Raw genomic sequence first — 57671 nt, forward strand, 5'->3', positions numbered from 1 at the left:
CTTTCTGCATCGTTATACGGAATTCCATTTACAGTCACATTAATACGCTCTCCGTTAGAACCACGAACACTCATTGCGGTGTATCCTACTCCTGCACCAGCATCTGAAGAAGAAACCACAGAGGGCATGTAATTTAGTAAAATAGGAATGTCTTGACCTAAGTTACGTTTGGCAATTTCCTTCTTAGATAAGTTAGAAAAGGTAACAGGAACATCTGCATTTACACGCACAGCAGAAACCAAAACTTCTTCTAAAACTGTTGCACCCGTTTGTAATTGAATTAGGTAATTTTCATCTTTAGAAAGCGTAATGTTCTCTGAAATTGTTTTGTAACCAAGAAAGGCAACTTCAATGGTATACATTCCTTTTGAAAGGCTAAAACGAAAGTTTCCATCAAAATCTGTGGAGGTTCCTTTCTGAATTTCTTTAACCAAGACAGATGCTCCGGCTAAAGGATTTTTGTTTTCATCGACTACTTTTCCAGTGAGTTCGAATGATTGGGCGTTTGCAAGTGTACTTACAAACAAGAATAAAAAAATGGATATTTTTTTCATTTTAAAAAAATTTAAAACGAATAAAAAGAGGTAATTATTCTTGTGATTATTATTGAATAATTAATTAAAAAACCTTATAAATTAATAGTTTTAATGTCTCCTCGAGCGCAGTCGAAAGTTTTTAAGACTTCTCGACTGCGCTCGAACTGACAACTAAATAATTTAGTGAAGTTCGAATTTCCCTAAACAGCATTACCTGTTCTAGGTTCATTGGGTATGATCTCAGCCAAATTAAGTAAGCAGTATACAGTAAGCAGTCTTCAGTGTGACTGATGACTGAAAACTAAAAAACTGCTAACTGAATTAGCACCCCTTTATGAGAACGGTGCAAAATTAAGTTGGTTTTTTTTAATGTGAAACAGAAAAGTGATTTTTTTTAATCGAGCTTTGGTTTTTTGCGCAATACTTTCTTTACCGAAATTCTTTTTTTACTTTCTGCTTTTCTTCTTATAGAAGCTTTACTTGGTTTTGTAGGTCTTCTTTTTTTAGGACGAATTAAGTTTATTGTTAAGAGTTCTAAAAAACGTTTGATAGCAATGTCTTTATTTCTGTGTTGAGAACGCGTTTCTTCACAAAATAAAATAAGTGTATTTTCTTTAGTTAATTTCGATGAAAGTTTTTGCTTTAAGAGCTCTTTTTCATTTTCGGATAAGGAATTGGAGTTTTCTAAATCAAATGTCAATTCAATTTTTGAAGATGTTTTATTTACGTGCTGTCCGCCAGCACCAGAACTTCTAATGGCTTTGAAATTTAATTCTTTTATGATGTTTTCTTTGTTCATTTTTTTAAAAGACTTCAGAATAAAGAGCCAAGAAAATAGATGAGCGTTATTTCTCTAGATTTTAATCTAATTTCCCAACGTCTATTTTCTTTTATCTCTTCTCTATTTTCTCAAGATTTAATAATCCAAAGACGTGCCAAAATCGTTGTTTTGATGCATAAAGTTCCTATCTAAATCTATCAAAGAATCAGAGAAAGAGTGTAAATTATCTTTTTCTGCAATGATATTGTCAATGGCTTTTGTAGCTTTTTTTAAACGTGTTTCTTTATCACCTTTTAACAAAATATAATTCTTATTGTGCTGTTTCAATGCGTTTTCAAAGGCAGTAAACATTTCTAAACGTTGTTGGGGTCTGTCTCTTAAATCATCTTCTTCCCAAGGTGTATCTATGTATGTTAATAAGTACAAATCATAGGTGTTTTCTTTTGCAGCTTTGTTTAATGTATCGTCTACAAAACCACCATAAAATTCTTCTGAATAGACTTTGGTTTCCAATAAATCTGTATCACAAATTAGCACTTTATCTGCTTTTTTTGCTAAAGCATTTTCTAATTTCATTTGCCCAATGGCAATGGGAATTAAATCTTCCTTTTCACACGTTTTACGTTCGTTATTCCATTTTTCCTGCAAGTATTCCCGGGCAAATTCTGGTGCCCAAACGGTATTATAATAACGCGCTAAATGACGAGAAAGTGTTGTTTTTCCTGTAGATTCTGGTCCAAATAAAACAACTTTTACGATGTTAATTGGGTCTTGTGTAAGTTCTTTTTCCATGCTAAATAACCAAAAATGGCAATAAAAGTAAATCCAAAATATTGAAAACTTGTAAAAGTGAATCCCTTATACAAATATAAAGGTACAGAAATTAGGTCTCCAACAATCCAAAAAAGCCAATTTTCTATTTTACGTTTTGCCATTAACCACATACCCACAAAGAAAATTGCTGTAGTAATTGTATCTACATAAGCAACCCAATGGGTCCATTTGTCAAATGTTTTATACACGATAAAAACGAATACTAAGGTTGCAAAAAAGATAAAGACAGCGGTCTTTTTTTCTTTGGAAGTTGTTGAAGAGATGGGTGTAACATGGGTTTCATCTACTTTTCGAGTCCAGATATACCAACCATACATACTCATGATAAAATAATAGGCATTGATCATCATATCGCCTAAAAGTTCCCATTTCAATAGTAAATAAACAAAAATTACAGTGCTAACCATTCCTGTTGGAAACACCCAAATTTTGTTTTGTTTTGAAAACCAAACAGATAAAAAACCAAAAATTACCGCAATAATTTCTAAAGTAACATCTGTTGTTGAATAGGTTTTGTATTGTGCAAAAAAGAAGTCGAAAATTTCTGACATTAGGTTTTATTTGAAGTTGTAAATTTAGTCAATTTGTTATTCTAAGGTTAAAGAGAAACTATTTTTTTGCGTTCTGTTATTCCCTAGTCCCGAAGCTACGGGAGCAGAAATCTATACAAAGCAAATAAATATTCAAGTGATAGTTCTTTCCTTACTGGTAAAAGCAAATTCATTTTAGTAAGGTGTAGTTTAGATTGCTGCCTTTGCCCAATCAAGTTGAGCAGAGGCGCAGGAATGAACAAGGTTGTTCTATTTTTTTAAATCGTCAAAAAAGTCTTCATCTTCCTCAAAAGCAGTTCCAATAACTACTATATCTGCGCCAGCATGAAAGGCGGTGTCTAATTGTTTTTTTGAACGAATTCCACCACCAACAATTAAAGGAGTAGAAAGATTATTCTTTACAAGAGTAATAATACTTGCCTCAACTGGCACAGTTGCTCCACTTCCTGCTTCTAAATAAATCAATTTTTTGCCAGAGAATTGTCCTGCCAAAGCAGTGTTTAGAATAAGATCTGAATTTTCTTGAGGAATGGGTTTTGTATTGCTTACTCTTTGAGTAGCCGTTTCTTTTTTTCCATCAATTAAAATATAACCCGTTGGTAAAATTTCCAAATCATTTTTTTGTAAAATTGGAGTCGCTTTAATTTGTTGTTCGATTAAATATTCAGGATTTCTGCCAGAAATAAGACTTAAAAATAGAATTCCGTCTGCTTTGTTAGTAATGTGTGAAACATCGCCAGGAAATAAAATAACAGGTAAATAGGTTGCTTTTTTAATTGAAGAAACTACTTTTTCTGTTTCATTATTGACATCTGTGCTTCCACCAACAAAAATATGGGTTGTAATCGATTGGTGTACTTTTTCAAAAAAAGAGGGAATATTGTCTAAGTTAATTTTTTCAGGATCAATTAAAATAGCGAGTAGTTTTTCGCCTTTTTGTTTTGAATGTAAAATGTTTTGATAAATATTCACAATTGCGAAAATAGAAAGTTTTAAGACACAAATTTCATAGATTTACACGAATCTTTAAAAATCTAAAGATTTTTTACTTGCTGAAATTGATTTAACTACCAAGAGTTTTCACAATTATCAGTAAGAATCAGTGCAATTCATGTTCGTAAAATAAGTAGCACTAGAATTTTTAATATGCAAAAACACAAGTTTTTAATATGCAAAAACACAAGTAAAGCCTTCAAATTCTAAAAACTGAATTTTATAAGCAAAGTTTTCGCCATCATACCGAATTTCTCCAGTAGTTCGCTCATCTTCAAACTTAAAATCTTCAATATAAATATGATGCAAAAATAAGAGTTTCTTTTTTCCGTAGATTTTATACAAACTTTCTTTTGCGCCCCAAACTATGGTTAGTTTGCTAATTAAAGCATCTACATTGGCAATGGTTTTGTATTCTTCAAAAGGTGTAAATTTATGTGCGATTTTTAAAATTTTCTCCCGTTGTTTTTCAATATCTACTCCAACATGTAAATTGTCAGAGACAATAATGGCTGTAAAAGTAAAAGAATGTGTAATAGAAATTCGTCTGCCATCTTTTAAGTGAGGTTTTCCAAATTCATCATAGATCAAATCAAAATCTGTGTAACCAACTTTTTTTAATAGGTGCCTGATGCTTAAAAATCCTTTTTGGTGTAGTTCAGATTTCATTGAGTTCAAGCGAGTTGAACTATTTTCAGATAACAAAATTCCTTCCTTTAAATCAGAAATAGATTCTTCAATCTTCCAAATCAGGACGTTAGTTGTTTCGTTAACCGATACTATTTTGTAAAGAGCCATATTTTTTAATTTCTATGTCGTAACTTTGCATCCCGAAACTTCGGGAGAAAAATTAGAATATAAATATACATAAATATGAGCGCAACTACAGCTTACGTACCTTACAAAGTTAAAGATATTTCTTTAGCTGACTGGGGAAGAAAAGAAATGGATTTGGCAGAAGCAGAAATGCCAGGATTAATGAGTTTAAGAGAAGAGTATGGAGACAGCCAACCGTTAAAAGGTGCAAGAATTGCGGGTTGTTTACATATGACGATTCAAACTGCGGTTTTAATTGAAACTTTACAAGCTTTAGGAGCAGAAGTTACTTGGAGTTCTTGTAATATTTTCTCTACACAAGATCAAGCTGCTGCTGCAATTGCTGCAACAGGAACACCTGTGTATGCTTGGAAAGGGATGAATGAGGAAGAATTTGATTGGTGTATAGAACAAACCTTATTTTTTGGTGAAGACAAAAAGCCCTTAAATATGATTTTAGATGATGGTGGGGATTTAACCAATATGGTTTTAGATCGTTATCCAGAATTGGCGGCAGGAATTAACGGATTGTCTGAAGAAACTACCACAGGAGTGCACAGATTGTACGAACGTGTTAAAAACGGAACCTTACCAATGCCAGCAATTAACATCAACGATTCTGTTACAAAATCGAAGTTCGATAATAAATATGGTTGTAAAGAATCTGCAGTAGATGCCATTCGTAGAGCAACAGATATTATGTTAGCAGGAAAACGTGTAACTGTTTGTGGGTATGGCGATGTAGGTAAAGGTACAGCAGCTTCTTTTAAAGGTGCAGGTTCTATTGTTACAGTTACAGAAATCGATCCTATTTGTGCTTTACAAGCAGCCATGGATGGTTTTGAAGTCAAAAAATTAGAAACTGTTGTTGCAAATTCTGATATTATTATTACCACTACAGGAAATAAAGATATTGTACGCGCAGAGCATTTTGAAGCGATGAAAGACAAAGTAATTGTTGCAAATATTGGTCATTTTGATAATGAAATCGATGTTCCTTATTTAAATGCAAACAGCGAAAAGGTTGAAATTAAGCCTCAAGTAGATAAATACAATATCAACGGAAAAGATATTATTTTATTAGCTGAAGGTCGTTTGGTGAATTTAGGTTGTGCAACGGGGCATCCAAGTTTTGTAATGTCTAACTCATTTACAAACCAGACTTTGGCGCAAATGGAACTTTGGAACAATGCAGATGCTTATGAAAATAAAGTATATATGTTACCAAAACATTTAGACGAAAAAGTAGCCTTTTTACACTTAGCAAAAATTGGTGTAGAGTTAACAGAATTGCGTAAAGACCAAGCAGACTATATTGGTGTTACACAATCTGGACCATACAAACCAGAACATTATAGATATTAATTTTCGGCAAGGGAGCATGCTCCCTTGTGAAATAAAAACTCAAAAATCCTTACATCTTACCTGAATTTATTCAGGTTCTGTAAGGATTTTTCTTTTTGTACCAGTGTCATTGCGAGGAAGAATGACGAAGCAATCTCCCTATTTTATATTGAGCTTGTCGAAATATGGGCGTTTTAACAGGCTTTCACTACTCGCTTTTTTTGATGCTTAATTTATTTTAGCAGCTAACTTTTTTAAAAAGTAATTTCATTATTCTAACAGATGCTGAATCGAGTTCAGTATAAAAAAAGAGCTCAAACAGACCGTTCAATCCTTAACGCGAGTTACGTATTCTAAAAAACATGTTGGCTTTTATTAAAGATTAAGAGAATAATTTCAATTTTTTTTTACTTGGGAGTTCTTCTGTATTCTATAACCTAATTATAAATTCGATTACGCTATTTTGATACTATTATTTTCAAGTTTTACGTTAAATTGAATTTCCGCTTTTAATGCTTTAAAGACCCTAATTATTGTCTCAATTCTAGCACTATTTGCGTTGTTTTCAAGTTTTGAAATTTGAGATTTATTAACACCAATCATTTCACCTAACTTTTCTTGAGTTAAATTTCGCTCTTTACGAGTTGTCTTTATCATACGACCCAATAAGTCCATGCGTAACTCATATTCATATTCATCTCTATCTTTTGTACCTTTTTTCCCAATATATTCGTCCTCCATTTCAGATAAACTATATGCTTTTAATTTTGTCATAATCTTAATCTTTTAAATATTCATTCATTATTCTCTTTGCTTTGTTAATTTCAGCTTTTGGAGTTTTTTGTGTTTTTTTAATAAACCCATTAGTAGCAATAACTAAAGTATTATTGTTATTTCTTTTATCCCAAAATGATAATAATCTTATTTGTTTATTTGAAAACCGGATTCTAAATTCCCATATTTCATCTGTTAACTTTTTAAAAATCTTTGGGTCATTAGACTTTTCAGCTAATCTGATATTGTAAAATATCTTTTTTTGAATTTTAAAATCAAGATTCTTAATAAAATCATCTACACTCTCCAAGAAGATTGCTTTGAAATATTCCAATTGATAAACATTTATACAAATGTATAATAAGTTTCTAAATTTAGCAACTTTATGATAAAAATGAATTTTAATTACATTAAAAAATAACAGAAAGAGCAAAATAATTGATACATTTCTAATTATTATATTTCTTGTTAGTAATTTTAAAGTTAAAGGCTATTTTCAGTTGTATGTACTTTAATAAAGCGATTTTCCTTTTAACAGAAGCCATAACTTCTTTATGAGAAACAACGTTTTCATTTTCTAAATCTTGTAAACCTTTAGAAATAGACTCTTTTTCAGAATAAGAAAGTTTATTGTACCAATCATCAGATGAAGTTTCACCAGGTAACATTTCACGTATTTTTTTTACGACAGACGTATCTTGCAATTCAATGATTTTTTGGATTAAATAGTATTTTTCTGATTGGATATTCATAACTTAACAAATAGAGTAAATTTTTTGGCTGATTTTCATCAAATTTGTATTGAGCTATTTTTCTTTTTTTGACAATATAACAACCATCATAACCTCAAATTTGTTAATTAGTTATTCAAAATTAACAATTCGGTATTTCTTTTTCCCGTAATTTTGATTTGTGAAAGAAGGTGAAGTAAAATTGGTGGAAAAAACGAAAAAAAGCTACAGAGTTGCACGTCCAAATCAGACGGGTTTTTCTAGTCCTGCCACACATTATACAGAACCTAGAATCGATTTAAACGATGCCTTAATAGAAAATTCTTCTGCTACTTTTTACGTAAGAGTTGTAGATGATAGTTTTCGTGATTTTGATATTTTCGAGAAAGATGTTTTAATTATTGACAAGTCACTCACCCCAAAAAATAACCAATTGGCAGTTATTATCAAAGAAGGTACATTTCAAATTTTAAGAATAGATACCAACTCAAAAGAAGAAATTCAATTTTGGGGAGTGATCACTTATATCATTAAATCTACTTTATGATTGCACTGGTAGATTGCAATAGTTTTTATGCTTCTTGTGAACAGGTTTTTAGACCCGATTTGCAAGGAAAGCCAGTGGTGGTTTTAAGCAATAATGATGGCTGTATCATTGCAGCAAATAAAGAAGCAAAAGCGTTGGCACATATTCCTATGTTTCAGCCTGTATTTAAAATAAAAAATATATTAGACGCCAATAATGTCACCTGTTTTTCATCGAATTACACGTTGTATGCAGACATGTCTCAGCGTGTAATGGATACTTTACGAGAATTCTCACCCATAGTAGAAGAATATAGCATCGATGAAAGTTTTGTAGATTTATCTCATTATGATATTGATGAATTGGATGAGATTGCGCATAAAATGAAAGAAGCGGTACATAAAAATACAGGAGTTCCTGTTGGAGTAGGTGTTGCCAAAACAAAATCGCTCTCTAAAATGGCGAATAAATTTGCAAAGAAAATTCCAGAAAATAATGGTGTTTACGTGGTTGATTCGGAAGAAAAGAGACAATTTCTATTAACTGCTGCCAAAGTAAAAGACATCTGGGGCGTTGGTAAAAAGCACACCATTCGTATTGAAAACACAGGCGCGAGAACTGCTTTAGATTTTGCAAATATAAACTTGGCTTGGGTTCGTAAAGAACTAACGGTTGTTGGTGAACGTCTTTGGCGAGAGTTGAACAATTTGCCATGTTTGGAAATGGTAATAGCGCCCAATGCTAAAAAAGGAATTGGTACTGCAAAATCTTTCGGAAAGAAATTAGCAGATTATAGCCTAATCGTAGAGGCAACTAGTTTTTATGTAGCAGAAGTAGCAGATTTATTGCGTCAGCAAGGTTCTGCAGCAGGTTGTATAGAAGTGTTTTTACAGACGAATTATTTTAGCAATACAGACAATCAGTATTCAAATAAAATCATCATTACTTTAGATACACCCACAAATAGTACCATTAAATTGACTAAAGAAGCTTTAAAAGGACTCAAGAAAATTTATAAACCAGGTTATCGTTATAAGAAAGTAGGTGTAAATTTATTTCATTTAATGCCAGAAAATCAAGTTCAAACGAGTCTTTTCGACGAAGAGCATAAGAGTGAAAGCAAAAAACTGGCAACAGTAATAGATGCTTTAAATAGCAAATTCGGTAAGAACAAAGTAAAATTGGCCACTGTTGGAAACCGTGAAAAAGAATGGGCCTTAATTAAAGAGCACAGGAGTTCTCGTTTTACTACACAATGGGACGAGTTGATGACTATTGGGGTGAAAGGGTAATTTTTTTAGAATGTTTTAACGGGTTTTTATTATGTACTCTTTTATTTTCAGAAAGTAAAAAAAACTCAAACAAAACGTTCAATTCTGAAAAAGGATAGATCTCTTTATTTGTGCTAAACTTTTTGTTATTTTGCAAAAGCTCAATTCACTAGCATGCAAACTACCAAAAAAATAGGATTACTACTTGGCCCGCTTCTCTTTTTTTTAATTCAATTTTTACCAGTAACTCTAGTCTCTGAAAAAGCAGATGCAGTAATTGCAGTTGCTATTTGGATGGTTATTTGGTGGGTTACAGAAACTGTAAATATTGCAGTTACAGCTTTGTTGCCATTGATTTTGTTTCCACTTCTAAAAGTGATGGAAATTGCAGATGTTGGGGCAAATTACGGAAGTCCCATCATCTTTTTATTCTTCGGAGGTTTTGTGCTGGCACTGGCTTTAGAGAAAGTCAATTTACACAAAAGAATTGCGCTAAATATTGTAAAACTCACGGGAACAACACCCAACAAAGTAGTTTTGGGTTTTATGATTGCAACTGCTTTTATGAGCATGTGGATTAGCAATACAGCTTCTACAGTTGTCATGTTACCAATTGCTATTTCTGTGATAAGGCTTTTAATAAATGACGAAGATGGTTTTACAAAAGGTGATAAAAACTTCGCTTTGAGTATTATGTTAGGAATTGCTTTTGCTGCAAATGCTGGTGGAATTGCAACCGTAATAGGAACACCGCCAAACTCGGTTTTAATTGGCTTGTTAGAAAATCAGTACAATATTCAAATATCATTTTTAGCTTGGATGAGTTTTGGTTTGCCTTTTTCTATCGTGATGATTATTGCGGTGTATCTTGTTCTTGTAAAATGGATGTTTCCATGTAAAGACATTTTATTTACATCTTCAGGAAATGTTATTGACGAAGAAATTAAAAAATTAGGAAAAATTTCCACAGAAGAAAAAAGAGTTTTAACCGTTTTTGCAATCACGGTTTTTCTTTGGATTACCAGAACAATTATCAACAATATATTTCCAGGTTTAAAATTGTCTGACACCATTATCAGTTTAATAGGTGCCGTTTCTTTATTTGCAATTCCTATGAACTTTAAAACAGGAAATTTTATCCTTCAATGGAAAGATACCCAAAAATTAGCTTGGGGAATTTTAATTCTTTTTGGCGGTGGTTTAGCACTTGCAAAAGGAATGGAATCTAGCGGATTGGTAGCTTTAATTACAGATGCTATTGCAGCTGGAGATTTTTCTGTTTTATTAACTGTTTCGCTACTCATTGTCTTTATGTTATTTATGACAGAATTAATGAGTAATGTTGCTTTGGTTGCAGTTTTGGCGCCAGTTGTTGCAGGAATTGCCATTGGTTTGAATATTCCTATTTTAAATCTATTAATTCCGGTTACCATGGCAAGTAGTTGTGCGTTTATGTTGCCCATGGCAACGCCGCCAAATGCTATTGTTTTTGCCAGCGGTTATGTAAAAGTAAATGAAATGGTGCGAGCAGGAGTTATTTTAAATATAATCGCTATTGGTTTACTAATTCTATATTATCAATTTGTGATTCCGTTGTTTTTTTAACAAAAAAAACCACACAAATTTGTGCAGACTTTACGACTTTATTTTTACAATAAATTATTGTTTTTTCAGTTTACCTTCATGGTCTAAAACAATTTTACGGTCTCTATATTTACAACAAGGATGCACAGAATTGTAAGCTTCATCTGATGCTTTAAATCCTTTAACATCGTGCCCCACTTTAGAAATATTTTTCTTAATAGTATCTAAACTTGTTTTGCGCTCGTCCATAATAAGGTTCATTTGATGCGATTTTACATCCCAAATAGCAAATTTTACACCTTTGGTTTTTAATGCAGCAGTTTCAATACGTTTTTTACACATGCCACAAATACCATCTACTTCAAAAGCAACTTTGGCGTTTTTTTTCTTTTTAACTTCTTCTTGTGCTTGAACTGAAAAGCCCAATAAGAATATACTGCATAGGAATATGAATTTTTTCATTTTGTTGTTATTTGTTTTGTCATTCCTGCCCAAGCAGGAATCTTATTTTTGTTTATTCTATTTTAAATCGTAAACCTGCATAAATTGCGCGACCAAAAATTGGCGAGTACACAATGGTAGTATCAAAATTTGCGCCAAAAGGAGCATCACTTGCTAAAATAGGATTTTTTTGCTGCACATTGGTTAGGTTTTCTGCACCTATATACACTTCAAACTTATTTGAAAACACTTTTGTTACCTGAGAATTTAATAAATTAAAACGCTTAGAATATGCTGCTAATTGATATTGAGTAGGATTTGAACTTGTATCTGGCAAACGTTGTTGACCGATACTATTAAAAGTTGCATCGAATTTCCATTGAGGTCCATTTTCTATAGCAATTGTTTCATAAGATACATTTGCAAAAAAACGATTTCGGGGTTGCAAGGGTTTTTGCAAACGTCCACTCTTGTAATCTGTAGAAATATCAAAATATTTGTATGCGGTTCTTAAAGTAAAACCTTCTTTAAATTCATAAAATGCTTCTACTTGAAAACTATTGGCAATACTTTTTCCGTCTAAATCATAAAATGAAATTTCTGGAGTCCCGAAGCTTCGTGATTCCCAATCTACGACAACTTGGTTCTCAAAATCTGTTCTGTAAAAATCAAAGGTAATATCTCCTTTTTTCTCAAAAAGCTCAAATTTTTGTAGATATGAGATGCCATAATTCCAAGCAATTTCAGGATTTAAGCCATAAATATTTCCACCAACGGCATCAATATTAATTTGTCTTGAACTGGCAAATAATTGTTGATTTTCTGCAAAAATATTAGCACTTCTTTTCCCTCTTCCTGCAGAAGCTCTAAAAACACCATTTTCCCAAGGGGCATATCTTAAATGCAAACGCGGAGTTAAAAAAGTTCCTAATAAATTATGAGCATCTATTCGCAAACCCGCAGTTAAACTGAAATCTTCTAAATTGTCAAAAGCATATTCAAAAAAGGCTCCAGCAGAATTTTCCTTTCTGTTGAATTTTGAAGTATTTACCAATTCGTCATATTTATCATAGGTAAAACTAATGCCTGTTTTAAACTTGTTTCGCGTATCGCCAATAATAGAGTTGAATATTAAATTAGAATACACACTTTCATGCTGAATGTCATACACGTTCAACCCAAAATAAGAATCTTGTTGATGATTGCTATAGGCTAACTGAAAACCAAAGCTTTGATAAGGCAATTCAGGAAAAACATAGCCTAATTTTGCGGAGCTTTCAAAGCGTTGGGTATCTATTTCGCTTCCCCATACTTCGTCTCCGCTCAGCACAGGCTTATTGGTTGTTCCTTTATCTGTAGTGGGATTAAAAGTGAGTTCTCCTGTTTGTTTTTCATCATTTAAAAAACGAAAATTGATAAAACTGACCCAACCATTTTGTGCGTCTGTATATTGCCAGCGGTTCATGACATTTATTTGTTTTGCTAAAGGAGCATCTAAAAAATCATCGTCATTTCTATCAAATTTTTCGCCTCTATAATTTCCATGAATGTACAAACCTGTTTGCCATTTTTCAGATACTTTTTCATTAAAATGTGTGTTCAGTTCCAGTCTTCCGTTTAAAGAACTGTACGCATTTAGAAAGAATGTATTGTCAGAAAAAGGCTTTACCAATTCTGCATTTATTTGTCCAGAAATACTTTCGTAACCATTTACAACGCTTCCAGCCCCTTTGGTAATTTGAATACTTTCTACCCAAGTGCCTGGAGTAAATGTGAGTCCGAATGCTTGTGCGGCTCCTCTTACAGAAGGGACATTTTCTTGTGTGATTAATAAATACGGACTTTTAAGACCCAACATCTGAATTTGTCTTGTGCCTGTTAATGCATCAGAAAAACTAACATCTATAGATGGATTTGTTTCAAAGCTTTCTGCCAAATTACAGCAAGCCGCTTTTAATAACTCATCATTATTTACAGTAAACATATTCGCAGTAGCAAATAAAGATTTTTGAATGGCGTCTCTTTTACTCTTTATTGTAATTTCGTCTAACGCACTTTCTGGAGTTATAAAATGATGAATTGGTTGTAAATTGGTAATTGTAATGGTGTCTGTTTTATAACCAATATAGCTTACCACCAATTTGTTATATTCAGGTTTGTAAGGAATGCTAAACCATCCTTTTTCATTTGTAATTGCGCCTACATTGGTATTGAGCCAATTTACAGTTGCACCAGATACACCTAAGTTGTCTTTAGGGTTTTGTTTGTCTATAATCATTCCTGTTAAATGGCTTTGTGCAAGAATGAATATCGGAAATAATAGTAGAAAAATATGAAAGAGATGTCTTTTCATGAATTTTAAAATTATAATAATAAACTGTTTTCTTCTCTAAAAGAAGTTTTTTATAAGTCGAATTATTATAAAATCAAATTAAAAAAGATTGGTAAGAAACCTGATGGTTAAAAAGAATGTCTGGTGGTGAAAAATCTGTATAGACCCATTTATTATTTTCAGTTTTTACAAATACATCTTTGTAAGAAATAAAAAATGCAGTTACAAATTGTTGTTTTTTAAAATCGAATTTTTCAGAAGAATTTACTTGTAGTTCATCTTGACCTTCAATTTTCTGAATTTCTTCAGAGCAACAATCTTTCATTTTTATTGAAAGCTCGTCTATCATATCATCTTCACAAACTTCAGTTTCACCCGTAAAAGAAATAGCTATGATAAAATCACCACAATAGTGTGTTGCTACCGTAAAAGAAAAGGTAGAAAATAAAACCAGAAAGGCTAGTAATAAGGATGTTATTTTAGTAATAATTCTTTTCATTGAAAACACAAATTTACAATTTGTTCTCGTAAAAAAAGTGTTAAACTATCTATTACTTAATTTTTGAAAGTAAAAAGCGGGTAATAAAATTAACAAAAATAACGGATGAATAATAAATCTTCTAATGTAAAAAGGTAATAAATATCCTGTTTCAAATTGATCTCTTAATAATAAAACGAAAACAATTATTAAAAACATAAACGAAGCCATTAAGAAAAAACCTGAAAATTTTACATAATCTATTCTTTCAAAAAGTACCCAAATAATACCAACTGTAATCAAAGAATTTATAACAAACCGGTACAGCATGTCTATCATTAAGAGCCAAAGATCTATTTCTGGCATTTTTGTATACAAATAGTCGTTTTTAAAGTATTCAATTAATGGATCATAAAATAATTCAGCAGAAAAAGACCGCACTAAAAACAATAAAGAAACTAAAACTAAAATTAGAAAAATTTTTATGTATTTGTTCATTTTTTATAGTTTGAAAATTTATCAACCCAAATTACCCAAAGTAAAAAAACAGTGCCATAAATTATTGCAGGAAATACTAAATTGTGTAAAACTTCTTGATGATTGGGATGTTTAAATAGCATCACAGATAAAAATGCAATTCTTAAAATATTAATGATGTAAATAAATAAACTACCGAAAAAGGAGTATAAAACGGTTGCTTTTAAAGACCCAGCAAAGGCAATGATAAAGGCAACAAATAAAATGATAATACTAATAGAATTACAGCCTTCAATAACTCTTGCTGTATATTTATCTCCAATTAAAAGTTTTACAGAGAGTTCTTTTTTGTGTTGATACGCACCTGCATCATACCCAAAAAAATCTAAAACACTTACAGTTTGATCTGCAACAATTGTTGTGATGGAAGCCGTTTTAAACCCATCTATTTTTTTTTGAGATTTTTGTAAGTAAATTGAATATATAGCGAATAATAGAAAGTAAGTTGCAAAAAATTTTATTAAAAAAATGACTACGTTTTTATGTTTTTTCACAATAGAATTTGCTTTAATTTTGCAACTTTAAAATATTGTTACAAACATACAAAATGGGAATGGATATATTGAAGAATAAAGTAGACAGCATTATTGCTCTTAAAGATACTGTAAAAAATAAATTACAAGCAATTTGTGATTTGTTAGAAAGTGAAATTTCTTATTATGACTGGGTGGGTTTTTATTTTAGAAACGGCGATAAAGAAGAATTAAAATTAGCGCAATATACAGGTGAGGAAACAGAACATACTATTATTCCTTTTGGGAAAGGTATTTGTGGGCAAGTTGCTGTTAGCAATGAGAATTTTGTAGTACAAGATGTTTCTGAACAAGATAATTACATTTCTTGCGGTTGGAAGGTGAAATCTGAAATTGTAATACCCATATTTGTAAATAAAGAAAATATTGGTCAAATAGACATAGATTCTCATACAGCAAATGTTTTTACAGAGAAAGATGAAGAGCTGTTAACATACATCTGTAAAAAAATTGCAATTATTTTATAGAAAAATTGTGTTTTTAAGTTTTTTTTTTATATTTGTTGAAACATTTATTAACTTTATAGTAATTCTATAATCATTAACCCCCTAAATAATGAGAAAAGAACAGTACACCGCATCTGCTGCCGGCAGCAACAACCATTCAAACTTTGTTGAAGAAAAACAAACATGGACAGATAATTTTGTTCAATGGTTTCGAGATTTTTTAGAAAATGGAGAATAATTTATTATTTCTAATTTTTTAATATTTCTAATGGATGTAACAAAAACCAGTATTTTTTTAAAAAAACTTAAGAAGAAAAAAATTCTATAATTAGTCTTAGAAACCTTCTAAAACTAAATTAGTTGTTAATTACTTCTGGTTTTTGTTACTATCTTTTATTGTCTTACAAACTTGGTTTTACTAAATTTGCGTGCTTAACAACACAACACTAAATGAGCACTTCAAAAACAATTAAATCCGCATTAATTTCTGTATTTCACAAAGATGGTTTAGCGCCAATTGTAAAAAAATTAGAAGAACTAAATGTCACTATTTATTCAACTGGCGGAACAGAAAAATTCATCAAAGAACTTGGTGTAAATGTAGTTCCTGTAGAAGACGTTACTTCTTACCCTTCTATTTTAGGAGGAAGAGTAAAAACATTGCATCCAAAAGTTTTTGGAGGAATTCTAAACAGACAAGATCATGAAGGTGATGTTGCAGAGCTAAAAGAATACAACATTCCTCAAATTGATTTAGTAATTGTAGATTTATATCCTTTCGAAAAAACAGTTGCTTCTGGAGCCTCTGAACAAGACATTGTAGAAAAAATTGATATTGGTGGTATTTCTTTAATTAGAGCCGCAGCAAAAAATTTTAAAGATACTTTTATTGTTTCCTCAATGGATCAATATGATGATTTTTTAGAAATTTTATCAGAAAAGAAAGGAGAAACTACTATTGAACTCCGTAAGCAATATGCTGGTAAATCATTCAACGTTTCATCTCATTATGATACTGCTATTTTTAATTATTTTAATGCAGATCATTCAGAAGCTGTTTTAAAAATTAGCGAAACAAAAGCACAAGTTTTGCGTTATGGTGAAAATCCACATCAAAAAGGGTTTTTCTTTGGAAATTTAGAGGAAATGTTCGATAAATTACACGGTAAAGAATTAAGCTATAATAACTTGTTAGATGTTGATGCTGCTGTAAATTTAATGGCAGAATTTACAGGTGAAGCGCCAACTTTTGCTATCTTGAAGCATAACAATGCCTGTGGCTTCGCCCAAAGAAGCACTCTAAAGGAAGCCTATATAGCTGCTTTAGCTGGAGACCCTGTTTCTGCTTTTGGTGGTGTTTTAATTGCAAATACTGAAATTGACGCGGTAACTGCAGAAAAAATACACCCATTATTTTGTGAAGTGGTAATTGCACCAAGTTATTCAGAAGAGGCGCTTGCGATTTTAAAAGGTAAAAAGAACAGAATTATTCTAGTTCAGAAAGAAGTAGCATTGCCAAAAACAACGGTAAGAACTTGTTTAAACGGAGTTTTGGTTCAAGATAAAGACAATATTACAGATCAATTAGAAGATTTAAAATACGTCACTAACAATAAACCTTCAGAAAGTGAGTTAGAAGATTTATTATTTGCTTCTAAATTGTGTAAAAACACAAAGTCTAATACTATTATTTTAGTAAAAAATAAACAATTGTTAGCGGGTGGCACAGGACAAACAAGTAGAGTAGATGCTTTAAACCAGGCCATAGAAAAAGCAAATTCTTTTCAATTTGATTTGAAGGGATGTGTAATGGCGAGTGATGCATTTTTTCCGTTTCCAGATTGTGTAGAAATTGCAGACAAAGCTGGCGTAAAAAGTGTGATTCAACCAGGAGGTTCAATAAAAGATCAATTAAGTATAGATTACTGTAATGAAAACGGTTTATCTATGGTGATGACGGGAACAAGACATTTTAAACATTAATTATTTATAGGGTATTTACAATCAGAAATTTAGTAAGTTTGTAATGCTATTTTAAAATAATACAACAAAGATATTTATGGGGTTTTTTGATTTTATGACGGAAGATATTGCGATTGATTTAGGAACCGCAAATACGTTGATAATTCACAATGGAAAAGTGGTTATCGACAGTCCTTCAATTGTTGCAAGAGATAGAACTACCGGAAAAATTATTGCCATTGGTAAAGAGGCCAATTTAATGCAAGGAAAAACCCATGAGAATATCAAAACAATTCGTCCATTAAAAGATGGGGTAATTGCAGATTTTCAAGCTTCTGAAGAGATGATAAAAGAATTTGTAAAACAGATTCCATCTATCAAAAAGAAATTATTTCCACCAGCTTTAAGAATGGTTATTTGTATACCTTCAGGAATTACAGAAGTAGAAAAACGTGCTGTTAGAGATTCTGCAAAACATATGAATGCTAAAGAAATCTATCTAATTTATGAACCTATGGCTGCTGCAATTGGTGTTGGTATAGACATTATGGAACCGAAAGGAAACATGATTATTGATATTGGTGGTGGTACAACAGAAATAGCAGTAATTGCTTTAGCGGGTATTGTTTGTGATCAATCGGTAAAAGTTGCGGGAGATTTATTTACGAATGATATTATGTATTACATGCGTACACAACACAACTTACATGTTGGTGAAACTACCGCAGAAAAAATTAAAATAACCATTGGTGCTGCTACAGAAGACTTAGAAACTCCGCCCGAAGACATGCTAGTTCAAGGTAGAGATTTACTAAGCGGCAAGCCCAAACAAGTACAAGTTTCTTATAGAGAAATTGCAAAAGCTTTAGACAAATCTATTTTAAGAATAGAAGATGCTGTTATGGAAACGCTTTCTAAAACACCACCAGAATTGGCTGCAGATATTTACAATACAGGTATTTATTTAGCCGGAGGTGGTTCTATGCTAAGAGGTTTAGATAAAAGACTGTCTAGAAAAACAGATTTACCAGTGTACGTGGCAGAAGATCCTTTACGTGCTGTAGTTCGTGGAACAGGAATTGCACTGAAAGAATTAGACAAATACAAAAATGTATTAATGAAATAATCTTTTCGTCAATTTTAAAAAATGCAGCAGCTTATTTACTTTTTTCAAAGGTTTAAATATTTTTTATTCTTTCTGTTGTTGCAATTTATTGCGCTGATACTTATTTTTAATAATTTGAACTTTCACAAAAGTAAATTTGTAAATTCTGCAAATGCTCTTTCTGGTGGATTGTACAATCAGTATTCAAATATTTCAACTTATTTTAATCTACAGGAAGTAAATAAAGCTCTTTTAGAGGAAAACAGATTGCTAAGAAAGCAATTAGATCAAAACAAATATTTCAATTTTTTTGATGATTCTACGATGGTAGATTCTACAAAATACCTTCAAAAATTCACCTATATCAGCGCAAAAATCATCAACAATAATTATGCTAGAGCGTTTAATTTTTTAACTTTAAATAAAGGAAAAAACCAAGGTTTAGAGAAAGAAATGGCGGTTATTAATGGAAAAGGAGTTATTGGTATTATAGATAATACTTCCAATAATTATGCAAGAGTTCAATCTATTTTAAACAGAAATAGTAAGCTCAATGCGAGGCTAAAAAACAGTACCTATTTTGGCACTTTAAAATGGGACGGAGAAGATTATAGCATTGTGCAATTAACAGACATTCCTAGACAAGCACCTATAAAAGTGGGCGACACTATAGAAACGGGTGGTAAATCTACCATTTTCCCTGAAGGAATTTTAATTGGTACGGTCATAAATAAAAATAAACAAGACGCTGTAGATAATGCTATTGATGTAAAATTGTTTAATGATATGAGCAATGTTGGACCGGTTTATGTCATCAAAAACTTTCATAAAGAAGAAATTAAATTATTAGAAAACCCAGAAAATGAGTAGAACTTTATATTTTGGTTTTTTGTTTGTATTCTTGATACTGCTTCAAGTTTTTGTGTTGAATAATATTCAGTTTTTAGGATATATAAATCCTTATTTATATATTATTTTTGTGTTTGTATATCCTTTAAAAGAAAAAAGAATCCCTTTTTTGTTTGCTTCTTTTATGCTTGGTTTAGGTATTGATTTTTTTTCAGATTCAGGAGGAATTCATGCTTTCTCTATTCTAACAATTGCTTATCTAAGGTTATTTTTTGTAAAAGTTTTTTTTAGAAAGTATCCTATAGACTATCCTTTCTTTGTACTTAATTTAGAGCCTTTTGGTAAAAAATTCAACTATGTTGTAACTTTAACATTCCTACATCATTTTATATTATTTTCTTTTGCTAACTTTAGTTTTCAAAATATATCGCACGTACTATTAAACACACTATTTTCTAGTATTTTTACGTTGATATTATATTTTTTATCAATTTTTATTTTTTCTAAAAAACAATAATGCAAAAAAGTTTTTTACTTTATTTTTTTATAACATTAGTAGGTGTTGTATTTATAGGTCGATTATTTCAATTGCAAATAGTGAATGGGAATAGTTATGATCCTATTCATAATGCAGCGGTTAAAATTGAGTACGATTACCCTGAAAGAGGCTATATTTACGACAGAAATGGTATTTTGTTAGTAGCTAATCAGCTTTCTTATGATGTAATGATTCAGCCAAATCAAGTAAAACCTTTAGATACTTTAGAATTTTGTAAACTATTAAAAATAACCAAAGAAGATTTTTTAAAAAGGTATAAAAAAGCAGATAATTATGCTCCGTATCTACCATCCGTATTTTTAAAACAATTGGCAAAAGAAGATTTTGCTTTTTTGCAAGAAAAATTACACAAATACCAAGGCTTTTTTATTCAGAAAAGAATTATTAGAGAATATCCCATAAGCGCGGCAGCAAATGTTTTAGGTTATATAGGGGAAGTAAATGAGGCTTTAGCCAAAAACAATTCGTATTACCAACCAGGAGAATTAATAGGTAAAGATGGCATAGAAAAACAATATGAAGATTTATTAAGAGGCCAAAAAGGAAAGAAGTATTTTAAAAGAAACAATTTAAATAAAATAACAGGTTCTTTTGAAAACGGAAAAAAAGATACATTGGCAATTAATGGTAAAGATTTAATACTTACATTAGATATACAACTGCAAGAATACGCTCAAAAATTAATGACAGGTAAAAGAGGAGGTATTGTTGCAATAGAGCCCTCATCTGGTGAAATTTTAGCATTGGTTACAGCACCTTCTTATGATCCTAATATGTTGGTGGGTAGAAAGCGTTCTAAAAATTCAGCCATTTTAATGGATCCTAAGAATTTAGAAAAGCCTACTTATGATAGAGGTTTAAAAGCTTCTTATCCTCCAGGTTCTCCGTTTAAAATGATGAATGCTTTAATTGGTTTGCAAGAAGGCGTAATTACTCAAAGAACTTCTTTTTATTGTTATAATGGCTACAGGTACGGAAAAAGAAAGAATGAATTTATGGGCTGCCATTGCGGTATTTTTGGAAAACCCATAAAATTAAAAACAGCCATTGCTAGATCTTGCAACAGTTATTTTTCGAATACCTATAAGAGAATTGTAGAAATACACAACAAGCCAATAGAAGGTTTAAATAATTGGAGTGATCATGTAAAAAGTTTTGGTTTAGGAAATTACTTAGGGTACGATTTACCCCAAGGAAGTCCAGGTTTAATTCCTACTGGAGATTATTATGATAAGAGATTGAACTATAGGTGGAATGGTTCTTCAACAATTTCAAATGCCATTGGACAAGGGGAAGTACAAACAACGCCAATTCAATTGGCCAATTTTACGGCTGCAATTGCTAATAAAGGGTTCTTTTTTACACCTCATATTCTAAAAGAAGTCGATAAAAACCCAATAGATTTTCCTGATTTTACAGAAAAAAAGCAAACAACTATAGATAAAGAGCATTTTAGTCCTGTAATAGAGGCAATGCACGAAGTTTTTAAATCGGGTACAGGAAGATGGAGTCAAGTGAAAGGAATAGAAATTTGTGGTAAAACTGGAACTTCAGAAAATTATGCTGTTGTTGATGGAGAGAGAATACAGTTAGAAGATCATTCTATTTTAGTAGCATTTGCACCCAAAGACAATCCTAAAATTGCGATGGCTATTTTTGTTGAAAATGGTGGTTATGGTTCAACAATTGCGGCGCCAATAACGAGTTTAATGATAGAAAAGTATTTAAATGGTAATATTTCTAAAGCGACAAAATACAGAGAAACAAATATGTTAAATATTAGTTTACAGTCTGAATACGATAAACTAATCCCTAAGAAAGAAGAAATTGCGTCAGGAACAAAATAATATTTTTGCTGGAATAGATTGGCTTTTAGTGCTTCTTTTTGCTGTTTTAGTAGGTTTTGGATGGTTAAATATTTATTCTGCTTCAAAAACAGAAGAAACTGTTGAATTGTTAAGTTTTTCAACCGAATACGGGAAACAGCTTATTTTTATTTGCTTAACTATTCCTTTAATTGTTTTGATTCTTTTTTTTAACGCTAAGTTCTATGAAAAATTTGCAGGCATATTTTATATCCTTTCTTTACTGTCTCTTTTAGGATTATTTCTCTTCGGAAAAACAATAAATGGTGCAACCTCTTGGTATAATTTTGGTGTTTTAGGTTTGCAACCCTCAGAATTTGTAAAAGCATTTACAGCCTTAGCGGTTGCAAAATTGCTAAGTGATAGGCAATATAATTTTAAGTTGATTAAAAATCAAATCAAAGCATTTATCGTCATTTTTACACCTGCTTTTTTGATTTTGTTACAACCTGATGCTGGTTCTGCGCTAATTTATCTAGCTTTCTTTTTTGTACTGAATAGAGAAGGACTGACTTTAAATTATATCATTTTAGGAACCTCAGTTATTGTATTATTTATTCTGACTATTTTGTTTGGTGTAAAATGGATGCTGATCAGTTTGTTCTTATTAATCACCATTTTTTCTGCTTATGTTATCTATAGAGGTGGCAAACGTTTTCTTCGTTTTAATTGGCATAAGATTTTAGGTGTTTACCTTATTGTTGGTGTTTTTATCTTAGGAACAGGTTTTGCATACAACAATGTTTTTCAACAACACCACAGAGATCGTTTTGAGATTCTTTTAGGGCTAAAAACAGATAACCAAGGTATTGGTTACAATTCACATCAATCTGAGCTCACCATAAGCTCTGGTGGTTTTACTGGAAAAGGATATTTAAAGGGAGATTTAACGCAAGGCGATTTTGTACCAGAACAACACACAGATTATATCTTTAGCACAGTAGGCGAAGAATGGGGCTTCTTAGGAAGTACCTTGGTAATTGTGCTATTTATGTTATTGATGTATCGAATTATTTATCTATCAGAAACACATACAAACAAATTCGGACGAATTTATGGGTACGGATTGGCTTCTATCCTCTTTTTTCATGTAATTGTTAATATTGGTATGGTCATAGGCTTGTTGCCAACCGTAGGAATACCGTTGCCATTTTTTAGTTATGGTGGATCCTCACTTTGGGGCTTTACAATGCTGCTATTTATTTTTATTCGTTTAGATGCGCATAAACATTATGATTGGTAAGTATCAAATCATTTCTGCTTTTCTTTAAATTTCTTGTGGTGTAAATAATGATGATACATTTATCTTAGGAAAGGTCTAAGAAACTTGTAAAGAATTCTAATATATTGAAGAGTGTTGATTTACAATAATAATGGCTGTTCGAGCATTGCCAAAATCAAAATGTATTTTGATTGAAGGTAGCTTGCGAAGCAAATCGAGAACTATTAATTTACTTAAAAACAGGTAGTTATATAAATACGTCAATGGTAGTATTGTTAAAACGAAAATACATTTTCATTAAAAGTAATTAGCAAAGCTATCGAGACCAAAAAATATTTAAAAATTTCTCGAAGTTTAAAAAAATAAACTTTGATTCAAAACAAAAAAAAGCTCTGAATAGAAATATTCAGAGCTTTTAAATTTTTTAAGAAATAAAATCTTACAATGCAGAAACGTGCTTTGTTAACTGAGATTTTAAGTTAGCCGCTTTATTCTTATGAATAATATTATTCTTAGCTAATTTATCTAACATAGAAATTACAGCATTTAATCTTTCTCCTGCTTCTTTCTTGTCTTCAGTAGAACGTAAGTCTCTAACAGCATTTCTTGTTGTCTTGTGCTGATACTTGTTACGTAATCTTTTAGCTTCGTTACTTCTAATTCTCTTTAATGCTGACTTATGATTTGCCATAATTTCTTTTATTAGTTTTTTTATTAAAACTTTGTAGTCCGTACGGGAATCGAACCCGTGTTACATGGATGAAAACCATGCGTCCTAACCCCTAGACGAACGGACCAGAACAATTAAGTATGCCTCAATTGCGGATGCAAATATACAACGTTTTTTAAATTCTGCAATAATTTTTTATTTTTTTTTAAAAAATTAATATGCCTTTGCAAAAAGCACTCTTTTAGAGGATGTTTTCCCGCTAAAAACACATACTCCAATTTCTTCTTTTGCGTCATTAGGAATGCATCTAATGGTTGCTTTGGTAAGCTCTTTAATCTTATCTTCTGTTTCTTCTGTGCCATCCCAATGGGCAGCAACAAAGCCTCCTTTATTTTTGATAATATCCTTAAAATCTTCAAAATTATCAACAGAAGTTGTGTTTTCTGCTCTAAAATCGATTGCTTTTTTAAATAAATTTTCTTGAATTTCTTCTAAAAGGTTGCTAACAAATTCTACAACATGGTCTTGTTGCACCGTTTGTTTTTCAAAAGTATCTCTTCTAGCAACTTCTACTGTACCATTTTCTAAATCTCTTTTTCCAATAGCAATTCTAACAGGAACTCCTTTTAATTCATATGCTGCAAATTTTGCTCCAGGTCTGTAGGTATCTCTATCATCAAATTTTACGGAGATGCCTTTTTTACGTAATTCTTTTACAAACACATTTACTTTTTCTGAAATGGCTTCTAATTGCTCTTCATCTTTATAAATAGGCACTATTACAACTTGTATTGGCGCTAATTTAGGAGGCAAAACCAATCCGTTATCATCTGAATGCGTCATAATTAAACCACCAATTAAACGTGTAGAAACTCCCCAAGAAGTAGCCCAGACATGCTCTTGTTTCCCTTCTTTAGACGTAAACTTTACATCAAAAGCTTTTGCAAAATTTTGCCCTAAGAAATGACTTGTCCCTGCTTGCAATGCTTTTCCATCTTGCATTAAAGCTTCAATAGTTAAAGTGTCTTCTGCGCCCGCAAAACGTTCGCTATCAGATTTTACACCTTTTACCACTGGCATTGCCATAAATTCTTCAGCAAAAGTGGCGTATACATCTTGCATTTGTTGTGCTTCTTTTACAGCTTCCATTTTTGTTGCGTGTGCTGTATGGCCTTCTTGCCATAAAAATTCTGAAGTTCTTAAAAACAAACGTGTGCGCATTTCCCAACGAACTACATTCGCCCACTGATTTATTAGTAATGGTAAATCTCTGTAAGATTGAATCCAACCTTTATAAGTGTTCCAGATAATGGCTTCAGAAGTTGGTCTCACAACTAGTTCTTCTTCTAACTTTGCTTCAGGATCTACTCTTAGTTTGCCAGGGTTATCAGGATCGTTTTGTAATCTATAATGTGTAACAACGGCACATTCTTTAGCAAAACCTTCTGCATTCTTTTCTTCGGCTTCAAACAAACTTTTGGGAACAAAAAGTGGAAAGTAAGCGTTTTGATGGCCTGTTTCTTTAAACATTCGATCTAATTCTGCTTGCATGTTTTCCCAAATAGCGAAACCATAAGGTTTTATTACCATACAGCCTCTAACAGCAGAATTTTCAGCTAAATCTGCTTTTACAACTAGCTCATTATACCACTTAGAATAGTCGTCTGCTCTTTTTGTTAAATGTTTACTCATAATTAAAAGTTTGGCACAAATATTGTTACCTTTAAAGTGAAATTTATGTTAAAAGAATGTTTTGTATTGAAACAAAAGCGCTACAAAACTACTACAAAAAGCTTAGAGACCAAGTAAAGTTTAGATTTTTTTGCTCAACAACTTTTCACCAAAAATACTATTTATAATAAAAAACAATTCTTATGAAACGATCTTATAAAAAACGCAACATACACCAACTGGTTCTATTCATTACCGCTAATTTATTATTGATTTCATGTGGTACCTACCAAAGTGTCTATAATGATGACGGTATTTATGGTAGTGATACCAATACCGAAAGAGAACGTAAAGTGGTTGTGGTAGATCAGGAAGAGTACCAAAATTACGATAATAATTATTTTACAAGAGAGTTAGAGCGACTAGAAAATGTAAATGATAGAGATGTTTTTACAGATGTAGATTCTTATAATACTCAAGATACTTTATACATTGATGATGATTTGAATTACAATACGAACCCTTCTTGGGGAAATAATGGGAATAATGATGTAGTTGTAAATCTAATTAATGATCCTTATTGGAATGATTTTGGTCCAGGGTTTAACAATTGGGGCTGGAACAACGGTTTTAATAACTGGGGTTGGAATAATGGCTTTAATAATTGGGGCTTTAGAAACAGATGGGGTTGGAATAACGGGTTTAACAATTGGGGATGGAATAATGGATTCAATAATTGGGGGTATAATCCTTATTGGCATCCATATCACAATAATTTTGCATGGGGCTTTGGTTTTGGTTTTAATAGCTGGGGTTGGAATAATGGTTTTTACAATCCGTATTTCGGTTTCAATAGATTCAATAACAGGTTTAATAACAGATATAACAGGAATACTACTTACGGAAGAAGAAATGCATACAACAATACCTATAGAAGAGGTACTGTAAATTCAAGAAATTCTTCAGTAACCTCAAGAAGAAGTTCAAGCACAACAGCACCAAATACATCTTCAACAAGAAGAAGGTCTAGTACAAATACAACTTCACCTACCCGAAGAAATTCTTCATCCACAAGAAGTTCTTCAAATACTTCTAGAAGATCTAGTAGTACAAGAAGTAGTGGTTCATCATCTAGAAGAGGATCTTCTAGTTCTAGCAGAGCTTCTTCTTCAACAAGAAGAAATAATGTAAGCAGTGTAAATAGAAGATCAAATTATACTAGAAGCAGTAGAACTGTGGCAGCAAACACACCAAGAAGAAGTAGTACTTCAGTAAGAAATAGTTCTTCTAACACATCAAGATCAGCAAGTACACCCTCAAGAACTAGATATTCTTCAAACAATTCGTCTACAAGAAGTTCATCTACTAGGAGTTCATCAACAAGAAGTAGCTCAAGTAGAAGTAGTTCAAGTAGAGGGAGTTCTAACAGAAGTTCATCTTCAAGTAGAAGAAGAAATTAATACTTTATTTATCATTAGAAAAGCACTGACATGAAAAAAATTATCACATTCGCGACTTTGTTCGTACTCACATTTACGTCCTATTCTCAATCTTTAGGATACCAAGATTTAGCACTTTTGTTTTCTCAAGATGATGCTAACGGAACTGCTCGTTTTACGTCTATGAGTGGTGCTTTTGGAGCTCTAGGTGGAGATATTTCTTCCATAAATATTAATCCTGCTGGTTTGGCAGTTTTTAATAATAGCTCTTTTACAGGTACTTTTAATTCTAGAAATACAGATATTACAACAAACTATTACGGAACGACTACTAATAACCAAGACCAGTTTTTAAACTTTTCGCAGGCAGGCGCAGTTTTGGTTTTTAATTCTGCATACAAATCAGATTGGACCAAGTTTGCCATTGGTTTTAACTACAGAATTTCCAAAGATTTTACCAATAGTTTTAATGCTAGAGGAAATAGCGGAATCGCAACTTTTAGAGACTATCCTTTAGATAATAATACACCAACGGTAGATTATAATGTTGCTGAAGAACAACGTTTTTTTAATAATTATAATGGCGAAATCAATGAGATGAATATTGCCTTTTCCTCTGTACATCAAAATAAATTGTATCTGGGTGCAGGTTTAAGTTTTTACGATTTAAATTTTAGCCAGCAATCTACTTTAGTAGAGTTTAATAATGATGGTAGTGGAAATACTTTAGATGCAAATTTATACCAAGAAAATTTTACAACAGGAACAGGAGTTTCATTAAATGCAGGTTTTATTTACAAAGCACATCAGAATTTTAGATTTGGTTTGTCTTACCAAACACCAACATGGTTTACAGAAATTTTAGAAGAATCTAATATTGTAGATAATGATGGTTTTATGGGAGATACAGAGATTGAAGTAAGTAATGATAATGTTATTTACGACAATACATCTAGAGGCAATTTTCCGTCGCAAAGATTTATTTATAGATTCAAAACACCAAGTAAATTAACGGCAAGTGCTGCCTTAATTTTTGGCAAGAATGGGTTGTTAAGTTTAGATTATATCAATAGAAATTATCAGAATATGAGATTATCTGAAGCAGATTTTTCAGATGAGAATCAATTTTTTCAAGATGAATTGAGAAATACGCATTCTTTTAATGCAGGTGCAGAATGGCGAATAGATAGATTTAGTTTAAGAGGAGGTTACAAATTTGAGCAAAGTCCAGATAAATTAGCATTAGAGTCAGATAATTTAGAAGGATATTCTATTGGTGGTGGTTACAACTTTGGGAGTTTTAAATTAGATTTTGCTTACAGTGACAATAATAGAACTGCTCCGTATAACTTTTACTCTGGGTTTAATGTAAATTCTGCAGATTTAAACACAGACAATAAAATTTTTACAGGTACAATTACTATAAAATTATAGAATAATTACAGCCTTATAAATTAAGACTCTGCTAGATTTGACATTTAAAACGTCATTTCGTGCAGAGTCTTAAAGTTTTATACCTTTAAAACAATCTTTATTTACCTTTTTTCCCTTAATTTTGCAATTCAATTTTTAGAAGATGTCAGAGACTAAAATTACCATACAAGAAACTACAAACAATACCATTATTAAATACAATAGCAATCAGATTTTAATTAACGGAGGTAGCTATGAATTTAACAATATAGACGAAGCTAAAAACTCACCTTTAGCACAAGAATTATTCTATTTACCCTTTGTAAAAAAGGTTTTTATTACCGCTAATTTTATAGCCATACAACGGTATGATATTTTAGAGTGGATAGATGTTCAAGAAGAAGTAAAAGAACAAATAGAAGCGTATTTAAACGATGGAAATGCAGTTGTAAACGAGCAGAAGACATCTAAAAAAGAAGCGATTGAAGTATATGCAGAGGTGACTCCAAATCCTGCAGTAATGAAATTCGGAACAAACAAAGCACTAACTCAAACAGATGTTGAGTTTAAAAATATAGATGAAGCAAATCAATCATCACCATTGGCACAAGCAATTTTTAATTTTCCGTTTGTAAAAGAAGTATTTATTTCTGATAATTATATTTCGATTACCAAATACGACATGGTAGAATGGAATGAAGTTTACGGAGAAGTTAGAACTTTTATTAGAGAATATTTAGCTGACGGAAAAACAATTATTAAAGAATTACCAAAAGAAGAAATTGTTACTAAATGCGCAATTGAAGCCCCTAAAGTTGAGTTAGAAGGAATTTCTGCTCAAATTGTAGATATTTTAGATGAATACATAAAGCCTGCAGTTGCTGGAGATGGCGGTAATATTGCTTTTAGATCTTATGACGAAAAAAATAAAGTAGTTAGTGTGGTTTTACAAGGCGCTTGTAGTGGTTGTCCATCTTCTACCGCAACATTAAAAAACGGAATAGAGAATTTATTAAAAGAAATGTTACCCAATCAAATTAATGAAGTGGTGGCTATAAATGGCTAGTAGTTTGTAGTCTGAAGATAGAAGTAGTCATATAAAAAAAACACTAAAATACAGTTGCTCACGCTGCAAGTTTCCTCTCTGAGTTTATATTGAGCTCGTCGAAATAGGAGGATTAAGATGGGCTTTATTTATGTCAGCAGAAAAAATAAATCCATACAAAGATTCTAAACTTGGAAAAAAAGAACAAGTAGCGCAAATGTTCGATGCAATTTCTGGCAATTACGATGGTTTAAACAGAGTAATTTCTTTAGGAATTGATGTAAAATGGCGTAAAAAAGTAGTGGAGATTGTTGGAAAAAACAACCCGAAGCAAATTTTAGATATCGCCACGGGAACAGGAGATTTGGCCTTAATGATGGCAGCATTAAATCCTGATAGAATTGTAGGGTTGGATATCTCTGCAGGAATGTTAGAAGTTGGAAAACAAAAAATAGCCAAAGCCAATCTTTCTGATACAATAGAAATGATTGTAGCAGATTCTGAAGAAATGCCTTTTGAAGATGCTACGTTTGATGCCATTACGGTTTCTTTTGGAGTTCGGAATTTTGCGAATTTAGAAAAAGGGATTAGAGAAATTGCCAGAGTTTTAAAACCAACAGGAGTTTTAGTTATTTTAGAAACTTCAAATCCAACAAGTTTTCCTTTTAAGCAAGGTTATAAATTATACACCAACTTATTTTTACCATTGGTAGGAAAGTTGTTTTCTAAAGACAAAGTTGCGTATTCTTATTTATCTGAATCTGCAAATTCTTTTCCTTTTGGAGAAGCATTCAACAATATTTTGAAAGAAAATGGGTTTACACATACAGAAGATCATCCTGTAACATTTGGTGTTGCAACAATTTACACAGCACGTAAATAATTATGAGTAAAAGAAACCTGCTTTTTTGTTTTTTTCTGTTGATGAGTGTCGCTTTTTTTGCACAACGAGAGCGTGTAGAATATTTACCTTCATTTGATAAAAGACCTTTGCATTATGGGTTTTATTTAGGAATTAATCAGAACGATTTTAAATTAAACCTAAGAGAAAGTACAATTGCCAATGCAAATATTACCGTAGAACCCACTACGGGTTTTAATGTGGGTTTAATTGCAGATTTTCGGCTACATAAAAATTTAAACCTGCGTTTAGAACCGGGTTTGGTTAGCAATTCTAAAAGAATTTTATTTAATCATTTAACTACATCAAGCAATCCTCAAGATAGTATTAGAGAAATTGGTTCTACATATTTACATGTTCCTTTGGTACTAAAATTTAGTACAGACAGGTATAAAAATATCCGACCGTATTTATTAGGAGGAATTTCTTATGATTACAATTTTTCTAGCAATGAACGCAATCAAGATGATAACTCTGCGGGGCAATTTAGAATGAAAACCCACAATTTTATGTACGAAGTGGGCGTTGGTGTAGATTTCTATTTGTATTTCTTCAAATTTTCACCATCCATTCGTGGTGTTTTTGCCATGAATAATGAAATTAAATATGATGATGATCCGAATAGTAGATGGACTGCTCCTGTAAACTTTATGGGAACGCGTGGCATCTTTCTGAACTTTGCTTTTGAGTAGGTGTTATTATGAGTTTAAAATTCTGAATTCTGAATTCAAAGTTTTAATTTTAATAAAGGAGTTTTTTTTATGTTGGTTTCAAACTTTTAAAGTTGAGTTTTTTTTAACTTTCTTAAACCTTAAACCTTAAACCTTAAACCTTAAACCTTGAGAACTCACTCAATAAAATAGCAGTTGCAGTAGCAACATTTAAGCTTTCGGTTTCCTGAACATCCCCAAAACGCGGAATAGAAATTTGATGAGTAGCTAAATTTATAATTTCTTCGGAAACACCATTGGCCTCATTTCCCATGATCAAAATTCCTTCTTTCGGTAAATTCGTTTGATATACATTTTCACCATCCATATCTGCAATAAAAGTTGGTAAATTGGTTTCGTTTAAATAGTTTTCTAAATCTGTATAATGAATAGAAATTCTGGTTAAAGAGCCCATAGAAGCTTGCACTACTTTTTGGTTATAACAATCTACAGTATCTTTAGAGCAAATAAGTTGAGCAACTCCAAACCAATCGCATAATCGAATAATGGTTCCTAAATTTCCAGGATCATTTATGGTGTCTAAAGCAACAATTAACCCTGAATTTTTAACTGTTTTTTGTTCGGGAATTTGAAACAATCCTAAAACTTGGTTCGGAGACTTTAAAGTGCTTATTTTTTTTAACTCGATTTTAGAAATTCTTGTAATTTTATCTTCAGAAATTCTGGTTTCAAAATCATCCGTACAGAACAGTGTTTCGGCCTCAAAAGCCGCATTTAGCAACTCGTTTACTACTTTTATTCCTTCAGCAATAAATAAATTGTGCTGTTGTCTATACTTTTTTTGAGATAAACTTGTTATTAATTTTAGTTGATTTTTAGAGATGCTCATTAATTGTACGTAATTGAAAATAAACCGTTGAAAAATACTATTTTTGATATTGAATGTATTGCTAAAGTAATGAAAAAACTTTCTTTTTGCTTTTTACTTATTTTATTTTTGGCTGGGTGTAATGTTACAAAACATGTTGCTGAAAATGAGCACATGCTTACGCAAAATTATATTTTTGTAGATAGTGTTAGAAATAAAAGTTTAGACTTACAAAAATACGTGCTTCAAAAACCCAATCCTAAACCATTAGGTCTTCCACTGGGTTTGTATTTTCATAATATAGGAAATCATAACAAACCTAAAACCCCCTCTGAGTGGGGAAAAGAACATCCAAAATCTTATCACTTTATAGAAAATATTTTTTCAGAAAAACAAAGCATTGCTTACGCGAATTCTTTTATTAGATTAAATAATTGGTTTTTAAATTTTGATGCTCCTGTAATTGTAAGTGAAAATAAAGTAAAAAGAACTTCAGATAATTTATGGGCATATTACAAAACACAAGGTTTTTTTGAATCTTCAGTAGCATCTGAAATTAAAAAAGATTCAACAAATAAAAAAGCAACGGTTTCTTATCATATTAGAAAAGGCCAACCAACATTATTAGATAGTATAAAATTAAAAATAGAATCGCCAGTATTAGATTCTATTTACAAAGCTTCTGGTATGCAGTCATTGTTAAAAAGTGGCGATCAATACAATGATAAAGTTTTTAGAAATGAAGCGGCTAACATTGTTAAATTGTATAAAAACAGCGGTATTTATCATTTTTCTGAATCTGCTTTAGGTTTTTATGTAGATTCTACGCGAACAGACAACAAGACCAACGTAGAATTTTTGATAGCAAAAGACAGGTTTAAAGATATCAACGGAAAATATGTTAAAATAGATTATAAGGTTCATAAAATAAAAGAGATTAATGTTGTTACAGATTACTCGTACACACAAAAAGGCGAAATTTACAATGATTCTGTTACCTATAAAGGCATCAATTTTTTAGCCATTGAAAAATTAAAGTACAATCCTAAATATTTGGCACAGTCAATTTTTTTTAATCCTGGAGATGTTTATAAAGATACTTTAAGAAACTTAACTAGAAATCATTTAAAATCGCTACAAAATTTTAAATCTACAAATATTTCTTTTTCACCTATTAATGGTTCTGATGATGAGTTAAGAATGGATTTACTTTTATCACCAAAAGAAAAATATACATTAGGTTTTGAAACAGAATTAACACATTCAAATATTAGAAATATAGGTTCTTCTGCAAAATTTTCTATTTCAAATAGAAATGCATTCAGAGGTGCAGAGTTATTAAAACTATCGTTTTTAGGTTCTTATTTCAATGCAAATAATGGTCCTGGTTGGGAAATTGGTGCTGATGCCTCGCTAGAGTTTCCAAGGTTTATTGCTCCCTTTGGTTTGAGTAAGTTGGTGCCTAAAAGAATGTCTCCAAGAACTTTATTTTCACTAGGATCTAGTTTTCAGAAAAACATAGGTTTAGATAGGCAAACGTTTACATTTCTTTCCGATTATAGATGGCAATACAATAGTAAGAGAACCATTCAATTAGAAATTTTTAATACACAATACATTCAGAATTTAAATGTAAATCGTTTTTTTAGTATCTATAATTCAGAATTTTCTAATTTAAATACAGTGGCAGAGGTTTACGATTCGGTAAACAATACCTCGTATGCTCCACTATCTACAGACATCGAAACACAGGCTTCAGAATCTTTAAATTTTATCAATGTTTTAGCAGCAGATTCAAATTTTGAGAATTCAAATCCAGACGATTACAATACCGTATTAAATATCCAGAACAGGTATAATATTGTGACTTCAGATTTTTTAATTCCAATTTTGGCGTATTCCTATACTTATAATAACCAAGTAGATTTTACAGATAATAACTTTTCTTTCTTTAAGGCAAGAATTGCGAATTCAGGAAATATCTTAGGGTTATTTTCTAACGATTATAATGCGAATGGTAAAAAAACACTGTTTAAAATACCATTAGCTCAGTATTTTAAAACCGATTTAGAATACAAACATTTTTGGGATGTCGGCCTAAATTCCGTTTTTGGAATTAGAACTTTTTTAGGGGCAATTGTAACTTATGACAATTCAGACATTCCTTTTACACGAAGTTATTTTGCGGGTGGTTCTAATGATATTAGAGCTTGGCAAACCTATGAATTAGGTCCAGGAAGTAGAAATAGTGGTTTAGAATTTAATGTAGGAAGCTTTAAATTTTTATCAAGTGCAGAATATCGTTTTAATTTAGTGAGCAGTTTAAAAGGAGCATTATTTGTAGATGCAGGAAATATTTGGGACATCTCGGGTTCTGAATTTATAGATGAAGATTCGAAATTTAATGGAATCGATTCATTAAAGGAAATTGCAGTGGGTTCTGGAGTTGGTATCAGATACGATTTAAACTTCTTTGTTTTAAGATTTGATATTGGTTTTAAAACATACGAACCTTATTTAGAAGGAAATAAGTGGTTTAAAAATTATAACTTCGCCAGTGCTGTTTATAATATAGGAATTAACTATCCTTTTTAAGAAAGACGTTGAAAAGTCTATAACGTTTTCGTTATTTTATAATTTCTTCAAACATAAAAACCGCTATTTTTAGTATTTTTGAAAAAAGTAAGAATCACAATTTAAAAATAAATAATATGAGTCACAACATAAAACCTGGAGTTGCTACAGGAAAAGAAGTTCAAGCAATTTTTAAACTTGCAAAAGAAAAAGGATTTGCTTTACCAGCTGTAAATGTTGTTGGTTCTAATACTATCAATGCAGTTTTAGAAGCGGCAAGAGATTTAAATGCACCTGTAATTATACAGTTTTCTAATGGTGGTGCACAGTTTAATGCAGGTAAAGGATTGTCTAATGAAGGCGAAAAAGCTGCAATTGCCGGTGGTATTGCAGGCGCAAAACACATTCATGAATTGGCAGTAGCTTATGGTGTTCCTGTAATTTTACATACAGACCATTGTGCAAAAAAATTATTACCTTGGATTGATGGATTGTTAGACGCTTCTGAAAAACATTTTGAAGAAACTGGCAAACCATTATACAGTTCTCATATGATAGATTTATCTGAAGAGCCTTTAGAAGAAAACATAGAAATCTGTAAAACTTATTTAGCGAGAATGAGCAAAATGGGTATGACTTTAGAGATTGAATTAGGAATTACTGGAGGAGAAGAAGATGGTGTAGATAATTCTGATGTGGACGCTTCTAAATTATACACACAACCAGAAGAAGTTGCTTACGCTTATGAAGAATTATTAAAAGTTTCTTCTCAATTTACAATTGCAGCAGCATTTGGGAATGTTCATGGTGTCTATAAGCCAGGAAATGTAAAATTGACTCCAAAAATTTTAAAGAATTCTCAAGAATATATCTCTAAAAAATACAATGTCGCACACAATCATATCGATTTTGTATTTCATGGTGGTTCTGGATCAACTTTAGAAGAAATTAGAGAAGCTATTGGTTACGGAGTTATTAAGATGAATATTGATACAGATTTACAATTTGCCTTTACAGAAGGTATTAGAGATTATATGCAAGGAAAAGCGCCTTATTTGGCAACCCAAATTGGTAATCCAGACGGATCTGATCAACCCAACAAAAAATATTACGATCCAAGAAAATGGTTGCGTGAAGGAGAAGTTACTTTTACAACACGCTTAAAACAAGCATTTGAAGATTTAAATAACGTAGATACGTTATAGTAGCTGCTTTTTTATAGTATATAAGCATTTTGATTCTTTATCAAAATGCTTTTTTTTGCTTTAGATATATTGTTATAATTTCACGCTTAGATAATCGAACAAATAAGAAAGTAGTATTCACTAAAAAACTTTTACATTTGTATTTCATATTTTAATTTTAAATAATTTTTATTTTTGAACAATAACTTAGAACAAACACATCATATGGCTTGGTTTAAAAGAACAGACAAAGGAATTCAGACTTCTACGGAAGACAAAAAAGATACTCCGAAAGGCTTGTGGTACAAAACCCCAAGTGGAAAAATAATTGATACAGAAGAATTAAAAAGAAACTTATATGTAAGTCCAGAAGATGGCTATCATGTAAGAATAGGAAGTAAAGAATACTTTGAGTTGTTCTTTGATGATAATAAATTTGAGGAATTACATAAAAATTTAACTTCTAAAGATCCTTTAAAATTCGAAGACACAAAAAAATATAGCGACAGATTAAAGGCTGCTCAAGAAAAAACAAAACTAAATGATGCCGTTAGAACTGCCGTTGGCAAGTCTTTAGGTAAAGATTTGGTGGTTGCTGCTATGGATTTTGCTTTTATTGGAGGTTCTATGGGTTCTGTTGTTGGTGAGAAAATTGCAAGAGCCATTGATTATTCTATAAAAAATAAGATTCCGTTTTTAATGGTTTCTAAGTCTGGTGGCGCAAGAATGATGGAAGCATCACTTTCTTTAATGCAACTGGTAAAAACATCTTCTAAACTTGCACAATTGGCAGGAGCAAAAATTCCTTATATTTCTTTGTGTACAGATCCAACAACTGGTGGTACAACAGCATCGTATGCCATGTTAGGAGATATTAATATTGCAGAGCCAAATGCATTAATTGCATTTGCAGGTCCAAGAGTTGTAAGAGATACAACGGGTAAAGATTTACCAGAAGGTTTTCAAAAATCTGAATTTGTTTTAGAACATGGTTTCTTAGATGCTATTTACGAACGTAAAGAATTAAAGAAGCAAATTAACTTGTATATAGATTTAATACAGAACCTTCCTATTAGAAAAGAGGAAGTAGTATCATAAAAGAGCCAGCGGAAGCTGGCTTTTTCAATTTTATAAAGCATTAGAAAACTTAAAATCTCCAACCTACATTTAAGCCAAGTCTAGGAACCAATACAGGTGAGTCTGAACCAAATAAATTTCTTCCTAAGCCACCATAAAAATCTATTACTAAACCTCCTTCTGAAATGTATTTTGTGCCGACGGCAACTCCTAAAGCAGCATCTGTATATTTTAAATCGTAAATTCCAGAATCTTCTACCGCCTCTTTTTTGCCTGAATTAATGCCTACAAAACCTTCTCCAAAGAAATTCCATTGTGCTTCCGATGTAAAATAATGACGAAAATACGGAGTAATCATCATATTTTCATTGTATCTAAAATCTACCTCTTGTTTTGCTAAGTTGAATAGTGCAGAAACTCCGAAAGAATTTTCATCACTAATATAGTTCTCATAAGAAAACTCTAAACTTCGTATCACCAATGCATCGGCAATATCTAATTTTATTTCTTGTTGAGAAAATCCTAAAGAACTCACTAAAAGTCCAACTATTAAAACTAATTTTTTCATTGATTTTTTATTTTAATTGTATTTCGAATTTCATAAAATAAGATGTTTTTAGAATCTATATCCTAGAGATATACCTCCTCTTGTGATAAGGTTATTATCAATAAGGTTATCATCATCACTACTTTTGAAAAGGTTTCTACCAATACCTAAATAAATTTCTGCAATAAAACCAGATTTTGTTACAAACTTACCACCTACAGAAATACCTAAAGCAAAATCTGTTTCTTTATCTGTTTGGTTATCATTAGAAAAATAATTATCCTCTTCATAGGTATTTAACATACCAAATCCTTCTACAAAAAAGCCTCTAGCAAATCTTGTTTCACTAAAAAACCATCTGTAATAAGGTGTTAAAGAAAATGTTTTAGGAAAGTATAAGTCATCATTAATGTCGTTAAAGTTATAAAAAATACTAACACCAAAAGAGGAATCTTTATTTAGCAACCTTTCATAAGAAACGTCTAACGAAGAAAACGCAATTAAACTAAAAGTATTTATTTTAATTTCTGTTTTTTTATCTATATCTTGTGGGTAAATGCTCTCTTTCTCTTGAGAAATTGTGTTTAAAGTGAGTGCAAATAGTAAAAATAATACAATAGACTTTTTCATAATTTTTATAAATTTCAATTTTAACAAATGTATCAAAAAGAGAATAAAAAACGTTAAAAAACAGCTCTTAATTGTATACTTCCTGTATGAATAGTTTTAGAATTTTCGCTTTTTCTACCTAAATAGCTTAGATTTAAATTTAAAAATGAATTTAGTTTTCTATTGAACAAAAGATTCCATGTATAATTTTTTCCTGCTTGTAAACCTTCTAACATTTGGTAAGCAACAGGTGTGTTTGTATCACCGCTAAAATCATTTAAAAAGACATTTATATTTGCTGTAATCTGATTTTTTTTACTGCTCAAATAAAAATATTCTACACCTATTTTTTGTTGATGCAATGTTTCAAAATCTTGCAGACTGTTTTGTTTGTTTTTATAGTGATAAAAGGCCGTTAATCTGTTGTTCTGATTGTATAGAAAACTAATTTTTGGTTGCAGTTCTTTACTTTCAATTAAATAATTTCTATTGTTAAAATTTTCTGTCTGTAATTCGTTTTTAGAGGTTTTTCCCATCAAATCGAACAACCAGAAATTAGCAAATTTATGCGCAAAATCTATCTGATGTGTCTTCGTGTTATTTTCTTGTGTTCCGATAAAATATTGTTGCTTATTTCTTAATTGCCCATAGGTATAGATAACACTATAATTCTGAAGATTTCTATTGAAGTACAGGCTGTTTCTAACACTGAAACTCAAGCCTAATAGTTTGTCTTCATCAAAATTAAACGGATTAAAATTAAAGGAATTTCCAATTCTAGTTTGTTCATTTTCTACACTTAAAAAGCTTTCATTATTAAAATGAGAAAGCTTTTTCTTAAAACCATTTTTCTCTTTCCATTGATTAAAATTAAGGTTGATAGACTGTCTAAATTTTGCACTTTGTGTTGCCAAAAACCGCAAATTGGGTTTTGGTACTCTTAAATAATTTGCTTGATCCTGAAATTCTGCAATTTCAAATTCATCAAAATCTTGAATGCCATCATTGTTATAATCTAACCAAGTGTAATAGCCCAAACCAGGTTCTGTTTTTACATACACATATTCTTGTCTGGCTACGTTACCCGAAGAAGTTTCATAAAGTGTATTTAAATTTACAAAGTTGTTGAATAGTTTTTGGTTGAAAATTATTCTTGAATTTAAAGACTTTTCATCTTCGGTGAATTTATTTTCTGTGAGCCTGTAATTGGCAAAAACACTTAAGTTGGTTGCTTTGTTTTGAATTAATTTGCTATTTACATAAAATGATTTCCTGTTATTAATTTCAGTAAATTGGTTCGATTTTATACTGTCATTATTTCTATAATTAAACCCAATTTTAGCAAAGACTTTCGCAGTGTCCCCAATACCAAAATAAGTTTCATATTCTTTAAACCTGTGACTGGTGTTTACAAAATTGTTTGTGCTAATTTCTTTCCTGCTATTGGTTTCTAGATTGGTAAAAGCACCTAACCAACTTTTCTTAAAAGAATGTTCTACAGTTGCTCTGGCTCTTAAAAAGGTGTTGTCTTCTAAGCTTGAGGTGTTTGTTAAAAAGCTTCCGTCGACAAAAAAAGCTGTTTTGTTGAACTTCATTTTAGATTGAAGCTCGTGTTTATTCCCATTATAAGTATCTATATGATTTAAATGGTTGTATCTATACAATAAAAAATCTTCTTTTTTATTTTGAAGGGTAAATTGAGATTGAAAGTAGTTTTTTGTAGCATTGTTGGTGAGTAAATTCCAATCTCTATTAAATTCTATAGATTCCCAACGTTGTAAAGTTCTAAAGTTTTTATGTGCATATTCATGGTTGATGGTACTAGTGAATTGCCAATTTTTATCAATTAAAATTTGTTCCCAACCCACTTTTGCTGCCATAGCCGTATTTTCTGTGTTGTCTATGGATGAAAATAAATTCGCATCATTATTGCTAAAAGCAACTTCAGAAGATATTTTTGTTTTTTTGCTGGAGTCATAGTCAGATTTTACAACAAAAATCTGAGCTTTTGTTGGCGGAATTAAACGAGTTATCGGCGCATAATTTCCTTGATTTACGCCAGCATACACATAAATATTTCCAATGGCAGTGCTTCTCTCTAAGTTGTAATCGCCATTATTTACACCAACATTTATAAAGGTTACAAAGTACAATTCGTCAGTTTCTTCTGTAGCATATTCAAAGTTTTCTACGGCTCCATTCACTACTTTTCTATAGAGAATCTTATTTTCATCAAAAGCATCTAAAAAAGCACTTTCGGCAAACATCAAGTCTGTGTTATTTCCAGCATTTGCTAAGATTTGTTTTTGATCATCTGTTAATGCCTGTTGTAAAGGTTGATTTTTAGCATCATTTTCGCTGTAAAAAAAACCGCTAATATGAAATTTTTCAGAGGTATAGGTAGCAGATTCATAGGTGACAAAACGTGTATAGTTCCGGTCAGAATATTGAAATTCAATAGTAATCCTCATATCATTTGTAATAGGATACGTAGTGTTGAAGGTAATTTCACCTAAATTATAATCTATGGTGTAGTCTTTGTTTTCTCCTCTTTCTATTTGAATTCCGTTGATATATACCTGCTCACTATCACCAATTATTACAATATTTGGTTCATTATTAGCGCCAAAAATTTTGTAAGGACCTTGATTTCCTTCATTGCCAACAATTCTAAAATTATTAAATTTACCACGTACAACTGCACCAGAAGCACTTACTTTAAAATGATCGTTAATGTTTGCCTCTACCTCAAGACCCGCAGCTTGTTTTGTAAAAGGTGCAAAGTAGCTTTCTTTATTTTGTAATGACAAATCTCCTGCTCTCACACGCCAATCTTCGTGAAACATCTCTACAAAAATTCTATCAAAATCGGTTATATTTTGTGAATAGCCGTTTTCTTGAATCGGTACATTTGTATCCCAAATATTGGCTTTTAAGGTTACTTTATCAGATAGTTTTCCTGAAATTTCTAAATCTAGTGCAGCGTTTGTAACTGCATTTTGATTATTACCAGAAGTAATTCCTCTAGAAATAAAACCTTTGGTTTGTAAGCCCTCAAACAATTCTATTTCAGAGGCTTTTTTATTGGTTGTTAAACTGTATAATTTACCTGTATTTGTTCCGTTTGGTACAATTAAACGCTCATCAAAAGGAGTATACGTTTTGGTGATAAATTCTGGAAATCTAAAATATTCTAAGGTAATTTCTGAATATTTTTTTGAATTGATAATTAAAATGGCATTGTTAAAATCTACGGTGTAGTTAGCAGTTTCAATAGGCCTTAATAAGGCATTGAATACTTTAAATCGAAGTGGATGTATCGCAACAGAATCAAATTTTACAGTATCTTTTTTAATAAGAAATTTCCGAGATCTAAAATCTGAAGATATCGTTTGAGATTGGATTGAAAACCCAACAAACATCAGAAATAAAAAAAGAATTCTTTGACTCATAAAAAACTATACGTTCTTAACGTAAAAATATGTTTTTTAATGTTTGAAAATAAAATTTAAAAAAGGGATTGCTGTTTTACTGGATTTTCATGCGCCAACAGCCATTTTTTACGCCAAATTCCGCCAGCATATCCTGTTAGAGAACCGTCAGAACCAATAACTCTATGACAAGGAATTACAATCCATAAGGGGTTTTTACCATTTGCAGATGCAACGGCTCTAATGGCTTTTACATCTCCTAAACCTTTGCTTTGTTCTAAGTAACTTTTTGTTTTTCCATAGGGAATTTTTAATAAGGCTTTCCATACTTTTATTTGAAAAGCAGTTCCTTTTGGATTCACCGTTAAATTAAAACTATCTCTTTCGCCTTTAAAATATTCTGCTAATTGTAGTACACAGTCTTGTAAACACTCAGGAGTTTGTTGATTTAAAATTTCCGCTGAAATTTCATCATCATTTAAAACAGAAACAGCTTGAATTCCGTTTGTATCTCCTACAATTTTTGCGGTTCCTATGGGTGTTTTGTAATATGTGATTGCTGTTTCCATAAATTATATTCCAAAAACATCTTTAGAATTTTTTGTTGTAATTTCTGAAATTTCTTTGAATGAAAGCTCATAAATGTCTGCTAATTTATCAATAACATTTGTAATATAAGCACTTTCATTTCTTTTGCCTCTGTATGGAGTTGGTGCTAAGTAGGGTGCATCTGTTTCCAAAACAATATGTTGCAAGTCAATTTTATTTAAAAATTGATCAATTTTACCATTTTTAAAAGTGGCAACGCCGCCAATTCCTAATTTCATGTTGTAAGAAATGGCTTTTTCTGCTTGTACTTTTGTTCCTGTAAAACAATGAAAAATCCCCCATAAATCGTCTCCTTTCTCTGTTTCTAAAACTTCAAAAATTTCATCAAAAGCATCTCTACAATGAATTACAATAGGTAATTTTTTCTCTTTTGCCCATTGTATTTGTGTTCTAAAAGCTTCTTGTTGTTGCACTAAAAAAGTTTTTTCCCAATACAAATCGATTCCAATTTCACCAATTGCGTAGAAATCTTTTTTGTCAATCCATTCTTTTACATGCGCTAATTCTTCTAGATAATTTTCTTTTACAGAAGTTGGATGCAAACCCATCATCAAATACACATCATAAGGAAAATCCGTTTCTAACTGCAACATACTTTCTGTGTAAGAAGAATCTATTGCAGGGATAAAAAATCGAGAAACACCAGCGTCTTTTGCACGTTGTATCATTTCTTTTTGATCTTCGCTAAACTGACTAGAATATAAATGTGTGTGCGTATCTGTAATCATTATAAAGTATGAATTATAAGTACAAAATTACTAAATAATCTACGGTTGAACTGGTATTGTAAAACATTTTATAAAACGTACCTTTGCATAAAATTTTACACGATGACTTTTGAAGATTTAGACTTATCAAATCAACTACAATATGCAATTGACGATTTGGGTTTCGATACACCAACGCCAATTCAAGAACAAGCATTTTCTGTAGTTAGATCTGGTAAAGATGTTGTGGGAATTGCGCAGACGGGTACAGGTAAAACTTTTGCATACATGTTGCCAATTCTTAGAGATTTAAAATTTTCTAAGCAACAGCATCCAAGAATTTTGGTCTTGGTGCCTACTAGAGAGTTGGTCATACAAGTTGTAGAACAAATAGAGGAATTATCAAAATATATCAATACGCGTGTTTTGGGTGTGTATGGTGGTACCAACATCAATACACAAAAACAAGCTATTTTACAAGGTCAAGATGTTATTGTGGCAACTCCAGGACGTTTGTATGATTTAGGTTTAAGCAACGCTTTAAAGCTAAAATCTATTCAGAAGTTGGTGATTGATGAAGTGGATGTGATGTTAGACTTAGGGTTTCGCTTTCAACTAATGAACATTTTTGATATTCTTCCTGAAAAAAGACAGAACGTATTATTTTCTGCAACCATGACAGAAGATGTAGATGATTTAATTTATGATTTTTTTAAAAATCCTGAAAAAATTTCTGTAGCAGTTAGTGGAACGCCTTTAGATAATATTGAACAGGTTTCTTATAACATTCCTAACTTTTTTACGAAAGTAAATTTGTTACATCATCTTTTAAAGGATAAAGAAAATTTTCATAAAGTATTAATTTTTGTTGGTTTTAAGAGAACAGCAGATTTGTTATTTAAACATTTAGAAGAAGTGTTTCATGATGAAATGTGTGTGATTCACTCTAACAAAACGCAGAATTATAGAATTAGATCTATCAAACAATTTGATGAAGGAAAAAATCGAATTTTATTAGCGACAGATGTCATGGCACGAGGTTTAGATTTTGACAATGTTTCTCACGTGATCAATTTTGATACACCCGATTTTCCTGAAAATTACATGCACAGAATTGGTAGAACTGGTCGTGCAGAAAAAGCAGGAAAAACACTGCTTTTTTCAACAGAAAAAGAACAAGATGCTAAAACTGCCATTGAAATGTTGATGCATTATGAGATTCCGCTTTTAGAGCTTCCTGAGGAAGTAGCAATTGCTACCTCACTAACGGAAGATGAACGCCCTAAAGAAGACAGAGAGCAATCTAGAAACAGAACTGCCTTAGAATATGTGCCTGGACCAGCATTTCATGAAAAGAGTGAAAAGAACAGTAAAACCAATCAAGGAGGTTCTTACAGAAGAGAAATTGCTAAAAAATACAAGAAACCAAAAACAAAAGGAGATAAAAACTACAACAAACATCATAAGAAAAAGTAATGCAGATTTTAACGGCGCAAGAATTGCATAATTTGGCAATGAACATCGTAGGTGAGAAGCTAGAAGAAATGGGGTATGAGTTTCAGGCAATTAATAGCACATTAAAAAGACATCCTCAATTTGTGTTGTTTAAAAAAGGTGCACAGACTATTTTTGTTTTGGTAAAAGCAACTACTAATTTGCAAAATCCAAACGATTATGATGTTTTATGGATGGAAACGTTTAAAAACCATGCTAAAAAACAAAATGCGAAGGTTTGGTTTGCCGGTGTAGGAATTGCAAATGCAGAAAGTGTTGAAAACCCTGTTTTTAAAAATCAGCCTTATTATGTGGCTTTTGAAGATTTTGTTGTGATTTTGGAGTAGATAATAGTCACTCTGCTATTTCATTATCTTCAGCGTTACTCAATAATTTCTATAAAAATATCTTTTTCTTGTGCAGAAACATTAAGACTTCCAATTAATCCTTTTGAGATAGAAATTATTTCACCTAAATGATTTTGGAAAATAAAATGTGGATAACCTTTTGTTTCATAATTTTTTTCAGCAAATAAAGGATAACTAAATGTCTTTAATTTCTTTTCATGATAATAATCTGTAGAAGAATTTGGGTTATTATTAGTTCCTAATATAAATGAACCATCATTGCTTATATTTTTTAGAAAAAAACCTTGATTCAAAGTGTTTAATAAGTTGTTCGTTTCTGTAGCGTATACTGTATTATTTTCAGAATTAAGAATATATTTTTTGTCTCTAGAGTATAAGCTATTATCCCATTCTGAAATAACATTGAAGTTTACTTCAGTAGCACTAATAGAAAGTTCTCCATCAGAATTTATTTCAACAACTAGACCTTGAGATTCTATTTTGTTCCCCACTAAAATCTTACTTTTTCCTAAATCGATAATATTTATATCACTAGCACTAAATCGTTTATTGTATAAATTGTTTGTATTTATTAAGTCTAACTGATTTTCTGTTCTTGTAAAAGAATATAATTTTTCTCTGTCTGTTGCCAACCAATAACCATCTTCGTTAATAATAAGATGATCTGGGGTAAAAAAGATATCTACTTTCAGGTTTAGATTATACTTAAAATTTAAGTCACTATCATATACCATAATTTCACCTCCTTTATTAACCATTACTTCAGTTCCAAATGAAGATTCTATGACCTTAATAAAAATAATTGAAGAGCTATTAAGTACTATTGAGTTTTCAACATGATTAGTCTTGTAATTATATCTGTACAAATCAGAGTAATCACTATAATACAGGATTGTTTCATTGGGTGATGATGCCAAGAAATTTATCTGGTTAATTGGTAATATTCCATCTCTTTCAAAAGTTGTACTTTGCTGATTTTCAGATTCAATTGCATAATAATTTTTGTCGCCAAAAATGTTATAGACATAAATAACGAAAACGGGATTAGAAAAATAGGGCTGTTCTGAAGAAAAACTAGTTGTCTCTATATTGTCAATTAAAGCAAATTCCTCTTCTTGATATCCACCTCCTGAACCAGAAGAATAATTACGAACTACTATTTTATAATGAGAAAAATAATATCCTTGATATTTATCCCAAGTAAGATTTATTGTAGTATTATTTAAAATTGGTGCTTCAAGGTTAACTGATGAAATCTCCATAAATCCAGTATTTACATTCGTAGCAAGGCTTTCTAAAAGTCCTGAATCTGTATATATTTTAAATACGTAACAGATTTCTTCTAATGCTGGAGGCGTTTCATCTATAAATGAGATGATATCTGGATCTGTAATAGTTGAAATTAACTCTAAATTATTGATATTACTACATCCTTCAGAAAATCTATAAATTTCATATTTTTCGAAATTATTATAACCCTTGTATGCATCCCATTTTAATAGAATTTTTTCTAAATTATTATTCTCACTTGTATTAGCTCTTGAGAAATTGCCAGTATAAATTTCAACAGGAGGCTGATATCTTTTGCAAATTGCTTGGTAAATCTCTGGTTCACCATCATTATCAAGGTCTAAAAGTATTTTAAAAACAAAACGCTTAGAAGATAATTCAGTTATTACCCATTGATTTGTTTCAAAACCAGAAGTAAATGTAATTATTCCATCAGATAATGTCCAGCTAAGTTCACCTTTCTGTGGAGTGCATTGACTATTATCAAAAAGATATTCTTTAAAACTTCCATCTGTTTGAAAAGAGAAAAAATCTCTCCCACATTCTACTGTAGATTCAGGAACATCAGTAACTTGGTTTTCAAATTTGACTTGATATATAGACCATTGCCCTTCTAATTGTTGATTAGTACTTGATGTTAAAGCACCATTATAAAAAGATTCAATAGTAGTTATATCATCATCATTACTACAACCGAAAAAAGCAATCACGAGAAAAGTATATATAAGAAAAGTGTATCGTTTTTTCATAACATTAAATAAATACTTCCGTTATTATAATCAAACTTTAATTATAAAGTGAGTTTTAATTTATTTTATCAAAATTTAAACAAAGTTAGCAGTTTTTATTTTAAACCTAAATTATAAAACCACATAAAACAAAAAAACCACTCAAAAGAGTGGTTTTAAATATTTTAAAAAAGACTAAAAATTATTTAGCATCTTGCTCTAATAAATCAAAAAACTGATTTAATTTAGGCATGATAATAATTTTTGTTCTTCTATTTTTTGCTTTGTTTTCAGCAGAATCATTTGGTGCTAAAGGTACATATTGACTTCTTCCTGCTGCAATTAATCTTTCTGGTTTTACACCATATTTATATTGTAAAATTCTAGTAATTGAAGTGGCTCTTAATGCAGACAAATCCCAATTGTCTTGTATGATGTCTCTATTAATTGGAGTTGAATCTGTATGCCCCTCAATCATTACTTCCATTTTAGGCTGATCGTTAATTACTTTGGCTATTTTTTCTAAAACAGTATAAGCACCATCCGTTACATTATAACTTCCGCTTTTAAATAATAATTTATCAGAAATAGAAATAAACACCACCGTTTTTTCGACATTCACTTCAATATCTTTGTCTTGAATACCTTCTGTTAAGTTTCTCGTTAAGTGATATTTAATCGCTAGATTAAGAGAATCTTTTTGCGTCATCGCTTTTCTAACGCCATTGATATATTTGTCCTTTTCGCTCAATTGAGAAATGACCGTTTTAATATTATCAGATGAAGATTGCGTTAAAACCGTTAAATTTTCAACTTGCTTTAAAGCAGATTTTTTATCTTCTTGTAAATACTTTACTTGTTCCGTTAAAGCAAAAATTCTACCATCTTCTTTTTCACGTTCAATTAAACACTTTTGTAAATTTGTTTTTACAGCAAGTAACTCTTCTTCAGTTTGTGCTTTTTCTGTTTGCAGTGCTGCAAATTCTTTTTTAGAAACACAAGAACTAAGTAGAATTGCAGATAAGACTATAAGAGATATTTTTTTCATTTTTTTTAAAATTGATCATTAAATAATTCCTACAAATTTAACAAAATCGATGAATAAAAAGAGTGATTAACAATAATTTGTGAAAAAATTATACACTATTTTTGTTTATAATTATGATTCTTTATGAAAAAATATAATTTCCTCTTATATATCGCCATTATTTTTCTTTTTTCTACTTGTAAAAATAAAGCTATTGTTGAAGATTACACCTTAAAAGGTTTCGTTTTTGGTACTACGTATAAAATTACATATTTAAAGGCCAACACCAATTATCAAAAAAGTATCGATAGTTTATTTTTTAAAATGAATGCGTCTTTATCTACATATTTACCAACCTCAGATATTTCTAGAATTAATGCTGGAGACACTTCGGTAATTGTGGATGATTTCTTTGTTGAAGTTTTTAAAAAATCGAAACGAATATTTAAGGAAACCAATGGTTATTTCGATCCAACAGTAGGTAATTTGGTCAATGCTTGGGGTTTTGGTCCTAAAAGAGAAAAAAACAATCTGACTGAAGATCAGGTAAAGGCACAAATGCAATTTGTGGGTTTAGATAAAGTTGACATCAAAAACAACAAAGTAATTAAAGAAAGTCCAGAAATTTATTTAGACTTTAATTCTATTGCAAAAGGCTACGGAATTGATGTTGTTGCGCGCTTTCTTGAGCGCAAGAACATCAATAATTATTTGGTTGAAATTGGAGGAGAGATTCGAACAAAAGGGGCTAAAGAGAACCAAAAACCTTGGATTATTAAATTGGTAGATCCCATTGAATCTAATGCGAATGCTGGTTTTAAAAATATTAATTTGTCAAACAAAGCTATGGCTACTTCTGGAAACTACAGAAAATTTAGAATTACAAATGATGGAAAAAAATATGTACACACAATAAACCCGAAAACAGGCTATGCACTAGAAAGTAACTTATTAAGTGCTTCTGTTATTGCAAATCTAGATTGTGCAGATGTTGATGCGTATGCAACAGCTTTTATGGCCATGGGTTTAGAAAAAACAAAACACTTTTTAGAAAAGAATACACATTTAGAAGCCATTTTACTTTTTACAACTTCAGAAGGAAATCTCCAAGAATTTTCTAATTATACCTACAAGTAGGTAGTGTTTTCGATAGAAAAAATAAATATATTTGTAGTATATTGTAATTCTTAAAAAGGAAAAACACTACATGATCATGAGAAAATTACTTTTAGCACTTTTTTGTGCCGCATTTTTTGGTACTTCCTATACTCAAAACAATGCAGAAATCGCAAATGTTTATATCAAAAGAGCAAATACTGTAATTGAAGAAAGTATAGATTACAAAGGAGCTTTAGCGCTTTTTGAAAAAGCGATGAAATACATGGATACGGTAACCAAACCAAGCATTGCTAGTTTGGGTTCTAGAATTTATTTTGAATTAGACAATTACAAAAAAGCACAAAAATACTCGAAACAGTATTTTTTAATCGCAAAAAATAAAAAGTCTGAGGAGTATTTAGAACAATTAGATTTATTTGTCACCATAACGGAAGCATTAGAAGTTCAATTACAAGAAGAGCAAAGAATAGAAGAAGAAAAGCAGCGAAAAGCGAAAGAATTAAGAAAAATAGATTCACTTAAAACAGTTTGGAAGTTACAATCTCAAAAATTGTCTGTTCGGGCAGATAGTATTTATCCCTTTAATGCAAATAAGTACGCGCTATACAGCAAAGATGATAAGTTTGGTATTATTAATGATAGAGCAGAAATTATTGTGAAAGCTGATGAATATTCATTTTCTATAAATTATGCAGGTTTTATTTTATTGAAAAATAAAAATACAGCACCTACAAAAATTTACAGCTTCAACACCAACAATGGTACAGGTGCTTTATTACCAAATCCTTCTGATTTCAATTCACTGGCAACAAATTACGGGAAAGTAATGTTGCCACGAGCCAATGGTAGATTGGTGACGTATCCGAACAATGCTTACGAGCCAATGGTGTACGATTTAAATCAAGCTAAAATAGTAAGAGTTGCAAATAAAGAGGAAGTTTTAAAACAACTAAAAAAGAACGATATCATTAGAAAATACGACAAAGAAGGCGCGCTTAAAATAGATAAGAACTGGTACGATTTCGGCGGACATTTAGGAGGAGGAATACACCCGTTATATTTTGAAAAAGAGTATCAAGTACATGCGTTTTTATTTTCTGTAGATGGTACCGTTTTATATACAAACTCAGATTATGAATATATTGGCGCTTTTTATGATAATAAAGCGCAGGCTATAAAAGGCACTCAAATTTCTTGGATCAATCAAAATGGGACGAAAGTTTCTGGTGCAAAGGATAAATTAGCAACGTATAAAGGGAACTCTGAAGTTGTGAAATTAGAAGACGGAGTCTACCAAATATTTCAAGATGGTATCATTGTAAATGGTGAAGAAACTTTAGAAAAAATGCCAGATTTTTTAAGAAAATTTAATAATGAATAAAAGACATTACTTGTAACATACAGGAAGAATTTCACCTTTCATCAAACAAAACCGTTCTAGTTTTTCTGGAGCAATTTTTTTTGTGTAATCTACTTCATCAACTTTAAAACCAATAGCACGTAGTTTATCAAAATAATCTTTACCATACACTCTTACATGATCATATTGCCCAAATATTTCTGCTCTTTTTTTTCTGTTGGTTATAGAATTGTCCTCAAAAGTTTTTTCTTTTGACAAGTCTTGTGGAATTTGAAAGATGCCAAATCCGCCAGGTTTTAAAACTCTGTATAATTCTTGCATCGCTTTGGTATCGTCAGGAATATGTTCTAAAACATGATTACAGAAAACAACATCAAATTCGTTGTTTTTAAAAGGTAAATCACAAATGTCTGCTTTTACATCTGCAATAGGAGATTCTAAATCTGATGTCATATAATCGAGATTTTTTTGGCTTCTAAAAAGATCTAAAAAACATTGTTCAGGAGCAATATGTAATACTTTTAATTTTTCTTTGGAAGTAAAAAAAGAAGTTTCGTCTCTTAAAAACAGCCACATCAATCGATGTCTTTCTAAAGATAAAGTAGATGGTGACAATGCATTTTCTCTTTGCTTTCCATAGCCATAAGGTAGCAACTTACGAAAGGACTTCCCATCTATAGGATCTGTATATGTATCTCCTTTTAGGTACCAAGAAATTACGGGTCGTACCCAATAGCTTGCTTTGATTAACAAAGGTCTTGGAATGGTATTTAGGATTGTTTTAAATATTTTCATAGCTATTGCACAGAGATTCACAGAGTTTTTTCGCAGAGTTACACAGAGACTTAAAAAGTATTTATAAAACGTTTTATTCCGTTTTTTAATAGTTTTGTATGAAAGTTAAGTAATAAACCTAAGGGATAATTTCCAAGTTTCATATAGGTTAGTATTTGTGCAGAATGAACATCTGTAAAAGATTCTACAGTTTTCAGTTCTAAAACTATTTTATTTTCTACTAATAAATCTATTCTATAACCGTGATTTAATTTTATATCCTTATAAATAATAGGAAGTGAGATTTCTTTTTCAACATTTAAACCTAAAAGTTTTAACTCAAAATATAAACATTCTTGATAAGCAGATTCTAATAAACCTGAACCTAGAGCTTTATGCACCTCTATTGCAGCTCCAATTATTTTTTCAGTTATCTCATTATCTTTCATAAGTAAAATGTTAAATGATATGAAACCTCTCTGTGAATCTCAGCGAAAAAACTCTGTGTATCTCAGCGTAATAATCTACTGACGAAATTCATCCTCCTCATCTGTAAAAATCCCCAAAGCATCATGAATATACCTAAAGGTAGAAAGTAGTTCTGGTTTGCCGTTTAAAATTGCCACATCATGCTCAAAATGTGCAGAGGGTTTATTGTCTAAAGTTGTAATGGTCCACCCATCTGCATGTTGTTTGATTTTATGAGTTCCTAAGTTTGTCATAGGTTCTATAGCAACTACCATTCCTTCAACAAATTTCTTTCCTTTTCCTCTTTTACCATAATTTGGCATTTCTGGATCCTCGTGCATTTCTCTTCCTAAACCATGGCCAACCAATTCTCTAACCACTCCATAACCATGATCTTCAGAGAATTTCTGAATTGCAAAACCAACATCGCCAACTCTGTTTCCAGCTTTAAATTCACGAATACCAACGTATAAACTTTCTCTGGTAACATCTAATAATTTTTTGGTTTCTACATCAATCTCACCCACAGCAAAAGTATAGGCATGGTCTCCATAAAAACCATTTTTCTTAGCGCCACAATCTATAGAAATAATATCTCCTTCTTGTAAAGGTTCTTTATTAGGAATACCATGAACTACTTGAGCATTCGGACTCATACAAAGCGAGTTCGGAAAATCATACAAACCTAAAAAACCAGGAATTGCGCCTTCTGCTCTAATAAAATCTTCTGCTAATTTATCTAAATATAAAGTGCTTACACCAGGTTTTACTTCTTGTGCAAGCATGCCTAATGTTTTAGAAACTACCAAAGCACTTTCGCGCATAATTTCTATTTCTTCTTTGGTTTTAATTTTAATCATGTTAAAAAAATTGAACCGCAAAGTTAGTATAAATTAAGGAAATAGTGTTTGAAAATACTTATTTGAAAAAAGAGAAAAATCCTTTTTTCTTTTTAGGTTCTGGGTCGTAGTTAAAAATCTGTCTGTAGATTTCTGTCCAACCTATAAAACCACCAATATTTCTATCATCAATAAAAATATCTGCATTAATTTTTCTACTGTATTTCTCATCAAAATCTTCTTCTGGAAAACTTTTATTTACGGCATAAAATTCGATGCCATTTTCTTTACAATACCTTACAGCCTGTTCTAACTTAGCACCACTTCTGTAGGTCCAAAGAATTAATCGATACCCTTCGGACTGCAATTTTTTTAAGGTTTCAAAGGCAAATAGTTGGGCATTTCCAATTTTTGGAAACGCATCTTCTACAATAGTGCCATCAAAATCTACAGCAATAATTAAGTTGTTTTGAATCATTTATTTACTTCTGTCGTAGGAGTGTTTGTAAGGTTCACCAGAAACAATTTTTAACATGTCTTTTTCTAATGATTCTCTTGCATATTCTACATAACGTCCAATTTCTTTACCATCTCTATAAAAAATAAAGGTGGGTACTTTTTGAATATCTAAACCTTCTTGTAAATTATCTGGTGTTCTTTTAGAACGATTTACCGTAACCAAATCTAAATTTTTAAAATTGAAGTCTGCCAATTCTAAAATTTTATAAAAATGCGGAGTTTCTCTTTTACTGTCTCCACACCAAGTTCCCATAAAGCCTTTAATGATAACACCATCTAATGCTTCTCTAAGCGAAGAAATAGTAGTTGCATCTGGTTTGTAGCGCTCAAATTTTTGAGTAAACCATGTGCTGTATGGTGCCTGATTGAATGATTCTTTATTTGCAAATCCTACCAAATCTCCACTGTCGTTTTTTTCAGCGGTAATTTCTTGTTGTGCTTTACAAGATGTTAAGGCAATGGTAAATAAGAATAAAAACAAGTATTTCATTTTTCTAATTTTTTATTTATAGTAAAGAATGTTGTGTCATTTCTTTTGGTTGATCAACTCCCATTAGTTGTAAAATTGTTGGAGCAATATCGCCCAAGATACCACTTTTTACTGATTTTATTTCATCATCAATTAAAATGAAAGGAACTGGGTTTGTAGTATGCGATGTATGTGGAGAACCATCTGGATTCATCATGGTTTCGCAATTTCCATGATCTGCAATTAATAGAATCGTATAGCCATTTTTTAAGCCCGTTTCAACCACTTCTTTTGCACAATTGTCTACAGCTTCACAAGCTTTTATGGCAGCTTCCATAATGCCTGTATGACCAACCATATCTCCGTTTGCAAAATTTAAACATACAAAATCAGCTTCTCCTTTTTCTAAATCCTTACACAAAGCAGCTGTTAATTCATAAGCACTCATTTCTGGTTTTAGGTCGTAGGTTGCCACTTTTGGTGAGTTTTTTAAGATGCGAGATTCTCCTTTAAAAGGCGCTTCTTGTCCGCCAGAAAAGAAAAAAGTAACATGTGGATATTTTTCAGTCTCTGCAATTCTAATTTGTTTTTTGTCTGCTTTAGATAACACTTCACCCAAAGTATTCTGAATATTATCGGTATTATAAATAACATGAATTCCTTTAAAACTTTCATCATATAAAGTGATAGTGGTAAAGTATACGTTTAATTTTTTCATTCCAAATTCTGGAAAATCGTTTTGAGATAACGCATTGGTTAACTCTCTTCCTCTATCTGTTCTGTAGTTGAAAAATAAAACAACATCCCCTTCTTTTATTTGTGCTTTTGGTGAACCGTCTTTGTTAGTTACAATAATTGGTTGATGAAATTCGTCTGTTAGGCCTTCTTTATAATTTGTATTAATGGTAGCAATTGCATCTGTAGTTTTTACACCAATCGCATTCACCACACCATCGTACGCTTTTTTTACACGTTCCCATCTATTGTCTCTGTCCATTGCATAATAACGCCCCGTTACAGAAGCTAATTCTCCGGTACTTTCTTTCATATATTCTTGCATATCATTGATAAAGTACGCGCCAGATTTTGGGTCACAATCTCTACCATCTGTAAATGCATGCAAATACACATTTGCTACATTATTTTCTTTCGCAACATCTAAAATTCCTTTTAAATGATGAATGTGTGCATGAATACCGCCATCTGAAACCAAACCTAATAAATGAATGTCTTTGTTATTTTCTTTGGCATATTTTAAAGTATCTAGCAATACCTTTTCTTTGCCCAACGTTTTTTCATCTACCGCTTTGTTTATGCGGGCTAAATTCTGATATACAATTCTACCAGCACCTAGATTCATATGTCCAACTTCAGAATTTCCCATTTGCCCTTCGGGTAAACCCACATGCAAACCATCTGTTCTTAAGGCTGCATTTGGGTATTTGTCATACAAGCCGTTGATAAAAGGTGTTTTTGCGTTGTAAATGGCAGATACTTTTGGGTCTTGAGTGATTCCCCAACCATCTAAAATCATTAAGATAACTTTCTTGTTCATTTTCTAAAATTGATTCGTAAAAATAAGAAAGTTTTTTGTCATTTGTTGAAGATTTTACGAAACCGATAGCGTAATAAAATTGTCATAAAATAAACTTAAAAGAAGATTTTTTAGGATTAACATAATTAGTGTTAATTTTTTAGAGAAAAATACTTATAAAGTTAAACGCTTGTTAAATAGCCATTTTAGATGAAACATAACTTTCTTTTTGCTGTCTATTAGATAGAACAAACAAACAATCCTAATTCTTAAAACTATTTATCATGAAAAAATTAATTTTACCAATGTTATTTTGCTTACTTGCTTTTTCAGCAACAACCAACGCATCTTCTAATTATTTCTATCAAAACACAAAAATGCTTGAAATTTCGACGGCATATCAGGTAAGTCCTTTTTGTAAATTGATACAAATGGGCAATTACGATGCTGTAAAAGCACTCATTGAATCGGGCGAAGATATAAACAAAAAATCTAACGGATTAACTCCTTTAATGTTTGCAGCAAGGCATAACAAAGCTAAAATTGCCAAATTGTTGATCAAGCACGGTGCAAAATTAAAAACAAAATCTACCAAAGGAAATATGTCTGCTTTAGACATTGCAAAAAGATCGAAAGCTGTAGATGCTATAAAAGTTCTTAAAGAAGCCCTTTAAAAGGTTTATATATTTATTAATGTAGTGAAAATAGACTGTCTTTGAGGTAGTCTATTTTGTTTTAGATGTAATCATTCGTTTAAGAATGTTTTCATACGCTGATAAATCACATTCTAAATGATTAAAGTTTCCTGTATTATTTAGCTTAATTTTTTCATTACTAATTTTACCATTAATTATTTTGTATCCGTAATTAGATTTGACACCTTTAAATTTACCTGTGATGTTATAATTTCTGTCAAAAATTATAGTTTGTGGTATTACATTTGCTTCTGTTAAACGATTAAATAATCTTTTATTTGAATCAAAATAAAATTCAAAAGGCCAATTATGTTTTTTAATCATTCTCATTAATTTCTTTCTCTTATAATTTTTTTCAATAACTATTACAACAATTTTTACTCTATACTCCTTTTGCCATTCAGGGTAAATTTCTTTAAAAGAATTTAAAAGATTAATACAAGGTTTGCAACTAGTGCCAAAAAACTCAACTATTAATGGATTTCCATAATTAATTAATTGTTTAGATGAAACTTTAGACTTTAATATGTCTTTTAATTTCACATTATAAGGAAATTGTTTTTGTGAAAAACCTATTTTAAAAATGAGTATGAATATTGTAATAAGTATTAATTTCTTCATAAATTTTTTTAATAGGTGGTTGAATTAGGTTTAATCAAAAAACAATTCAACCACTTTATTTATTAGACAAATATGCCTTTAATTTATTTATGCCATTCTGTTTTTCCAACTGTTTTTTCAACTGAAATAATTTTTGTAGCTTTAAATATAGCCTGGTCAAAAATACCATCTGGGTCAAAAATGCCGTCAGAAATTTTAACTCCTTCAAACTTTACAATTACTTTTTCTTCCTCTCTATTTAATTTTCTAAGATGTTTGGCAAGTTTTGTATATTCATTTTCATTAGTATAGACATTGATTATTTTACCTTTTTTAGTTTTCAATTTAAAGTGTGGTTTATTAATTAGATCACTTTTAAATAAAATTTTATGATATTCCATAAATGATTTTTCTGATTTAGAAAAATCATTCTTTTTTTGATTAAAAATCTCTTTTTTAATTTTTTCAATTTCATCATTAGACATTCCATAAACCACGTTATTCAGATCTATTAACTTAATATAAATAGTGCCTTCAATGGTTTTATTTACACTTGTTCTTTTGCAAGAGATTAGTGATATGGTCAATAATGTGAAAAGTAAATACTGTTTCATAATATATTTGTTTTTATTTAAATCTTAAAATACTCAAATTATTAGTAACGTTTTCAATTTTCAAAATAAAAAGGTATAGGAATATTTTTTTAAAATTATATTTAAGGACAACTCCCAAATCTTGCTGGTGCAGTTCCTCCATTTAAATTTCTATTTGCGCTTGCAGGTAATATTATTTCTCTCATATCTTCACCTAAATCTCCAGGGTTTCTGCCTTTAAACAGTATTCCATATTTACCAATAGTTTTAGGTAAAGTTAATCCTCCTATTAATGCAATTCCAATACCAAAATCAGTACAATTATAATTGTTTAAGTCATAAGTTGAAGAATAGTTAGTTATGTAATTTACAGTTTCTCGAAATTGAGTTGCTCTTATATCAATAGTAATACTAACATCATAAGGCGAATTTGAGTTATCGTGTAATTCACTGCTTTGAGGTTTGAGTAGACTTGCTCCAGGAGAATCTGGATAAAAACCAATACTTCTGATGATTCCGTTTTGTTCAAGCCCAATAAAAGTGTGTCCTATATTAGCAGTTACTTTTCTTGAACCAGCAATAGATTGCTGGCTATAAATAGTCATTTTAGCGGGGGCTGACAAGTCAAAACATTTTAACTCTTTTACTATGTCATTTATTTTTGGCGTATCGAAAGATTCAATTACAAGTGTTGTAATATCATTAAAAGTTAAATTTGGGTCAGACGAATTACAAATTATATCAATAATATCTTTAGCAATATTAAAAGGATTAAAAAGTTGTGTTGTGTCTTCTATGACCCTATTCTCTATGTTTTTTCCTAAAAATCTTCTAACCTCGTGTGATAAAGAGGAATTTGCGTTCAAACAATCTTTCTGTTCATTTGTTAGTTGCTCAAAAAAGACATCAATTTGACTGTCTACTGGATTTGGTAAGACACCTACTGTTGAAGTATTATTTGAATTAGTGTTCGAACCTCCACTTCCACCAGATTGTCCGTCAAAATCACTATCATATAGGTCATCTTCAGAATCTCCATCCCCAATACTACCATTATCTCCAGTTCCTGACCCTCCCGAACCACCGCTGCCTCCACCTTGACAGTAGATAACCTCTGCGTATTCACAAGAACAACCTTCGTTAAAAGTAATTTCAAAAAGACAACCAGAACTTTCATCATAAGCATATTTTGAAACTAAGATGGCATCAAAATCTCCTAAATTTATTTGATTTGAATTTACTAGTTCTTTTGACATTGAATAAGTAATTACAGCGTTTTCTTTAGTTTTTAGTTTCTTATAACGATAA

At 31.1% G+C, this 57671-nt stretch carries 58 protein-coding genes and 1 tRNA gene (2 of these 59 cut by a window edge); 25 read left to right on the top strand and 34 right to left on the bottom strand.

The genetic code is table 11. The annotated features are described in order from the left end of the window. The 6 genes from Q0998_RS09960 to Q0998_RS09985 form a co-directional block, all read right to left on the bottom strand. Positions 1-554, bottom strand: partial view of a TonB-dependent receptor gene (locus tag Q0998_RS09960; RefSeq protein ID WP_299669574.1) — the beginning only. The gene continues 1828 nt to the left of window position 1, outside the view; only the first 554 of its 2382 coding nucleotides appear in the window; the start codon lies at positions 552-554; its stop codon lies off the left edge, out of view. Between the two features lie 376 nt (positions 555-930). Beyond that, complete coding sequence (arfB, locus tag Q0998_RS09965) at positions 931-1335, bottom strand: alternative ribosome rescue aminoacyl-tRNA hydrolase ArfB (RefSeq protein WP_299669576.1); 405 nt, start codon at positions 1333-1335, stop codon at positions 931-933. 117 nt (positions 1336-1452) lie between these two features. Continuing rightward, positions 1453-2109: an ATP-binding protein gene (locus tag Q0998_RS09970; protein WP_299669578.1), complete on the bottom strand. Its 657-nt coding sequence runs from the start codon at positions 2107-2109 to the stop codon at positions 1453-1455. Then, on the bottom strand, positions 2070-2702 hold the full coding sequence (gene pnuC, locus Q0998_RS09975; protein WP_299669580.1) for a nicotinamide riboside transporter PnuC: 633 nt from the start codon (positions 2700-2702) through the stop codon (positions 2070-2072). The genes Q0998_RS09970 and pnuC overlap by 40 nt, the downstream gene beginning before the upstream one ends. A gap of 249 nt (positions 2703-2951) precedes the next feature. Continuing rightward, positions 2952-3674: a geranylgeranylglyceryl/heptaprenylglyceryl phosphate synthase gene (locus tag Q0998_RS09980; protein ID WP_366943630.1), complete on the bottom strand. Its 723-nt coding sequence runs from the start codon at positions 3672-3674 to the stop codon at positions 2952-2954. 192 nt (positions 3675-3866) lie between these two features. Further along, on the bottom strand, positions 3867-4493 hold the full coding sequence (locus Q0998_RS09985) for a 4'-phosphopantetheinyl transferase superfamily protein (RefSeq protein ID WP_299669582.1): 627 nt from the start codon (positions 4491-4493) through the stop codon (positions 3867-3869). Positions 4494-4568: 75 nt separating this feature from the next. Here Q0998_RS09985 and ahcY point away from each other — a divergent pair, with 75 nt between their 5' ends. Continuing rightward, on the top strand, positions 4569-5876 hold the full coding sequence (ahcY, locus tag Q0998_RS09990) for an adenosylhomocysteinase (RefSeq protein WP_299669584.1): 1308 nt from the start codon (positions 4569-4571) through the stop codon (positions 5874-5876). A gap of 432 nt (positions 5877-6308) precedes the next feature. On the opposite strand, the gene Q0998_RS09995 is transcribed toward ahcY, so the two are convergent. From Q0998_RS09995 to Q0998_RS10005, 3 genes are all read right to left on the bottom strand, one after another. After that, the gene (locus Q0998_RS09995; RefSeq protein WP_299669585.1) at positions 6309-6629 is read right to left on the bottom strand and encodes a helix-turn-helix transcriptional regulator; all 321 of its coding nucleotides are present in this window, start codon (positions 6627-6629) and stop codon (positions 6309-6311) included. 4 nt (positions 6630-6633) lie between these two features. Then, entirely contained in the window at positions 6634-6963 is a 330-nt protein-coding gene (locus Q0998_RS10000) for a type II toxin-antitoxin system RelE/ParE family toxin (RefSeq protein ID WP_299669587.1), read from the bottom strand. 115 nt (positions 6964-7078) lie between these two features. Next, the gene (locus Q0998_RS10005) at positions 7079-7381 is read right to left on the bottom strand and encodes a hypothetical protein (RefSeq protein ID WP_299669589.1); all 303 of its coding nucleotides are present in this window, start codon (positions 7379-7381) and stop codon (positions 7079-7081) included. 184 nt (positions 7382-7565) lie between these two features. Between Q0998_RS10005 and Q0998_RS10010 the strand changes: the two genes are divergently transcribed. The 3 genes from Q0998_RS10010 to Q0998_RS10020 all read left to right on the top strand — a co-directional run bounded on the left by Q0998_RS10010 (position 7566) and on the right by Q0998_RS10020 (position 10762). After that, complete coding sequence (locus Q0998_RS10010; RefSeq protein ID WP_299669591.1) at positions 7566-7907, top strand: S24 family peptidase; 342 nt, start codon at positions 7566-7568, stop codon at positions 7905-7907. Then, positions 7904-9178: a Y-family DNA polymerase gene (locus Q0998_RS10015; RefSeq protein ID WP_299669593.1), complete on the top strand. Its 1275-nt coding sequence runs from the start codon at positions 7904-7906 to the stop codon at positions 9176-9178. The genes Q0998_RS10010 and Q0998_RS10015 overlap by 4 nt, the downstream gene beginning before the upstream one ends. A 153-nt stretch (positions 9179-9331) precedes the next feature. Next, the gene (locus Q0998_RS10020; RefSeq protein ID WP_299669595.1) at positions 9332-10762 is read left to right on the top strand and encodes a DASS family sodium-coupled anion symporter; all 1431 of its coding nucleotides are present in this window, start codon (positions 9332-9334) and stop codon (positions 10760-10762) included. 54 nt (positions 10763-10816) lie between these two features. Here the strand turns inward: Q0998_RS10020 and Q0998_RS10025 are convergent, their stop codons facing one another. The 5 genes from Q0998_RS10025 to xrtF all read right to left on the bottom strand — a co-directional run bounded on the left by Q0998_RS10025 (position 10817) and on the right by xrtF (position 15023). Beyond that, on the bottom strand, positions 10817-11203 hold the full coding sequence (locus Q0998_RS10025; protein ID WP_299669597.1) for a heavy-metal-associated domain-containing protein: 387 nt from the start codon (positions 11201-11203) through the stop codon (positions 10817-10819). Positions 11204-11255: 52 nt separating this feature from the next. Beyond that, a complete protein-coding gene (locus Q0998_RS10030) occupies positions 11256-13535 on the bottom strand; it encodes a TonB-dependent receptor (protein WP_299669599.1) in 2280 nt (759 codons plus the stop codon). 73 nt (positions 13536-13608) lie between these two features. Further along, a complete protein-coding gene (locus tag Q0998_RS10035) occupies positions 13609-14013 on the bottom strand; it encodes a hypothetical protein (RefSeq protein WP_299669601.1) in 405 nt (134 codons plus the stop codon). 45 nt (positions 14014-14058) lie between these two features. Further along, positions 14059-14490 (bottom strand): exosortase F system-associated protein, encoded by a 432-nt coding sequence (locus tag Q0998_RS10040; RefSeq protein ID WP_299669603.1) that lies wholly within the window; start codon positions 14488-14490, stop codon positions 14059-14061. Next, a complete protein-coding gene (xrtF, locus tag Q0998_RS10045; protein WP_299669605.1) occupies positions 14487-15023 on the bottom strand; it encodes an exosortase family protein XrtF in 537 nt (178 codons plus the stop codon). Before xrtF ends, Q0998_RS10040 begins: the two co-directional genes overlap by 4 nt. A gap of 53 nt (positions 15024-15076) precedes the next feature. Between xrtF and Q0998_RS10050 the strand changes: the two genes are divergently transcribed. The 8 genes from Q0998_RS10050 (at position 15077) to rodA (ending at position 23091) form a co-directional block, all read left to right on the top strand. Continuing rightward, complete coding sequence (locus Q0998_RS10050; RefSeq protein WP_299669699.1) at positions 15077-15529, top strand: GAF domain-containing protein; 453 nt, start codon at positions 15077-15079, stop codon at positions 15527-15529. 88 nt (positions 15530-15617) lie between these two features. Further along, positions 15618-15746, top strand: a complete 129-nt coding sequence (locus Q0998_RS10055; RefSeq protein WP_299669607.1) for a hypothetical protein — start codon at positions 15618-15620, stop codon at positions 15744-15746. Between the two features lie 212 nt (positions 15747-15958). Next, positions 15959-17491, top strand: coding sequence for a bifunctional phosphoribosylaminoimidazolecarboxamide formyltransferase/IMP cyclohydrolase (purH, locus tag Q0998_RS10060; RefSeq protein ID WP_299669609.1), 1533 nt, complete (start codon positions 15959-15961; stop codon positions 17489-17491). A 76-nt stretch (positions 17492-17567) separates the two neighbouring features. Then, positions 17568-18596, top strand: coding sequence for a rod shape-determining protein (locus Q0998_RS10065; RefSeq protein ID WP_299669611.1), 1029 nt, complete (start codon positions 17568-17570; stop codon positions 18594-18596). Positions 18597-18617: 21 nt separating this feature from the next. Then, positions 18618-19445 (top strand): rod shape-determining protein MreC, encoded by an 828-nt coding sequence (gene mreC / locus Q0998_RS10070; protein WP_299669613.1) that lies wholly within the window; start codon positions 18618-18620, stop codon positions 19443-19445. After that, positions 19438-19941, top strand: coding sequence for a rod shape-determining protein MreD (gene mreD, locus Q0998_RS10075; protein WP_299669615.1), 504 nt, complete (start codon positions 19438-19440; stop codon positions 19939-19941). Before mreC ends, mreD begins: the two co-directional genes overlap by 8 nt. Beyond that, the gene (mrdA, locus tag Q0998_RS10080; protein ID WP_299669617.1) at positions 19941-21830 is read left to right on the top strand and encodes a penicillin-binding protein 2; all 1890 of its coding nucleotides are present in this window, start codon (positions 19941-19943) and stop codon (positions 21828-21830) included. The genes mreD and mrdA overlap by 1 nt, the downstream gene beginning before the upstream one ends. Beyond that, the gene (rodA, locus tag Q0998_RS10085) at positions 21811-23091 is read left to right on the top strand and encodes a rod shape-determining protein RodA (RefSeq protein WP_299669619.1); all 1281 of its coding nucleotides are present in this window, start codon (positions 21811-21813) and stop codon (positions 23089-23091) included. Before mrdA ends, rodA begins: the two co-directional genes overlap by 20 nt. A 418-nt stretch (positions 23092-23509) precedes the next feature. Here rodA and rpsT read toward each other — a convergent pair whose 3' ends face one another. The 3 genes from rpsT to proS all read right to left on the bottom strand — a co-directional run bounded on the left by rpsT (position 23510) and on the right by proS (position 25432). Next, positions 23510-23761, bottom strand: coding sequence for a 30S ribosomal protein S20 (rpsT, locus tag Q0998_RS10090; RefSeq protein WP_299669621.1), 252 nt, complete (start codon positions 23759-23761; stop codon positions 23510-23512). Between the two features lie 34 nt (positions 23762-23795). Beyond that, positions 23796-23867: transfer RNA gene (locus Q0998_RS10095), tRNA-Glu, on the bottom strand. An 86-nt stretch (positions 23868-23953) separates the two neighbouring features. Next, entirely contained in the window at positions 23954-25432 is a 1479-nt protein-coding gene (gene proS, locus Q0998_RS10100; RefSeq protein WP_299669623.1) for a proline--tRNA ligase, read from the bottom strand. 182 nt (positions 25433-25614) lie between these two features. Here proS and Q0998_RS10105 point away from each other — a divergent pair, with 182 nt between their 5' ends. The 5 genes from Q0998_RS10105 (at position 25615) to Q0998_RS10125 (ending at position 30901) form a co-directional block, all read left to right on the top strand. After that, complete coding sequence (locus Q0998_RS10105; RefSeq protein ID WP_299669624.1) at positions 25615-26871, top strand: hypothetical protein; 1257 nt, start codon at positions 25615-25617, stop codon at positions 26869-26871. Positions 26872-26901: 30 nt separating this feature from the next. After that, positions 26902-28284, top strand: a complete 1383-nt coding sequence (locus Q0998_RS10110) for a hemin receptor (RefSeq protein WP_299669626.1) — start codon at positions 26902-26904, stop codon at positions 28282-28284. A 142-nt stretch (positions 28285-28426) separates the two neighbouring features. Beyond that, positions 28427-29329, top strand: a complete 903-nt coding sequence (locus tag Q0998_RS10115) for a NifU family protein (protein WP_299669628.1) — start codon at positions 28427-28429, stop codon at positions 29327-29329. 130 nt (positions 29330-29459) lie between these two features. Then, positions 29460-30191 carry a bifunctional demethylmenaquinone methyltransferase/2-methoxy-6-polyprenyl-1,4-benzoquinol methylase UbiE gene (gene ubiE / locus Q0998_RS10120; RefSeq protein ID WP_299669630.1) on the top strand — a complete coding sequence of 244 codons (732 nt, stop codon included), beginning with the start codon at positions 29460-29462 and terminating at the stop codon, positions 30189-30191. Between the two features lie 2 nt (positions 30192-30193). Beyond that, entirely contained in the window at positions 30194-30901 is a 708-nt protein-coding gene (locus Q0998_RS10125; protein ID WP_299669632.1) for a porin family protein, read from the top strand. 133 nt (positions 30902-31034) lie between these two features. On the opposite strand, the gene Q0998_RS10130 is transcribed toward Q0998_RS10125, so the two are convergent. Next, on the bottom strand, positions 31035-31769 hold the full coding sequence (locus Q0998_RS10130; RefSeq protein WP_299669634.1) for an RNA methyltransferase: 735 nt from the start codon (positions 31767-31769) through the stop codon (positions 31035-31037). 27 nt (positions 31770-31796) lie between these two features. On the opposite strand from Q0998_RS10130, the gene Q0998_RS10135 reads away from it, so the two are divergent. From Q0998_RS10135 to accD, 3 genes are all read left to right on the top strand, one after another. Continuing rightward, complete coding sequence (locus tag Q0998_RS10135; protein ID WP_299669636.1) at positions 31797-34343, top strand: BamA/TamA family outer membrane protein; 2547 nt, start codon at positions 31797-31799, stop codon at positions 34341-34343. Positions 34344-34459: 116 nt separating this feature from the next. Further along, complete coding sequence (gene fbaA, locus Q0998_RS10140) at positions 34460-35527, top strand: class II fructose-bisphosphate aldolase (protein WP_299669638.1); 1068 nt, start codon at positions 34460-34462, stop codon at positions 35525-35527. 204 nt (positions 35528-35731) lie between these two features. After that, complete coding sequence (gene accD / locus Q0998_RS10145; protein ID WP_299669701.1) at positions 35732-36604, top strand: acetyl-CoA carboxylase, carboxyltransferase subunit beta; 873 nt, start codon at positions 35732-35734, stop codon at positions 36602-36604. Between the two features lie 49 nt (positions 36605-36653). On the opposite strand, the gene Q0998_RS10150 is transcribed toward accD, so the two are convergent. The 5 genes from Q0998_RS10150 to Q0998_RS10170 are packed head-to-tail and all read right to left on the bottom strand — an operon-like array spanning position 36654 to position 42507. Next, the gene (locus tag Q0998_RS10150) at positions 36654-37151 is read right to left on the bottom strand and encodes a hypothetical protein (RefSeq protein ID WP_299669640.1); all 498 of its coding nucleotides are present in this window, start codon (positions 37149-37151) and stop codon (positions 36654-36656) included. Positions 37152-37199: 48 nt separating this feature from the next. Further along, positions 37200-37760 (bottom strand): DUF3575 domain-containing protein, encoded by a 561-nt coding sequence (locus tag Q0998_RS10155; RefSeq protein WP_299669642.1) that lies wholly within the window; start codon positions 37758-37760, stop codon positions 37200-37202. Between the two features lie 53 nt (positions 37761-37813). Further along, positions 37814-41191: a hypothetical protein gene (locus Q0998_RS10160; protein ID WP_299669643.1), complete on the bottom strand. Its 3378-nt coding sequence runs from the start codon at positions 41189-41191 to the stop codon at positions 37814-37816. Positions 41192-41247: 56 nt separating this feature from the next. Next, positions 41248-41739, bottom strand: coding sequence for a methylated-DNA--[protein]-cysteine S-methyltransferase (locus Q0998_RS10165; protein ID WP_299669645.1), 492 nt, complete (start codon positions 41737-41739; stop codon positions 41248-41250). 3 nt (positions 41740-41742) lie between these two features. Further along, entirely contained in the window at positions 41743-42507 is a 765-nt protein-coding gene (locus tag Q0998_RS10170; RefSeq protein WP_299669647.1) for a TatD family hydrolase, read from the bottom strand. Positions 42508-42609: 102 nt separating this feature from the next. Here Q0998_RS10170 and Q0998_RS10175 point away from each other — a divergent pair, with 102 nt between their 5' ends. Both Q0998_RS10175 and Q0998_RS10180 read left to right on the top strand, forming a co-directional pair. After that, entirely contained in the window at positions 42610-43962 is a 1353-nt protein-coding gene (locus Q0998_RS10175; RefSeq protein WP_299669649.1) for a DEAD/DEAH box helicase, read from the top strand. After that, positions 43962-44327, top strand: a complete 366-nt coding sequence (locus tag Q0998_RS10180) for a Na(+)-translocating NADH-quinone reductase subunit F (RefSeq protein WP_299669651.1) — start codon at positions 43962-43964, stop codon at positions 44325-44327. The genes Q0998_RS10175 and Q0998_RS10180 overlap by 1 nt, the downstream gene beginning before the upstream one ends. Before the next feature lie 35 nt (positions 44328-44362). Here the strand turns inward: Q0998_RS10180 and Q0998_RS10185 are convergent, their stop codons facing one another. Both Q0998_RS10185 and Q0998_RS10190 read right to left on the bottom strand, forming a co-directional pair. After that, positions 44363-46387 carry a hypothetical protein gene (locus Q0998_RS10185; protein ID WP_299669653.1) on the bottom strand — a complete coding sequence of 675 codons (2025 nt, stop codon included), beginning with the start codon at positions 46385-46387 and terminating at the stop codon, positions 44363-44365. Positions 46388-46568: 181 nt separating this feature from the next. Beyond that, positions 46569-47414, bottom strand: coding sequence for an OmpA family protein (locus Q0998_RS10190; RefSeq protein ID WP_299669655.1), 846 nt, complete (start codon positions 47412-47414; stop codon positions 46569-46571). Between the two features lie 123 nt (positions 47415-47537). Between Q0998_RS10190 and Q0998_RS10195 the strand changes: the two genes are divergently transcribed. Both Q0998_RS10195 and Q0998_RS10200 read left to right on the top strand, forming a co-directional pair. Then, positions 47538-48530, top strand: a complete 993-nt coding sequence (locus tag Q0998_RS10195) for an FAD:protein FMN transferase (protein ID WP_299669657.1) — start codon at positions 47538-47540, stop codon at positions 48528-48530. A gap of 76 nt (positions 48531-48606) precedes the next feature. Beyond that, on the top strand, positions 48607-49893 hold the full coding sequence (locus Q0998_RS10200) for a hypothetical protein (protein ID WP_299669659.1): 1287 nt from the start codon (positions 48607-48609) through the stop codon (positions 49891-49893). A gap of 6 nt (positions 49894-49899) precedes the next feature. On the opposite strand, the gene Q0998_RS10205 is transcribed toward Q0998_RS10200, so the two are convergent. The 6 genes from Q0998_RS10205 to gpmI form a co-directional block, all read right to left on the bottom strand. Beyond that, positions 49900-50667, bottom strand: a complete 768-nt coding sequence (locus Q0998_RS10205) for a class I SAM-dependent methyltransferase (RefSeq protein ID WP_299669661.1) — start codon at positions 50665-50667, stop codon at positions 49900-49902. A gap of 50 nt (positions 50668-50717) precedes the next feature. Further along, positions 50718-51095, bottom strand: a complete 378-nt coding sequence (locus tag Q0998_RS10210; protein ID WP_299669662.1) for a GxxExxY protein — start codon at positions 51093-51095, stop codon at positions 50718-50720. Positions 51096-51170: 75 nt separating this feature from the next. Continuing rightward, positions 51171-51974 carry a type I methionyl aminopeptidase gene (map, locus tag Q0998_RS10215; protein ID WP_299669665.1) on the bottom strand — a complete coding sequence of 268 codons (804 nt, stop codon included), beginning with the start codon at positions 51972-51974 and terminating at the stop codon, positions 51171-51173. 58 nt (positions 51975-52032) lie between these two features. After that, complete coding sequence (locus Q0998_RS10220) at positions 52033-52431, bottom strand: BT0820 family HAD-type phosphatase (RefSeq protein ID WP_299669667.1); 399 nt, start codon at positions 52429-52431, stop codon at positions 52033-52035. Beyond that, entirely contained in the window at positions 52432-52962 is a 531-nt protein-coding gene (locus Q0998_RS10225) for a thioredoxin family protein (RefSeq protein ID WP_299669669.1), read from the bottom strand. It abuts the gene before it with no gap. A 16-nt stretch (positions 52963-52978) separates the two neighbouring features. Continuing rightward, on the bottom strand, positions 52979-54496 hold the full coding sequence (gpmI, locus tag Q0998_RS10230) for a 2,3-bisphosphoglycerate-independent phosphoglycerate mutase (RefSeq protein WP_299669671.1): 1518 nt from the start codon (positions 54494-54496) through the stop codon (positions 52979-52981). A gap of 263 nt (positions 54497-54759) precedes the next feature. On the opposite strand from gpmI, the gene Q0998_RS10235 reads away from it, so the two are divergent. Beyond that, positions 54760-55149 carry an ankyrin repeat domain-containing protein gene (locus Q0998_RS10235; protein WP_299669673.1) on the top strand — a complete coding sequence of 130 codons (390 nt, stop codon included), beginning with the start codon at positions 54760-54762 and terminating at the stop codon, positions 55147-55149. Positions 55150-55200: 51 nt separating this feature from the next. Here Q0998_RS10235 and Q0998_RS10240 read toward each other — a convergent pair whose 3' ends face one another. The 3 genes from Q0998_RS10240 to Q0998_RS10250 all read right to left on the bottom strand — a co-directional run. Next, entirely contained in the window at positions 55201-55791 is a 591-nt protein-coding gene (locus Q0998_RS10240) for a TlpA disulfide reductase family protein (RefSeq protein WP_299669675.1), read from the bottom strand. Positions 55792-55874: 83 nt separating this feature from the next. Continuing rightward, on the bottom strand, positions 55875-56384 hold the full coding sequence (locus Q0998_RS10245) for a hypothetical protein (RefSeq protein WP_299669677.1): 510 nt from the start codon (positions 56382-56384) through the stop codon (positions 55875-55877). A 101-nt stretch (positions 56385-56485) separates the two neighbouring features. Next, positions 56486-57671 carry the 3' portion of a hypothetical protein gene (locus tag Q0998_RS10250; RefSeq protein ID WP_299669679.1) on the bottom strand. It continues 404 nt past the right edge of the window, so the window shows 1186 of its 1590 coding nt (coding positions 405-1590); its start codon lies off the right edge, out of view; the stop codon is at positions 56486-56488.

This window comes from uncultured Polaribacter sp., from assembly GCF_947501385.1.
Lineage (GTDB): Bacteria > Bacteroidota > Bacteroidia > Flavobacteriales > Flavobacteriaceae > Polaribacter.

What these genes read in the sequence shown, in the direction of transcription:
- Q0998_RS10245 (WP_299669677.1), bottom strand. Translation starts at nt 56,384, where the DNA reads ATGAAACAGTATTTACTTTTCACATTATTGACCATATCACTAATCTCT.
- Q0998_RS10150 (WP_299669640.1), bottom strand. Translation starts at nt 37,151, where the DNA reads ATGAAAAAATTAGTTTTAATAGTTGGACTTTTAGTGAGTTCTTTAGGA.
- Q0998_RS10035 (WP_299669601.1), bottom strand. Translation starts at nt 14,013, where the DNA reads ATGAAAAGAATTATTACTAAAATAACATCCTTATTACTAGCCTTTCTG.
- Q0998_RS09995 (WP_299669585.1), bottom strand. Translation starts at nt 6,629, where the DNA reads ATGACAAAATTAAAAGCATATAGTTTATCTGAAATGGAGGACGAATAT.
- ahcY (WP_299669584.1), top strand. Translation starts at nt 4,569, where the DNA reads ATGAGCGCAACTACAGCTTACGTACCTTACAAAGTTAAAGATATTTCT.
- Q0998_RS10170 (WP_299669647.1), bottom strand. Translation starts at nt 42,507, where the DNA reads ATGATTACAGATACGCACACACATTTATATTCTAGTCAGTTTAGCGAA.
- Q0998_RS10110 (WP_299669626.1), top strand. Translation starts at nt 26,902, where the DNA reads ATGAAAAAAATTATCACATTCGCGACTTTGTTCGTACTCACATTTACG.
- pnuC (WP_299669580.1), bottom strand. Translation starts at nt 2,702, where the DNA reads ATGTCAGAAATTTTCGACTTCTTTTTTGCACAATACAAAACCTATTCA.
- Q0998_RS10025 (WP_299669597.1), bottom strand. Translation starts at nt 11,203, where the DNA reads ATGAAAAAATTCATATTCCTATGCAGTATATTCTTATTGGGCTTTTCA.
- Q0998_RS10165 (WP_299669645.1), bottom strand. Translation starts at nt 41,739, where the DNA reads ATGGAAACAGCAATCACATATTACAAAACACCCATAGGAACCGCAAAA.
- mreD (WP_299669615.1), top strand. Translation starts at nt 19,438, where the DNA reads ATGAGTAGAACTTTATATTTTGGTTTTTTGTTTGTATTCTTGATACTG.
- Q0998_RS10210 (WP_299669662.1), bottom strand. Translation starts at nt 51,095, where the DNA reads ATGAAAGATAATGAGATAACTGAAAAAATAATTGGAGCTGCAATAGAG.
- Q0998_RS09970 (WP_299669578.1), bottom strand. Translation starts at nt 2,109, where the DNA reads ATGGAAAAAGAACTTACACAAGACCCAATTAACATCGTAAAAGTTGTT.
- ubiE (WP_299669630.1), top strand. Translation starts at nt 29,460, where the DNA reads ATGTCAGCAGAAAAAATAAATCCATACAAAGATTCTAAACTTGGAAAA.
- Q0998_RS10180 (WP_299669651.1), top strand. Translation starts at nt 43,962, where the DNA reads ATGCAGATTTTAACGGCGCAAGAATTGCATAATTTGGCAATGAACATC.
- Q0998_RS10195 (WP_299669657.1), top strand. Translation starts at nt 47,538, where the DNA reads ATGAAAAAATATAATTTCCTCTTATATATCGCCATTATTTTTCTTTTT.
- Q0998_RS10040 (WP_299669603.1), bottom strand. Translation starts at nt 14,490, where the DNA reads ATGAACAAATACATAAAAATTTTTCTAATTTTAGTTTTAGTTTCTTTA.
- mrdA (WP_299669617.1), top strand. Translation starts at nt 19,941, where the DNA reads ATGCAAAAAAGTTTTTTACTTTATTTTTTTATAACATTAGTAGGTGTT.
- Q0998_RS10155 (WP_299669642.1), bottom strand. Translation starts at nt 37,760, where the DNA reads ATGAAAAAGTCTATTGTATTATTTTTACTATTTGCACTCACTTTAAAC.
- rpsT (WP_299669621.1), bottom strand. Translation starts at nt 23,761, where the DNA reads ATGGCAAATCATAAGTCAGCATTAAAGAGAATTAGAAGTAACGAAGCT.
- Q0998_RS10205 (WP_299669661.1), bottom strand. Translation starts at nt 50,667, where the DNA reads ATGAAAATATTTAAAACAATCCTAAATACCATTCCAAGACCTTTGTTA.
- Q0998_RS10220 (WP_299669667.1), bottom strand. Translation starts at nt 52,431, where the DNA reads ATGATTCAAAACAACTTAATTATTGCTGTAGATTTTGATGGCACTATT.
- Q0998_RS10005 (WP_299669589.1), bottom strand. Translation starts at nt 7,381, where the DNA reads ATGAATATCCAATCAGAAAAATACTATTTAATCCAAAAAATCATTGAA.
- Q0998_RS10175 (WP_299669649.1), top strand. Translation starts at nt 42,610, where the DNA reads ATGACTTTTGAAGATTTAGACTTATCAAATCAACTACAATATGCAATT.
- Q0998_RS10240 (WP_299669675.1), bottom strand. Translation starts at nt 55,791, where the DNA reads ATGAAGAAATTAATACTTATTACAATATTCATACTCATTTTTAAAATA.
- gpmI (WP_299669671.1), bottom strand. Translation starts at nt 54,496, where the DNA reads ATGAACAAGAAAGTTATCTTAATGATTTTAGATGGTTGGGGAATCACT.
- Q0998_RS10125 (WP_299669632.1), top strand. Translation starts at nt 30,194, where the DNA reads ATGAGTAAAAGAAACCTGCTTTTTTGTTTTTTTCTGTTGATGAGTGTC.
- Q0998_RS10190 (WP_299669655.1), bottom strand. Translation starts at nt 47,414, where the DNA reads ATGAAAAAAATATCTCTTATAGTCTTATCTGCAATTCTACTTAGTTCT.
- mreC (WP_299669613.1), top strand. Translation starts at nt 18,618, where the DNA reads ATGCAGCAGCTTATTTACTTTTTTCAAAGGTTTAAATATTTTTTATTC.
- Q0998_RS10030 (WP_299669599.1), bottom strand. Translation starts at nt 13,535, where the DNA reads ATGAAAAGACATCTCTTTCATATTTTTCTACTATTATTTCCGATATTC.
- Q0998_RS10055 (WP_299669607.1), top strand. Translation starts at nt 15,618, where the DNA reads ATGAGAAAAGAACAGTACACCGCATCTGCTGCCGGCAGCAACAACCAT.
- Q0998_RS10050 (WP_299669699.1), top strand. Translation starts at nt 15,077, where the DNA reads ATGGGAATGGATATATTGAAGAATAAAGTAGACAGCATTATTGCTCTT.
- Q0998_RS10065 (WP_299669611.1), top strand. Translation starts at nt 17,568, where the DNA reads ATGGGGTTTTTTGATTTTATGACGGAAGATATTGCGATTGATTTAGGA.
- Q0998_RS09985 (WP_299669582.1), bottom strand. Translation starts at nt 4,493, where the DNA reads ATGGCTCTTTACAAAATAGTATCGGTTAACGAAACAACTAACGTCCTG.
- Q0998_RS10235 (WP_299669673.1), top strand. Translation starts at nt 54,760, where the DNA reads ATGAAAAAATTAATTTTACCAATGTTATTTTGCTTACTTGCTTTTTCA.
- Q0998_RS10130 (WP_299669634.1), bottom strand. Translation starts at nt 31,769, where the DNA reads ATGAGCATCTCTAAAAATCAACTAAAATTAATAACAAGTTTATCTCAA.
- Q0998_RS10185 (WP_299669653.1), bottom strand. Translation starts at nt 46,387, where the DNA reads ATGAAAAAACGATACACTTTTCTTATATATACTTTTCTCGTGATTGCT.
- map (WP_299669665.1), bottom strand. Translation starts at nt 51,974, where the DNA reads ATGATTAAAATTAAAACCAAAGAAGAAATAGAAATTATGCGCGAAAGT.
- Q0998_RS10105 (WP_299669624.1), top strand. Translation starts at nt 25,615, where the DNA reads ATGAAACGATCTTATAAAAAACGCAACATACACCAACTGGTTCTATTC.
- accD (WP_299669701.1), top strand. Translation starts at nt 35,732, where the DNA reads ATGGCTTGGTTTAAAAGAACAGACAAAGGAATTCAGACTTCTACGGAA.
- fbaA (WP_299669638.1), top strand. Translation starts at nt 34,460, where the DNA reads ATGAGTCACAACATAAAACCTGGAGTTGCTACAGGAAAAGAAGTTCAA.
- Q0998_RS10020 (WP_299669595.1), top strand. Translation starts at nt 9,332, where the DNA reads ATGCAAACTACCAAAAAAATAGGATTACTACTTGGCCCGCTTCTCTTT.
- Q0998_RS10160 (WP_299669643.1), bottom strand. Translation starts at nt 41,191, where the DNA reads ATGAGTCAAAGAATTCTTTTTTTATTTCTGATGTTTGTTGGGTTTTCA.
- Q0998_RS10200 (WP_299669659.1), top strand. Translation starts at nt 48,607, where the DNA reads ATGAGAAAATTACTTTTAGCACTTTTTTGTGCCGCATTTTTTGGTACT.
- proS (WP_299669623.1), bottom strand. Translation starts at nt 25,432, where the DNA reads ATGAGTAAACATTTAACAAAAAGAGCAGACGACTATTCTAAGTGGTAT.
- Q0998_RS10225 (WP_299669669.1), bottom strand. Translation starts at nt 52,962, where the DNA reads ATGAAATACTTGTTTTTATTCTTATTTACCATTGCCTTAACATCTTGT.
- purH (WP_299669609.1), top strand. Translation starts at nt 15,959, where the DNA reads ATGAGCACTTCAAAAACAATTAAATCCGCATTAATTTCTGTATTTCAC.
- Q0998_RS10015 (WP_299669593.1), top strand. Translation starts at nt 7,904, where the DNA reads ATGATTGCACTGGTAGATTGCAATAGTTTTTATGCTTCTTGTGAACAG.
- arfB (WP_299669576.1), bottom strand. Translation starts at nt 1,335, where the DNA reads ATGAACAAAGAAAACATCATAAAAGAATTAAATTTCAAAGCCATTAGA.
- Q0998_RS10115 (WP_299669628.1), top strand. Translation starts at nt 28,427, where the DNA reads ATGTCAGAGACTAAAATTACCATACAAGAAACTACAAACAATACCATT.